The sequence below is a fragment of the Vulcanococcus sp. DEBay_Sum29NL08_54 genome, assembly GCF_017859255.1.
Classification (GTDB): domain Bacteria; phylum Cyanobacteriota; class Cyanobacteriia; order PCC-6307; family Cyanobiaceae; genus Vulcanococcus.
Map to the genome: position 1 here is coordinate 1 of NZ_JAFMNJ010000004.1, position 53,857 is coordinate 53,857.

Annotated in this window: 63 protein-coding genes, 1 tRNA gene and 1 riboswitch (1 of these 65 cut by a window edge); of the genes, 34 read left to right on the top strand and 30 right to left on the bottom strand. The window is 63.4% G+C overall.

What is annotated here, in order from left to right; all coding sequences use genetic code 11:
- Positions 1–47: 47 nt before the first annotated feature.
- The gene (locus tag QZ186_RS02180) at positions 48–761 is read right to left on the bottom strand and encodes a hypothetical protein (RefSeq protein ID WP_296415566.1); all 714 of its coding nucleotides are present in this window, start codon (positions 759–761) and stop codon (positions 48–50) included.
- A 23-nt stretch (positions 762–784) separates the two neighbouring features.
- Entirely contained in the window at positions 785–1,588 is an 804-nt protein-coding gene (locus QZ186_RS02185; RefSeq protein ID WP_296415568.1) for an SDR family NAD(P)-dependent oxidoreductase, read from the bottom strand.
- A 110-nt stretch (positions 1,589–1,698) separates the two neighbouring features.
- On the opposite strand from QZ186_RS02185, the gene QZ186_RS02190 reads away from it, so the two are divergent.
- The 4 genes from QZ186_RS02190 to QZ186_RS02205 are packed head-to-tail and all read left to right on the top strand — an operon-like array spanning position 1,699 to position 4,611.
- Entirely contained in the window at positions 1,699–2,160 is a 462-nt protein-coding gene (locus QZ186_RS02190) for a cupin domain-containing protein (protein ID WP_247477524.1), read from the top strand.
- Complete coding sequence (locus QZ186_RS02195; protein WP_296415574.1) at positions 2,157–3,068, top strand: SMP-30/gluconolactonase/LRE family protein; 912 nt, start codon at positions 2,157–2,159, stop codon at positions 3,066–3,068. The genes QZ186_RS02190 and QZ186_RS02195 overlap by 4 nt, the downstream gene beginning before the upstream one ends.
- Positions 3,065–4,042, top strand: coding sequence for a VOC family protein (locus QZ186_RS02200; protein WP_296415576.1), 978 nt, complete (start codon positions 3,065–3,067; stop codon positions 4,040–4,042). The genes QZ186_RS02195 and QZ186_RS02200 overlap by 4 nt, the downstream gene beginning before the upstream one ends.
- 53 nt (positions 4,043–4,095) lie before the next feature.
- Entirely contained in the window at positions 4,096–4,611 is a 516-nt protein-coding gene (locus QZ186_RS02205) for a DoxX family protein (RefSeq protein ID WP_247477509.1), read from the top strand.
- Here the strand turns inward: QZ186_RS02205 and QZ186_RS02210 are convergent.
- The 8 genes from QZ186_RS02210 to QZ186_RS02245 are packed head-to-tail and all read right to left on the bottom strand — an operon-like array spanning position 4,608 to position 14,798.
- A complete protein-coding gene (locus QZ186_RS02210) occupies positions 4,608–6,191 on the bottom strand; it encodes a GMC family oxidoreductase (protein WP_296415578.1) in 1,584 nt (527 codons plus the stop codon). The genes QZ186_RS02205 and QZ186_RS02210 overlap by 4 nt on opposite strands.
- A gap of 38 nt (positions 6,192–6,229) precedes the next feature.
- Positions 6,230–8,893 (bottom strand): glucosidase, encoded by a 2,664-nt coding sequence (locus QZ186_RS02215; RefSeq protein ID WP_296415679.1) that lies wholly within the window; start codon positions 8,891–8,893, stop codon positions 6,230–6,232.
- A gap of 38 nt (positions 8,894–8,931) precedes the next feature.
- Entirely contained in the window at positions 8,932–10,446 is a 1,515-nt protein-coding gene (locus QZ186_RS02220; RefSeq protein ID WP_296415580.1) for a GMC oxidoreductase, read from the bottom strand.
- 10 nt (positions 10,447–10,456) lie between these two features.
- Positions 10,457–11,035, bottom strand: a complete 579-nt coding sequence (locus tag QZ186_RS02225; RefSeq protein ID WP_010315904.1) for a heme-copper oxidase subunit III — start codon at positions 11,033–11,035, stop codon at positions 10,457–10,459.
- On the bottom strand, positions 11,032–12,708 hold the full coding sequence (locus tag QZ186_RS02230; RefSeq protein WP_247477504.1) for a cbb3-type cytochrome c oxidase subunit I: 1,677 nt from the start codon (positions 12,706–12,708) through the stop codon (positions 11,032–11,034). The genes QZ186_RS02225 and QZ186_RS02230 overlap by 4 nt, the downstream gene beginning before the upstream one ends.
- A gap of 11 nt (positions 12,709–12,719) precedes the next feature.
- Complete coding sequence (locus QZ186_RS02235) at positions 12,720–13,661, bottom strand: cytochrome c oxidase subunit II (protein ID WP_296415584.1); 942 nt, start codon at positions 13,659–13,661, stop codon at positions 12,720–12,722.
- Position 13,662: 1 nt separating this feature from the next.
- A complete protein-coding gene (locus QZ186_RS02240) occupies positions 13,663–14,301 on the bottom strand; it encodes a DUF2231 domain-containing protein (protein ID WP_010315899.1) in 639 nt (212 codons plus the stop codon).
- Positions 14,301–14,798 (bottom strand): DUF2231 domain-containing protein, encoded by a 498-nt coding sequence (locus tag QZ186_RS02245; protein WP_247477493.1) that lies wholly within the window; start codon positions 14,796–14,798, stop codon positions 14,301–14,303. The genes QZ186_RS02240 and QZ186_RS02245 overlap by 1 nt, the downstream gene beginning before the upstream one ends.
- Positions 14,799–14,914: 116 nt before the next feature.
- Here QZ186_RS02245 and QZ186_RS02250 point away from each other — a divergent pair, with 116 nt between their 5' ends.
- Genes QZ186_RS02250 through QZ186_RS02260 form a run of 3 tightly spaced genes read left to right on the top strand, consistent with a single transcriptional unit; the run spans position 14,915 to position 18,176 of the window.
- Positions 14,915–15,523 carry a succinate dehydrogenase gene (locus QZ186_RS02250; RefSeq protein WP_296415589.1) on the top strand — a complete coding sequence of 203 codons (609 nt, stop codon included), beginning with the start codon at positions 14,915–14,917 and terminating at the stop codon, positions 15,521–15,523.
- A 5-nt stretch (positions 15,524–15,528) separates the two neighbouring features.
- The gene (locus QZ186_RS02255; protein ID WP_296415680.1) at positions 15,529–17,442 is read left to right on the top strand and encodes a fumarate reductase/succinate dehydrogenase flavoprotein subunit; all 1,914 of its coding nucleotides are present in this window, start codon (positions 15,529–15,531) and stop codon (positions 17,440–17,442) included.
- Positions 17,439–18,176 carry a succinate dehydrogenase/fumarate reductase iron-sulfur subunit gene (locus tag QZ186_RS02260; RefSeq protein WP_296415590.1) on the top strand — a complete coding sequence of 246 codons (738 nt, stop codon included), beginning with the start codon at positions 17,439–17,441 and terminating at the stop codon, positions 18,174–18,176. The genes QZ186_RS02255 and QZ186_RS02260 overlap by 4 nt, the downstream gene beginning before the upstream one ends.
- A 10-nt stretch (positions 18,177–18,186) precedes the next feature.
- On the opposite strand, the gene QZ186_RS02265 is transcribed toward QZ186_RS02260, so the two are convergent.
- A tRNA-Leu gene (locus QZ186_RS02265) sits at positions 18,187–18,270 on the bottom strand.
- 43 nt (positions 18,271–18,313) lie between these two features.
- Here QZ186_RS02265 and QZ186_RS02270 point away from each other — a divergent pair.
- From QZ186_RS02270 to QZ186_RS02290, 5 genes are all read left to right on the top strand, one after another.
- Positions 18,314–18,565: an NAD(P)H-quinone oxidoreductase subunit L gene (locus QZ186_RS02270; RefSeq protein ID WP_296415593.1), complete on the top strand. Its 252-nt coding sequence runs from the start codon at positions 18,314–18,316 to the stop codon at positions 18,563–18,565.
- An 11-nt stretch (positions 18,566–18,576) separates the two neighbouring features.
- Positions 18,577–18,903 (top strand): DUF3007 family protein, encoded by a 327-nt coding sequence (locus tag QZ186_RS02275; protein WP_029626195.1) that lies wholly within the window; start codon positions 18,577–18,579, stop codon positions 18,901–18,903.
- A gap of 33 nt (positions 18,904–18,936) precedes the next feature.
- Positions 18,937–19,749, top strand: a complete 813-nt coding sequence (gene trpA, locus QZ186_RS02280; RefSeq protein WP_296415596.1) for a tryptophan synthase subunit alpha — start codon at positions 18,937–18,939, stop codon at positions 19,747–19,749.
- A 64-nt stretch (positions 19,750–19,813) separates the two neighbouring features.
- A complete protein-coding gene (locus QZ186_RS02285; RefSeq protein ID WP_296415598.1) occupies positions 19,814–20,116 on the top strand; it encodes a hypothetical protein in 303 nt (100 codons plus the stop codon).
- A gap of 25 nt (positions 20,117–20,141) precedes the next feature.
- The gene (locus QZ186_RS02290; RefSeq protein ID WP_010315887.1) at positions 20,142–20,408 is read left to right on the top strand and encodes a YciI family protein; all 267 of its coding nucleotides are present in this window, start codon (positions 20,142–20,144) and stop codon (positions 20,406–20,408) included.
- Position 20,409: 1 nt separating this feature from the next.
- Here QZ186_RS02290 and QZ186_RS02295 read toward each other — a convergent pair whose 3' ends face one another.
- Positions 20,410–20,745, bottom strand: coding sequence for a c-type cytochrome (locus QZ186_RS02295; RefSeq protein WP_296415601.1), 336 nt, complete (start codon positions 20,743–20,745; stop codon positions 20,410–20,412).
- Between the two features lie 98 nt (positions 20,746–20,843).
- Here QZ186_RS02295 and QZ186_RS02300 point away from each other — a divergent pair, with 98 nt between their 5' ends.
- On the top strand, positions 20,844–22,022 hold the full coding sequence (locus QZ186_RS02300; RefSeq protein WP_010315882.1) for a DNA repair exonuclease: 1,179 nt from the start codon (positions 20,844–20,846) through the stop codon (positions 22,020–22,022).
- A gap of 3 nt (positions 22,023–22,025) precedes the next feature.
- Positions 22,026–24,713, top strand: a complete 2,688-nt coding sequence (locus tag QZ186_RS02305) for a hypothetical protein (RefSeq protein ID WP_296415604.1) — start codon at positions 22,026–22,028, stop codon at positions 24,711–24,713.
- A 9-nt stretch (positions 24,714–24,722) separates the two neighbouring features.
- Here the strand turns inward: QZ186_RS02305 and QZ186_RS02310 are convergent, their stop codons facing one another.
- Complete coding sequence (locus tag QZ186_RS02310; protein ID WP_010315879.1) at positions 24,723–25,088, bottom strand: AbrB family transcriptional regulator; 366 nt, start codon at positions 25,086–25,088, stop codon at positions 24,723–24,725.
- Positions 25,089–25,208: 120 nt separating this feature from the next.
- On the opposite strand from QZ186_RS02310, the gene QZ186_RS02315 reads away from it, so the two are divergent.
- Together QZ186_RS02315 and QZ186_RS02320 are read left to right on the top strand one after the other, a co-directional pair.
- Positions 25,209–25,682, top strand: coding sequence for a GNAT family N-acetyltransferase (locus QZ186_RS02315; protein ID WP_296415606.1), 474 nt, complete (start codon positions 25,209–25,211; stop codon positions 25,680–25,682).
- Positions 25,682–26,215, top strand: a complete 534-nt coding sequence (locus tag QZ186_RS02320; protein ID WP_247477467.1) for a Nif11 domain/cupin domain-containing protein — start codon at positions 25,682–25,684, stop codon at positions 26,213–26,215. The genes QZ186_RS02315 and QZ186_RS02320 overlap by 1 nt, the downstream gene beginning before the upstream one ends.
- Here the strand turns inward: QZ186_RS02320 and QZ186_RS02325 are convergent.
- The 5 genes from QZ186_RS02325 to QZ186_RS02345 are packed head-to-tail and all read right to left on the bottom strand — an operon-like array spanning position 26,151 to position 28,603.
- Positions 26,151–26,639 (bottom strand): phosphate-starvation-inducible PsiE family protein, encoded by a 489-nt coding sequence (locus tag QZ186_RS02325; RefSeq protein WP_010315872.1) that lies wholly within the window; start codon positions 26,637–26,639, stop codon positions 26,151–26,153. The genes QZ186_RS02320 and QZ186_RS02325 overlap by 65 nt on opposite strands.
- The gene (locus QZ186_RS02330; RefSeq protein ID WP_010315870.1) at positions 26,636–26,881 is read right to left on the bottom strand and encodes a hypothetical protein; all 246 of its coding nucleotides are present in this window, start codon (positions 26,879–26,881) and stop codon (positions 26,636–26,638) included. The genes QZ186_RS02325 and QZ186_RS02330 overlap by 4 nt, the downstream gene beginning before the upstream one ends.
- A gap of 47 nt (positions 26,882–26,928) precedes the next feature.
- Complete coding sequence (locus QZ186_RS02335; RefSeq protein WP_247477465.1) at positions 26,929–27,258, bottom strand: hypothetical protein; 330 nt, start codon at positions 27,256–27,258, stop codon at positions 26,929–26,931.
- Positions 27,258–27,623: a DUF1232 domain-containing protein gene (locus QZ186_RS02340; RefSeq protein WP_010315866.1), complete on the bottom strand. Its 366-nt coding sequence runs from the start codon at positions 27,621–27,623 to the stop codon at positions 27,258–27,260. The genes QZ186_RS02335 and QZ186_RS02340 overlap by 1 nt, the downstream gene beginning before the upstream one ends.
- A gap of 44 nt (positions 27,624–27,667) precedes the next feature.
- A complete protein-coding gene (locus tag QZ186_RS02345) occupies positions 27,668–28,603 on the bottom strand; it encodes a sigma-70 family RNA polymerase sigma factor (RefSeq protein ID WP_010315864.1) in 936 nt (311 codons plus the stop codon).
- Positions 28,604–28,797: 194 nt separating this feature from the next.
- Here QZ186_RS02345 and QZ186_RS02350 point away from each other — a divergent pair, with 194 nt between their 5' ends.
- From QZ186_RS02350 to QZ186_RS02365, 4 genes are read left to right on the top strand one after another with little or no spacing between them, the layout of a single operon-like run.
- On the top strand, positions 28,798–29,295 hold the full coding sequence (locus QZ186_RS02350; protein ID WP_010315862.1) for a DUF2214 family protein: 498 nt from the start codon (positions 28,798–28,800) through the stop codon (positions 29,293–29,295).
- Between the two features lie 8 nt (positions 29,296–29,303).
- Positions 29,304–29,957: a peptidase gene (locus QZ186_RS02355; protein WP_296415612.1), complete on the top strand. Its 654-nt coding sequence runs from the start codon at positions 29,304–29,306 to the stop codon at positions 29,955–29,957.
- A complete protein-coding gene (locus QZ186_RS02360; RefSeq protein ID WP_296415614.1) occupies positions 29,954–33,097 on the top strand; it encodes an efflux RND transporter permease subunit in 3,144 nt (1,047 codons plus the stop codon). The genes QZ186_RS02355 and QZ186_RS02360 overlap by 4 nt, the downstream gene beginning before the upstream one ends.
- Positions 33,090–34,175 carry an efflux RND transporter periplasmic adaptor subunit gene (locus tag QZ186_RS02365; protein WP_296415616.1) on the top strand — a complete coding sequence of 362 codons (1,086 nt, stop codon included), beginning with the start codon at positions 33,090–33,092 and terminating at the stop codon, positions 34,173–34,175. Before QZ186_RS02360 ends, QZ186_RS02365 begins: the two co-directional genes overlap by 8 nt.
- Here QZ186_RS02365 and hisIE read toward each other — a convergent pair.
- Positions 34,172–34,867 (bottom strand): bifunctional phosphoribosyl-AMP cyclohydrolase/phosphoribosyl-ATP diphosphatase HisIE, encoded by a 696-nt coding sequence (gene hisIE / locus QZ186_RS02370; protein ID WP_296415618.1) that lies wholly within the window; start codon positions 34,865–34,867, stop codon positions 34,172–34,174. The genes QZ186_RS02365 and hisIE overlap by 4 nt on opposite strands.
- Positions 34,868–34,912: 45 nt before the next feature.
- On the opposite strand from hisIE, the gene QZ186_RS02375 reads away from it, so the two are divergent.
- The 3 genes from QZ186_RS02375 to QZ186_RS02385 all read left to right on the top strand — a co-directional run bounded on the left by QZ186_RS02375 (position 34,913) and on the right by QZ186_RS02385 (position 36,395).
- Entirely contained in the window at positions 34,913–35,389 is a 477-nt protein-coding gene (locus QZ186_RS02375; protein ID WP_296415619.1) for a 6-carboxytetrahydropterin synthase, read from the top strand.
- A 38-nt stretch (positions 35,390–35,427) separates the two neighbouring features.
- The gene (locus QZ186_RS02380; protein ID WP_296415621.1) at positions 35,428–35,853 is read left to right on the top strand and encodes a hypothetical protein; all 426 of its coding nucleotides are present in this window, start codon (positions 35,428–35,430) and stop codon (positions 35,851–35,853) included.
- Positions 35,854–35,936: 83 nt separating this feature from the next.
- Positions 35,937–36,395 carry a M23 family metallopeptidase gene (locus tag QZ186_RS02385; protein ID WP_247477449.1) on the top strand — a complete coding sequence of 153 codons (459 nt, stop codon included), beginning with the start codon at positions 35,937–35,939 and terminating at the stop codon, positions 36,393–36,395.
- 18 nt (positions 36,396–36,413) lie between these two features.
- Here the strand turns inward: QZ186_RS02385 and QZ186_RS02390 are convergent, their stop codons facing one another.
- Positions 36,414–37,205 carry a metal ABC transporter permease gene (locus QZ186_RS02390; RefSeq protein ID WP_247477448.1) on the bottom strand — a complete coding sequence of 264 codons (792 nt, stop codon included), beginning with the start codon at positions 37,203–37,205 and terminating at the stop codon, positions 36,414–36,416.
- 31 nt (positions 37,206–37,236) lie between these two features.
- On the opposite strand from QZ186_RS02390, the gene QZ186_RS02395 reads away from it, so the two are divergent.
- A complete protein-coding gene (locus tag QZ186_RS02395; RefSeq protein ID WP_247477445.1) occupies positions 37,237–37,638 on the top strand; it encodes a transcriptional repressor in 402 nt (133 codons plus the stop codon).
- Here QZ186_RS02395 and QZ186_RS02400 read toward each other — a convergent pair.
- Genes QZ186_RS02400 through QZ186_RS02410 form a run of 3 tightly spaced genes read right to left on the bottom strand, consistent with a single transcriptional unit; the run spans position 37,635 to position 40,244 of the window.
- Positions 37,635–38,333 (bottom strand): metal ABC transporter ATP-binding protein, encoded by a 699-nt coding sequence (locus QZ186_RS02400; protein ID WP_247477442.1) that lies wholly within the window; start codon positions 38,331–38,333, stop codon positions 37,635–37,637. The genes QZ186_RS02395 and QZ186_RS02400 overlap by 4 nt on opposite strands.
- A gap of 43 nt (positions 38,334–38,376) precedes the next feature.
- Complete coding sequence (locus tag QZ186_RS02405) at positions 38,377–39,330, bottom strand: hypothetical protein (RefSeq protein WP_247477439.1); 954 nt, start codon at positions 39,328–39,330, stop codon at positions 38,377–38,379.
- A gap of 29 nt (positions 39,331–39,359) precedes the next feature.
- On the bottom strand, positions 39,360–40,244 hold the full coding sequence (locus QZ186_RS02410) for a metal ABC transporter substrate-binding protein (protein WP_296415631.1): 885 nt from the start codon (positions 40,242–40,244) through the stop codon (positions 39,360–39,362).
- Positions 40,245–40,402: 158 nt separating this feature from the next.
- Here QZ186_RS02410 and QZ186_RS02415 point away from each other — a divergent pair, with 158 nt between their 5' ends.
- From QZ186_RS02415 to QZ186_RS02430, 4 genes are all read left to right on the top strand, one after another.
- Complete coding sequence (locus QZ186_RS02415) at positions 40,403–40,915, top strand: hypothetical protein (RefSeq protein ID WP_296415633.1); 513 nt, start codon at positions 40,403–40,405, stop codon at positions 40,913–40,915.
- Between the two features lie 61 nt (positions 40,916–40,976).
- Positions 40,977–42,128 carry a GTP-binding protein gene (locus QZ186_RS02420; RefSeq protein ID WP_296415635.1) on the top strand — a complete coding sequence of 384 codons (1,152 nt, stop codon included), beginning with the start codon at positions 40,977–40,979 and terminating at the stop codon, positions 42,126–42,128.
- Positions 42,129–42,271: riboswitch (cobalamin riboswitch) on the top strand. It begins immediately after the preceding gene.
- 26 nt (positions 42,272–42,297) lie between these two features.
- On the top strand, positions 42,298–42,873 hold the full coding sequence (locus QZ186_RS02425) for a HupE/UreJ family protein (RefSeq protein WP_296415637.1): 576 nt from the start codon (positions 42,298–42,300) through the stop codon (positions 42,871–42,873).
- Positions 42,874–42,938: 65 nt separating this feature from the next.
- Positions 42,939–43,079: a hypothetical protein gene (locus tag QZ186_RS02430; RefSeq protein WP_010315811.1), complete on the top strand. Its 141-nt coding sequence runs from the start codon at positions 42,939–42,941 to the stop codon at positions 43,077–43,079.
- Here QZ186_RS02430 and QZ186_RS02435 read toward each other — a convergent pair whose 3' ends face one another.
- Genes QZ186_RS02435 through QZ186_RS02455 form a run of 5 tightly spaced genes read right to left on the bottom strand, consistent with a single transcriptional unit; the run spans position 43,080 to position 46,965 of the window.
- Positions 43,080–43,553: a Fur family transcriptional regulator gene (locus tag QZ186_RS02435; protein ID WP_010315808.1), complete on the bottom strand. Its 474-nt coding sequence runs from the start codon at positions 43,551–43,553 to the stop codon at positions 43,080–43,082.
- 21 nt (positions 43,554–43,574) lie between these two features.
- A complete protein-coding gene (locus tag QZ186_RS02440; protein WP_296415639.1) occupies positions 43,575–44,513 on the bottom strand; it encodes a lysylphosphatidylglycerol synthase domain-containing protein in 939 nt (312 codons plus the stop codon).
- Complete coding sequence (gene larC, locus QZ186_RS02445; RefSeq protein ID WP_296415640.1) at positions 44,510–45,709, bottom strand: nickel pincer cofactor biosynthesis protein LarC; 1,200 nt, start codon at positions 45,707–45,709, stop codon at positions 44,510–44,512. Before larC ends, QZ186_RS02440 begins: the two co-directional genes overlap by 4 nt.
- Positions 45,709–46,347, bottom strand: coding sequence for a hypothetical protein (locus QZ186_RS02450; protein ID WP_029626186.1), 639 nt, complete (start codon positions 46,345–46,347; stop codon positions 45,709–45,711). The genes larC and QZ186_RS02450 overlap by 1 nt, the downstream gene beginning before the upstream one ends.
- A gap of 6 nt (positions 46,348–46,353) precedes the next feature.
- Entirely contained in the window at positions 46,354–46,965 is a 612-nt protein-coding gene (locus tag QZ186_RS02455) for a hypothetical protein (protein WP_029626185.1), read from the bottom strand.
- A 103-nt stretch (positions 46,966–47,068) separates the two neighbouring features.
- Between QZ186_RS02455 and QZ186_RS02460 the strand changes: the two genes are divergently transcribed.
- Positions 47,069–47,905 (top strand): tetratricopeptide repeat protein, encoded by an 837-nt coding sequence (locus QZ186_RS02460; protein WP_247477422.1) that lies wholly within the window; start codon positions 47,069–47,071, stop codon positions 47,903–47,905.
- On the opposite strand, the gene QZ186_RS02465 is transcribed toward QZ186_RS02460, so the two are convergent.
- Positions 47,865–48,251, bottom strand: a complete 387-nt coding sequence (locus tag QZ186_RS02465; protein WP_156797842.1) for a hypothetical protein — start codon at positions 48,249–48,251, stop codon at positions 47,865–47,867. The two genes, QZ186_RS02460 and QZ186_RS02465, sit on opposite strands and share 41 nt — an antisense overlap.
- Here QZ186_RS02465 and xth point away from each other — a divergent pair.
- The gene (gene xth, locus QZ186_RS02470) at positions 48,244–49,065 is read left to right on the top strand and encodes an exodeoxyribonuclease III (RefSeq protein WP_296415642.1); all 822 of its coding nucleotides are present in this window, start codon (positions 48,244–48,246) and stop codon (positions 49,063–49,065) included. The genes QZ186_RS02465 and xth overlap by 8 nt on opposite strands.
- Here the strand turns inward: xth and QZ186_RS02475 are convergent.
- Positions 49,062–50,534, bottom strand: coding sequence for an FAD-linked oxidase C-terminal domain-containing protein (locus QZ186_RS02475; protein ID WP_296415643.1), 1,473 nt, complete (start codon positions 50,532–50,534; stop codon positions 49,062–49,064). The two genes, xth and QZ186_RS02475, sit on opposite strands and share 4 nt — an antisense overlap.
- Before the next feature lie 213 nt (positions 50,535–50,747).
- Here QZ186_RS02475 and hemL point away from each other — a divergent pair, with 213 nt between their 5' ends.
- The 4 genes in view from hemL to QZ186_RS02495 are tightly spaced (at most 2 nt apart) and all read left to right on the top strand, a layout consistent with a single transcriptional unit that may run on beyond the window.
- Positions 50,748–51,986 (top strand): glutamate-1-semialdehyde 2,1-aminomutase, encoded by a 1,239-nt coding sequence (gene hemL / locus QZ186_RS02480; protein WP_232197257.1) that lies wholly within the window; start codon positions 50,748–50,750, stop codon positions 51,984–51,986.
- 2 nt (positions 51,987–51,988) lie between these two features.
- Positions 51,989–53,104: a TRAP transporter substrate-binding protein gene (locus QZ186_RS02485; RefSeq protein ID WP_296415684.1), complete on the top strand. Its 1,116-nt coding sequence runs from the start codon at positions 51,989–51,991 to the stop codon at positions 53,102–53,104.
- Positions 53,104–53,610 carry a TRAP transporter small permease subunit gene (locus QZ186_RS02490; RefSeq protein ID WP_296415644.1) on the top strand — a complete coding sequence of 169 codons (507 nt, stop codon included), beginning with the start codon at positions 53,104–53,106 and terminating at the stop codon, positions 53,608–53,610. Before QZ186_RS02485 ends, QZ186_RS02490 begins: the two co-directional genes overlap by 1 nt.
- Positions 53,610–53,857, top strand: partial view of a TRAP transporter large permease subunit gene (locus QZ186_RS02495; protein WP_296415645.1) — the 5' end (the start) only. The gene runs 1,123 nt beyond the window's last position; the window shows 248 of its 1,371 coding nt (coding positions 1–248); it begins with the start codon at positions 53,610–53,612; its stop codon lies beyond the right edge, outside the window. Before QZ186_RS02490 ends, QZ186_RS02495 begins: the two co-directional genes overlap by 1 nt.

Genomic DNA, 53,857 nt, shown 5'->3' on the forward strand with positions numbered 1-53,857 from the left:
CCACGGCGGTGCTCTCAAACCGAGCACATGATGCCGCCGAAATCGCCTTAGATCACGGCCCGGCGATGCACACGCCCCAAAATCAAACCAATCAAGATGGCGACGTAGAGCTGCCCACTAATCGTGATCAGGTTCGCTAACACCTGAACCGTGACATCACTCGAACGCAGCACCTCCGTTCCCACCGTGGTGAGCAATGAAAACGAGGCCGCCATCAGGGCTGGAGCCACGGCCACGGTGAGGTCTCCCAGGGCCGAGAGCTGAGGAAGGGATGACTGCAGAAAGGCCGCTGGGTGCAGCACCCAAAGAGCTGTCAACAGCACACCACCAGCCAGACCGACACTGAGGTAACCCGAGGCGGCCCCAAGCACAACCGAGAAGGTCACATAGGGCTCCCGCACCAGAGCCTTGACCTTGCGAATCGCCACCACCAAAAGAAACAGAACCCAGACCATGACATGGGGCAGGGTCAGAATTTTTCCCAGGATTGGCCACCAACGCAGGGCCAGATGCCAGGTGATCTCCAGCACCACCGCGAGCGTGCCCAGGCTGTAGGTCAGGCGTTTACGTCCCAGCGGTGAATAGCGCGCCAAAAACACCATCAACTCGATGGCCAGCAGGCACAGCATCAAGGACAGCAACCAGGGCACCCGCTGGGCCACCGGCAACAGCAAGAGCAACAGGAGTTGCGCCCCCAAGGTGATGCGATAACCGCGATGGCGGCGGCGCATCTGCAGCAGTTGCTCGGGGGTGATCTTCATGACCGCACGGTCAAGGCGTGCCCTTAAAGCCCAGGACTGCTCTGCATGATTCCGCCATCGGCAAAGATGCTGGTGGCCGTGATGTAGCTGGCGGCATCGCTCGCCAGGAAAGCCACCACCTTGGCGATCTCATCGGGCTGAGCCATCCGCCCCATCGGGATCGCGGCGTTGAGCTTGGCCAGCAACTCCGGGTTGTTCATCGTCGAGTCGTTGATCGGCGTGGCCACAGCGCCAGGACCCACATTCACGATCGTGACGCCCTTGGAGGCCAGCTCCACGCCAGCGGTTCGGGTCAACATCCGCACACCACCCTTGGCCACGCAATAGGGGGTGTTATTGGGCATCGGCCAGTCCTCATGCACCGAGGAGATATTGATCACCCGGCCGCCACTGCCCTGGGCGATCATCTGCTTGGCTGCGTACTGGGTCGCGAAGAAAACGCCGCGCAGGTTGACATTCAGGACCTTGTCGAAATCCTCTGGCGTGGTGTCCAGAATCGACGTCCTGGTTTCGATACCAGCGTTATTCACCATGACATCGAGGCGGCCATAACGACTCACCGCGGCCTCAACCAAACGCTGCAAATCATCCAACTTGCCCACATCGGCCTGCACCCCAAAGGAGCAGCCCCCCAGCTCGCCAATCTCTTGCTCGAGCTCTTCCGTTGCCTCGGGATGGGAGCGGTAGTCGATCACCACCTTGGCGCCAAGGCGGGCCACCGTTTCAACAATCGACTTACCGATTCCGCTGTTGCCGCCCGTCACGATGATCACCTTTCCCTTGAGGAAATTGGAGAGGGTCTCCATGGCGTAGGGATTCGTCGACATGCCGTTTGATCACTCATCCGCAGGGTATGCATGGCGGCGGTAACAGACCACAGCTGACAACCACCAGGACCAAGGACAAGCTGAGCTGGGGCCCACCGCAACAAGAGACCGTGAACAACAGCGACCAAGGCATTGCTCTTGGCTACTGGCACCTTTGGCGTGATGCCGATGGCATCAGTCGACAGACCTACTGCGAGCTCAGCGGTTTTGAGTTGATCCAACTGGGACCGCGCAATACCCCTCTGTTCAACAGGGTGATTGAGAACGAGTTAATGGCCACGGCCGTGGTCTTACCCGTGGGTTGGAAAGCGAGCTGGCATGAAAACCCAGCACCCAAATTGATCTATGTGCTCAAGGGGCGCTGGGCCATCACGAGCATGGATGGCCAGCGCATTGAAGTGGGGCCTGGCGAGTTCTCCTTCGGCGGCGATCAGAACTGCATCACCGATGCAGAGGGACGCTGCGGTCACCTCTCCGAACAACTGGGGGATGAGCCCTGCATCCAGATGGCCATCCAACCGCGGGATGAGCGCTGGCTGAATCTGCAACCGGGTTGTTTTGCCCAGCCATGAGCCCGCTTGCTCCACACTGCGACTGCCTCGACCCGCGCTTCAAGCAGCTGGTGCTCTTCAACGCGGAGCTCGAGCTGCTTGCGGAGGGATTTCGCTGGCTGGAGGGTCCGCTCTGGTTTGGAGACCACCACTGCCTTCTGTTTAACGACATCCCCAACAACCGCACGCTGCGCTGGAGCGAACGCGATGGGGTCAGTGTCTTTCGGGAACCCTCTGACTTCGCCAACGGACAAGCCCGTGATGCCGCTGGACGCCTGATCCAATGCCACCACAGCAGTCGCTGTCTCACCCGACTGGAACACGACGGACAGGTGACGACCCTGGTGGATGCGGCCGAAGGTAAACGCCTGAATGCACCGAACGATGTCGTGGTGAAGCGGGATGGATCGATCTGGTTTAGCGATCCCCTCTATGGCCTGCTCAATGACTACGAAGGGGGCCGGCAAGCCTCTGAGCAACCCGCTGCGCTCTATCGCCTGGACCCTGAAACAGGCGAGCTTGATGCAGTGATCCGCGACCTCGACGGACCGAATGGTCTGGCCTTCTCACCCGATGAGCAGTGGCTGTATGTCGCTGAGACAGGAGCCCCTGACGCCGATGAACCGCGGCAACACATCATTCGCTATCCAGTCGCAGCCGATGGACGCAGCCTGGGACCGGGTCAGTTCTTTCACAAAGTCAATGTCGGCTGGGCCGACGGATTTCAAATCGATGAGCAGGGGAACCTCTGGTGCAGCGCCGGTGATGGCGTGCATGTGATTGCCGCGGATGGAGCGCTCCTCGGAAAAATTCGTGTTCCCCAACGGGTCTCGAACCTCTGCTTTGGCGATCGCTACGGCAGTCGCCTCTTCATCTGTGCCTCGAACCAGCTCTATTCCCTCTTCACCAACACCCGAGGTGCCCGATGACTCCACAGATCAAAAGCATCGGCTTTAGCTGCTCAGATACCAACCGCCTCTGCGCGTTCTACGAAACGAACCTGGGCTTCAGCCCGGTGGCCGCATTCGACATCGACGCCGGTCCCTACGCGGAGCTCATCGGCCTGCCTGGAAGCCGCTTGCGCCTGCACCAACTCCAACTCGGCCAGGAGCGATTGGAGCTGACTGAGGTGCTGGCACTGGGGCCAGGACTACGTCCTGGGCGTCCGATTCCGAAGGAGTCCAGAAGTTGCGATCTCTGGTTTCAGCACATCTGCATCGTGGTCTCCGACATGGCGAAGGCGGCGGAGCCGATCACGGCCCAGGTGCAGGCCGGTGCGCTTCAGCCCATCTCCACTGGACCGCAAACGTTGCCGCAGTGGAACCAAGGGGCGGCTGGAATTCAGGCCTACAAATTCCACGACCCCGAAGGACACTGCCTTGAGCTGCTGCAGTTCCCAGGGGGCAAAGGCGATGCCCGCTGGCATCCCAGCACGCCTAGGGGCACCTTCCTTGGCATCGACCACAGCGCCATTGCCAACGCCAACACCGAACGCAGCACCGCGTTCTATGGAGAACTCCTCGGCCTGCGCTTTGGCGGTGATGGGGTGAACCATGGCCTGGAGCAGGACCGGCTCGATGGCCTGGAGGGAACGCGGGTCCACATCAGTGCCCACCGCTGCCCCGAGGGAGCGGGGGTGGAATGCCTGAACTACATCGAGCCCACCGGGGGGAGGCCCCTGCCGGTCGATCAATCCGCGGCAGACCTGGCCCACTGGCAGATCCGCCTTGAGGTCGCTGAGCTCGATGCCATCAGCCAACGTCTCGAGTCCTTTGGCGGCTCGCACGTGTCCGACGGAGTGCAGACGCTGAACAGCGAGCAGGCTGCGCTCTTGGGTTTCCAGCGGGGATTGCAGGTGCGCGATCCAGACGGCCACCAGCTGCAGCTCATCAGCGTGGATTAAGCGCGGCCGGTTTCGGTTGTGATGTCTAGTTTTCGGGAAGTCACGGAAGTGCTGTGGACGTCACTCTTGTGAATTTGCTGGTGCCCGATGCACCCGCAGGTCTGGCCCCTTCGCCTATTGCGGAAGCCTCCTTGCTGGTGCTGCGGGTCTTTACGGGGATCTGCTTCATCCGCCATGGCTGGCCGAAGCTGAAAAACCTGCAGACCTGGTCGCAAATGTTGGGCACCCCGGCCTGGCTCTGCTTTCTCTCAGCCGGATCGATGTGGGCCGGCGGCATCGCGCTGGTGGCCGGAATCCTGACCCCGATTGCGGCCTTTGGAATTCTGGTGTCGATGGCCTACGCCATGGTCCTGGAGATGAAGGGTGGACTGCCCTTCGTTGCCGTTGACCCCTATCTGATTCCAGAAGGGGACTACGCCGGCCCCCTGGGGGTGGGCGAGCCCCCCAGCTGGGAGAAAGCGGCGATGTATGTCGTGATGTGTGTTGTCTTGATCGGTTGCGGCGGCGGCTTCTTCTCGCTGGATCACGCCATTACCGAGCAGGTGCTCCAGACCGGCCTCACCCTCTAGGTCTTCAGGCGAGCCGTCAGGTGCTCGCCCACACGAATGGCATTGGCGATGGCGGTGAGGGATGGATTCACCGCCCCAATGCTGGGGAAGAAGCTGGTATCGACGACATACAGGTTGTCGAGCTCATGGGCCTTGCAATTGACATCGAGCACCGAGCTCGCCGGATCCGTGCCAAACCGGCAGGTCCCAGCCTGGTGACCAACGGCCGCGATGCCCATGGCATTTTTGATGTACACCTGACGCTCCACCAGGTGTTTCTTCAAGTAGAGCTTGTCGAGGATTCCCTGAAGGCGACCCCAGAGCCGATCCGCTGAGGTCTGGTTATTGACCTTGTAGTTCAGGTGAATGTGCCCCCCCGCATCGATCGTCACCCGGTTATTTGGATCCGGAAGATCCTCCGTTGACACCCAAAAGTCGAGGGCGTGTTCGGCGATTTTGTCCATGGTCCAGCCCGGAACCAGGAAGGTCTCCAGTGGGGCGTAGCCCTTCATGATCGCGCCGCGGGTCTTACCCGTCATTTGAATATTGCCCATCGGGTAGTCGTAATCGGCATCGCCGAAATACCAGTCATTGATTGAGATGGTCTTCTGGAAGACCGTTGGATTGGGCTCGTGGGACAGGGCAACGGCGGCCTTGCTGTTGTGGAACATGTAGTTCCGGCCCACCTGATCAGAGCCATTGGCCAATCCGCGGGGATGACGGTCGTTGGCCGACATCAACAGCAAGCGGGCGCTATTCGCCGCGCCGCAACTCACCACAACAACATCGGCCTTGTAGCTGAGCTGTTCCCCATCGCGTTCCACCTCAACGGAGGTGACGGCACTCCCCTCTGGATTGGTCACCAGACGCTTCACCTCAGCGCGGGTCAAGAGGGAGACATTGCCGCTTTCCTTGAGCGCCGGTCTGACACCACAGACCTCGGCATCACCTTTGGCATGCACCAGACAGGGGAAGCCATCACAGTTGTTGCAGCGCCTGCAGCGGCTGATCTCCATATTGGCTTCATTCAGCATCACGCCACTGGGGGCGTGAAACGGGTTCAATCCGGCCGAACGCAGATCATCGGCAAGCTGTTGAATCCGCGGTTCATGGGAAATCGGCGGATGGGGATAGGGCGCTGAACTCGGCGGGTCCGTGGGGTCCTCACCGCGAAGTCCATGGACGTGATACATCTCCTCAGCCTTTTGGTAATAAGGCTCGAAATCGCTGTAGCGCAGGGGCCACGCCGGGGAGACGCCGTCGCGGTGTTCCAGCTCCTCAAAGTCCCGCTGCCGCAGACGGAAATGGTGGGCGCCGTACATCTTGGTGGCACCACCGACGAAGTAATGACTTCCTGGCTGGAACGGCTGGCCCTTGCCGTCGTACCAGATGTCTTTGGAGACGTATCGACCCTTCTGAAAAACAGCTTCGGCATCCCAATTCTCCGGTTCCTGGGGCAACCAATCCCCGCGCTCCAGGATCAAGATGCGCAGACCCGTCGGCGCGAGAACCCGCGCCAAGGTGCCGCCACCAGCACCACTGCCAATGATCACCAGATCGAAGTCCTGACGATCGGGCTTCTGCAGTTGTGCCTCGAACACTGGATCAACCAGCCACTACCCGCAAACTAGAAACGGGCTCAATGGCTGTCCGCTGATTGTGATGAAGGGGCGCCTGGCGCTGGATAGCGGCTGAGCTGATTGATCATCTTGCAGACCATCGCCGTCCAACCGGTTTGGTGACTCGCCCCGACCCCCCGGCCGTTGTCGCCGTGGAAATACTCGTTGAACAGCATCAGATCCCGCCAATGGGGATCGTTCTGAAACAGCTCCACATCGCCCAAGAAGGGCCGCTGACCGGAGGCATCACGGCGAAACAAATTGACCAAACGATGCTGCAGTTGCAGCGAGACATCCCAAAGATTCATCCAGCAGCCAGAGCCGGTGGGGAACTCCACCTTGAAGTCATCGCCGTAGTAGTGGCCAAACTTCTGCAGGGACTCAATCAAGAGAAAGTTGATTGGGATCCAAACGGGACCGCGCCAGTTGGAGTTACCACCAAACATCGCCACCGGGCTATCGGCTGGGCTGTAGGCCAAGGTTTGGGTCTCACTCCCCTCGGTGAAGCTGTAGGGCTGGTCTTCGTAGACCTTCGAGAGGGCGCGAATGCCGTAGGGCGAGAGAAACTCTGATTCGTCAAAGAGCCTCTCGCAGATGCGGCGGAGCCGCTGCTCCGGCACCAGGGCAAACAGCAGGCGGTCATGGCGCCATTGCCCGAAGTGATCCAACAACCAATCAGGGCTGGTGCGTTCATGCAAAAACCAGCTCAAGCTCTGGGTGACATCAAGAACAGGCAGCCGTTTGATCGTCTCAACGTCAAAGCTGGCCACAGCCAACAGTGGAATCAGGCCAGAGACCGAGCGGGTCCGCAGGTATTCCGTCGATCCATCCGGTCGTTTGATGACGTCGTAATAGAAGCCGTCCTGCTCATCCCAATTCAGGTAGCCGCGATTGCCGGGCAGGTTCAGCGTCAGGGCCAGCTGAACAAAGTCGTAGACAAACCGCTCCGCGATATCGGCGTACTCGGGTTCCGTGCGCGTCAATTCCACACTGATATTGAGCAGGTTCAGGCTCAAGGAGGCCATCCAGGCGGTCCCGTCGCACTGCTCAATGCGGCTGCCATCGGCCAAGGGGTAACGGCGATCAAACACCGCGATGTTGTCGAGACCGAGGAAGCCCCCCTCAAAGAGGTTGTCTCCCCCCCGGTCATTACGGTTCGCCCACCAGCCGTATTCCAGGATCAACTTCCGCAGGGCCGCATGCAGAAAGCCCAGATCGCCCTCGTCGTTCTGCTTGCGCTCGATCTGAAAAATGCGCATCGCCGCCCAGGCGCCAATCGGCGGGTTGGGATCAGAGAGGGCCCACTCGTAGGCAGGGGTTTGCGCATTCGGCGCCGTGTAGTGGGGCGTCCGCAGAACCATCGCCTGTTGCTTGGCCGTCGCCGGATCGATCACCGCAAAGGCGACCGCATGGAACATCAGGTCCCATTGGCAGAAGTAGGGGTACTCCCAGGCATCGGGCATCGAAATCACGTCGTGGGCATGCAGCCGCTGCCATTCCGCGTTGTCCGTCGCCCAGCGCTGGGGGGGTGGCACCGGGGAGGTCGGATCGCCGTCCAGCCAGCGCAGAACACTCCAGCCGTAGTACTTCTTGCACCAGAGCAACCCCGCCGCGGCGCTGCTGTGGATTAAACGGTCCTCCTTGGAGAGGTTGGGAACACGCTCGGCGAAGAACTCATGCCATTCCCGCTCCCTTTGCACAAACAGGGCATCAGTCTCAGGACCAAAGGCCTCATTCCCGCTGGTCTCGTCCTGGGCCATCAGGCGCAGGTCCACCTGCCATTCCTCGCCAGGTTGCAGGGTGCGCTGCAGGAGGCGAGCAGCCTTGGTCCCGCTCTGCTGGGGGTTGATCGCCCCCTGCTCGGACTCGATCAAATAGCGGTGGAAGCCATCTTTTTGATAGGGCCGCGTATTGGGCTGTTGATAGAGGCGTTCGGTGTTGGTTTCGTTGTCGGTAAAAATCCAACGCCCTTCATTACGGCAGTGGAGTTCGTAGCCGCCCAAGCCACCACCAACCTGGGCCTGCAGGACATCACCCTTGAGACCCATCGGCTGCTCCTGCTCATCCGGGTAGCCCCAGCTCCAGGTATTGCGTAACCAGAGGGTGGGCAGCAGGGTCAACGGAGCCGCCTGATCACCGCGGTTGATCACCCTCAGGCGAATCGCCAGGTCGCGGGGGGAGCGCTTGGCGTACTCGATAAAGACATCGAAATAGCGGCTCTCGTTAAAGATGCCGGTGTCGACCAGTTCGTACTCGGGTTGATCGCGACTGCGCCGGCCGTTCTCAGCAATCAGGTCTTCGTAGGGAAAGCGCTGCTGCGGGTACTTGTAGAGCCCACGCATGAAGCTGTGGGTCGGCGTATTGGCGAGGTGGAAGTAGTAGTCCTTGAGATCCTCGCCGTGGTTCCCCTCGCCGTTGGCCAAGCCAAAGGGGCGTTCCTTGAGGATTGGATCCTGACCATTCCAAAGGGCCAGCGAAAAGCAGAGGCGACATTCCGAATCGCAGATCCCGAGCAGGCCGTCCTCTCCCCAGCGGTAGACCCGTGAACGGGCATGGTCATGGGGAAAGGAGGTCCAGGCGTTGCCATCGGCGGAGTAGTCCTCTCGAACCGTCCCCCATTGCCGCTCCGGCAAGTAACTGCCCCAAAGCGACCAAGGCACCTGGTCCTGGTCCCGTTCCGCCATCCGGCGGAGTTCAGAGGTCGCCTGGCCCGAGCCGCTGGTCACAGCACACCCAACACCTGATCGCCAATCCGCAGGGCGTTGGCGATCACCGTCAGCCCCATGCCCACGGCCGGACAACTGGGGAAGACGCTGGCATCAGCGACATAGAGGTTGGCCAGCTCATGGCTCCGCCCCTGGAGATCCACCACCGAGGTCGCCGGATTGGAGCCCATGCGGCAGGTGCCGCAGACACTACCCATCACCGTCAGAGGAGCCTCACCGCGGGGGTGCGTTGGAGCGGGCTTCACCACATGGCAAAGGGGGTCGTTCTCCACCTTCTTCAAGGTGTCGATCCAGCGATAGACCAAGCGGTCATGGGCCTCGCGGTTGTTCGGGAGGTAGTGAATCTGGAGATGATTCCCCCGCAGGGTCACCCGGTTGTGGGCATCGGGCAGAACCGGGCTCATCGCCCACCAGGTCACCGATCGGGCAGCCAATTGCTCCAGGCCAAAGTTGGGCATCAACTTGGTCACCAGGGAGAGAACCGGTGGGGATTCCGCAAACAGGGCGTCCTGCAGAACACCACCGCCACTGGCAATCGAGCCCAGGGGGAAGCTGACATTGCTGTCGCCCCAGAGGTAATCCGTGATGCCCAGGCTGCGGCCGTAGCGACCGGAATTGGCCGCCGCCGCCAGCTGAATAATCGACGTCAGCTGGGGCTTCATCAGATTGCGGCCCACCTGATCAGAGCCGTTGGCCAGTCCGCGGCTGTGGTGCTCGGTCGCTGAGCGCAGCAGGATCGCAGCACTGTTGATGGCGCCTGCGGCCAGAACCACCAGATCGCCACTGAACAACCAGGCGTGACCGTCGACCTCCGCCTCGACCGCACGCACCTCATTGCCGCTGGGGTTGACGTGCAGGCGGCGCACCTTGACGCGATCACGGATGCTGACATTGCTGGCCTGTTTCGCCAGATCCACGCCGAACAACTCCGCATCACCCGTGGGGTCCTCAGCGGATTCCGACCAACTCAGCGGCAGGGCATAGGGGTGGGTCCCCTGACGCTCCAGCGCTGCCCTGAGCTCAGCCACCCAGGGCTCAAAGGACCTCGGGCGATGGCCATAGGGCCCAGTGCGACCAGGCTCAGTCGGGTCGACACCGGCTTCGCCGTGGACCCGATAGAGCGCTTCGGCACGGTCGTAGTACGGGGCGAAATCCTCGTAGCTCAGCTCCCAATTCGGAGCCGTCCCCTCCTGCAGAGGGAGGCCGCCAAACTCGCGCTCGCGCATGCGCTCGAGAACGCCGCCCCAGATCTTGCTGTTGCCACCCAAGGCATAGATCGTCTGGGGCGAGAAGGGATCCCCATCGGTCCCAAACCACTGCTCACCAGGGTGGTAGCGGTCCTTGCGGAACAAGTCGACGTCCGCGACGTTCTGATCCGCCAGGGGCATCACCCCACCACGCTCCAGCAGCAGGATGCGCTTGCCCGAGGCCGCCAACTGCCCAGCGATCGTGCCGCCAGCAGCACCGCTGCCGATCACGATGACGTCGTAGTGAATGTCGTCAATGATCATGGTTCTTGGGCTACTGCCAGACGTAGATCAGTAAAAAGAGGATGATCCAGATGACATCCACGAAGTGCCAGAACAAGGACGTGGCCTGAACTCCCTGTTCCCCGCCGCTGTAATTGCCGGGGATAAATGACTTCACCAACATCAATCCCATCAACAGGATTCCCGTCGCCACATGGAGGCCGTGGAAACCGGTCAGGAGATAGAACGTGCCACCAAAGGTTCCCGAGGTGAAGCCAAACTTCAGGCCGCCCCATTCCACGGCTTGCCCAAAGAGGAAGTAGGCCCCCATGGCCATGCTCAGCAGCCAGAACCCCCGGAAGAGAGCCATGTTCTCTTTGGCCTTGAAATGCTCAGCCAGGGCGATCGTCCCCGAACTGGACACCAGGACCACGGTGTTCACCAGCGGCATCTTCCACTCCAACCCCTCGACCCCAGGGGGAAGCCAGTCGAGGGCTGAGGTCTTCAGCAGGGCATAGCCGCTGAAAAAGGCCAGAAAGATGACGCTTTCTGAGCACAGAAAAATGATGAAGCCGGTGAGGTTGTGCTTGGGATGCAGCTCCAACTCAGCCTGCGGGGTCGTCGTCGTCATTGCGCCGCCTCCTGCAGCACCAAGGCGCGCTCCAGCTCAGCCTGGTGTTCCACCAGCGGTTCGCCGCTGCCATAGCCGTAGGGACGCGCAATCACCGTGGGGACCTCCTCCCCAAAGTTGTCCTCCGGCGGCGGAGAGGGCAACAACCACTCCAGTCCGATGGCATTCCAGGGGTTATGGGTGGCCTTGGGACCCCGGATCCAGGAGCTCACCATATTGAGCAGGAAGGGAATGATCGAGACCCCCAGCAGAAAGGCCCCCAGGCTGGCGATCACGTTCCAGAAGGTGAATTCAGGGTCGTAGCTCGACACCCGCCGCGGCATCCCCATCAGACCCAAGGGATGCATGGGCAGGAAATTCAGATTGGCCCCCACAAAGGTGAGCAGGCAGTGCAATTTGCCGAGACCTTCGTAGGGCATGCGCCCGGTGAACTTCGGGAACCAGTGGTAGATCGCCGCAAAGATCCCCATCACCGCGGCCCCGTAGATCACGTAATGGAAGTGACCGACGACGAAGTAGGTGTTGGAGACGTGAATATCGATCGGCACCGTGGCCAGCATGATGCCGGTGATGCCAGCAAAGACAAAGTTGAAGAGGCCCCCCAGGCAAAACAGCATCGGGGTCGTCAGGCGTAACTTCCCGCCCCAAAGAGTGCCCAGCCAGGCAAAGACCTTCACCCCCGTTGGCACGGCAATCAACATGGTGGTGACCATGAACAGATTGCGCATCCACTGCGCCACACCACTGGTGAAGAAGTGGTGAACCCAAACAATCAAGCCCAGGCCAACAATGATGAAGGAGGCAAAGGCGACGTAGAGGTAACCAAAGAGTGGCTTCCTGGAATACACCGGAAACAGCTCTGAGAAGACCCCAAAGACCGGCAGGATGATCACATAGACCGCCGGATGGGAATAGAACCAGAAAAAGTGCTGATAGAGCACCGGATCACCACCACCCTCAGCCCGGTAAAAGCTGGTGCCGAAGTTCAGGTCCATCAGCAACATGATCGCCCCGCCCGTGAGCGCGGGCAGGCCAATCAATTGCAAGGACTGGGCCGCAAAGGCGGTCCAACAAAACACAGGCATCCGGGTCAGGGTCATCCCCGGGGCCCGCATGCGCAGGATTGTCGTCACAAAGTTGATCGCACCCATGATCGAGGACACCCCCGATAGGGCCACGGCCGTAATCCAGAGGCCCTCGCCATTGAAGAGGTGTCCCGCCGGGTTCTGAAGACTGACGGGCGGATAACTCCACCAGCCGGCGTAGGCCGGACCACCTGGGACAAAAAAGCTGGCGATCAAAATCGATCCAAAGATCGGAACCAACCAGAAGGCCACCGCATTCAGACGCGGGAAGGCCATGTCGGGCGCACCGATCATGGTTGGAATCAACAGATTATTGAGACCGTTGAGGACCGGAAAGATGAACAGGAACAACATGATTGTTCCGTGCATCGTGTAGATGCCGTTGTAGACCGAGCGATCAACCAGATCAGCGGCAGGTGTAATCAGCTCCCCGCGGATCACCATGGCCAGCAGGCCACCGATCAAGAAGAAAAAGAAGGCCGTAACGATGTACTGGATGCCAATGACCTTGGCGTCCGTGCAAAAGCCGAAGTAGCGCTTCCAGCTGCTCTGCGGTGGCGGTTCAGGGGGAAAGGTGGCGATGGTCATCGGCTCAGGTCTCAGGCGTCATGGGGCTGATTGGGGTCTCCAGGGACATTCACCTGAGGGGGCGGAGCGGGAGGGACGGTCGCCCAGCCCGGGTTGGGCTTGGTCTGACGGATGGCGAACTCATCCACGGCAAGGCTCAGGCCCGGCTGCAGCGGTTGGCGCGCGGCCTGCTCGAGCCACTGCTGATGGGCCTGGGAGTTCTCCACCACCACATCGACCTGATTCGCGGCATGCCAGGTGCCACTGAACTGGGCATCCCGCAGGCGGTAGATCCCCTCGCGCGTTGGCGTGAGATTCAGATCAATCGCCCGGCCAGGAACCACGTCCTGTTTGATGCGGAAGGCGGGGATAAACAAGCTGTGGAGCACGTCCTCGGAGACCAACCGCAAACTCACCGGTTGATCCAGCTCCAGGTGCAGCTCAGTCGAAGAGACGTTGCTGCCGGGATAGCGAAACTCCCAGGACCATTGACGGGCAATCACCTCGACCTGTTCAGCCGGCAAGCGATCGCCGGGATAGCCCCCCACCTCTTCTGTGGAATTGCGCAGATGGATGTGCTCCATCGGACCCAACATCCCCAACTTGTCGCTGGCGCGAATCGTCCAGAAGGCAATCGCCATCACCAACACAAAGGGAATAGCGGTCCAGATGACCTCCAACTTCGTGTTGCCTTCAATTGGGAAGGCGTCGCTGTCGTCGTACTTCTCGGCGCGGTTGAAGAGCACCACCCAGACCATCACCGAGACCACGCCAAAGAAGACGAAGGTGCCGATGGCGGTCTCCAAGCTGAACAGGTCATCCACCAACGGCGCCGCCGTTGAGGCCTGAACAGGAAGCCAATGGTGGGACTGCTGACCCATCCAGACGCTGAGGGCCAGGAGCAGAACAACCCAAACCAACCAGGCCAACAGAGCGGGCCGGGAGAGGCTGGGGCGGGGGGCGCTATTGCTCATCTCAGGGCAGGGCGGTGTGAAGGTCAGCGCCGGCCTGCAGCAACTGGTCAGCCGCGATGTGCACACCGAATTCAGCTGCCAACTGGGCGCCGAGGGTCCCGTGCAAACCCAGCAGCGCAAACATGCCGAGGCCGACTAGCAGGTAGAGCCACTGCACCTGGCGCCCCATGTCGCGCCGCCAGAGATAGCGCTGGAAACCACGCCAAACGGTCATGGCCGTAATCACCGTGAGCAGCAGCACGCCGCCCACGCCATGCCAGAGCATCGTGGTCATGCTGCCGAGCCCAAAGGTGCTCACAACACCCGGCAGCGGGACGGCGGTGAGCATTTCGTAGAAGCCACTGGCGACGGTGAAAAAAGTCACCAGGCAGCAGGCCAGCAGGTTGTACCAACCGACGTCGTGAAAGCCCCCGCGGGTAATCGGAAGGGCCAAAAAGCGAAAGACCCGTTTTTCCAGGGGGTACAGAGCACCCACCACATCAAAGGCAATCGCAATCACAAACAAACCGATGGTGAGGTGCACCAAATTCGGATGAATGGGCAGGGCATAGGGCAAGCCATTCGGCCCTAACTCCCCCGCGATTTGATCAATGGGAGTGGCCTCTGGGCTGTAGGCCAAGGCCATCGCCTGAACGAGCATCAGATCAGCCCCTCCCGCGTGGCCGCCACCACCTTCACGGTGTGCAGGCCATAGGTCCAGATCAGCTTGTCGCCCAGGACCACCTGGACCATGATCAAGGCACTGACCAAGGCCCCAGCGCCGAGAAAGGAGAGGGGCAGCGCCTCAGGATCACGGCTGCGCAGCACATAGCGCCAGCCCGTCAACAGCGACAACACACCGGCCAGGGACCAGCCAATCGTGGTGTGAATATCAAGGATGTTGCGCGCTGCGCCATAGGGCGAGGCCAAACCGGCCTCCACCTGACCAAAAATGATCGCAACGAAGATCGCGCCCGTCGCGAATAACAAATTCCAGAAACTGGCTTCAAACAGCGCCGGGCGGCGCCAGATCACCCCGATCAGATCGAACACGAACCCGATCAGGGCCATGGCGATCACGAAATGCACCACGATTGGATGAATCGTGTCCATCCAAGGGAGGTTGTGATCGTTGAGCGGCGGCAGCAGCTCAAGCATGAAGAACGGGCCAGGGCTCAACAGTGATCAGCCTGGCCACGGCTTTTCAAACTGTCAGCCGATTTGTCATGAAGCGGAGGCGACCTGCCTAGCGTTCAAGGCAGCAACCGATGGCCATGGTCCGCCGCGTGCTCCTGGCAGGCTCCGGCCTGATGCTGATGGCGTTCCTTGTGCTTCATCTCATCGGCGTCGCCATTGCTCCTCTCGCGCCACTGCAGTTCGAGCACTACGCCAGCGCCCTGCATCACAGCTGGTGGCTGCCTGTCGTTGAGGGACTGCTGCTACTCGCGGCCGGCCTGCACGTCAGCCTCAGCCTGGGCAAAACTCTCAGCAACTGGAGAGCGGGAAACCATGCTCAGCTCCAGAGTCGACGTGGCGATCGTCTTGGCAGCTGGAGCGCCCGCTTGCAACCCCTCGGCGGTCTCACCCTGCTGCTCTTCATCGCTGTCCACCTCAAACAGCTACGACTACCGCGACCAGCCCCTGGCCTCGAGCTCCTGCACTTGAGCGCAAGCCTCCAGTCCCCCATCACCCTGACCCTCTACGGACTGGCCTGCCTTGCCCTCGGACTGCATGTCGTCCAGGGCGGTGAGTCGGCACAGCGCAGCTTGGGAGTCCTCAGTCCAGAGAACGCTGGGATCATCCGCAGCACGGCCCGCGCAGTGGGATTGATTCTTGGCCTGGGCTTCGCCGGTTCCGCCGGCTGGTTGGCCTTGCAGGGATGACGCCGATGAACGCCCTCAATCCTCGAATTCCCTCGGGTCCGGTTCGTGATGCCTGGACAAGAACCAAGGAAGAGCTGCCCCTGATCAGCCCGCTGCGCAAGCGAGAGCTGACGATCCTGGTTGTTGGAACGGGCTTAGCTGGATCCTCGGCCGCAGCGACCCTGGCGGAGCAGGGTTACCGCGTGAAGGTGATCACCTTTCACGACAGTCCCCGCCGTGCCCACTCGGTCGCTGCCCAGGGCGGGATCAACGCCGCCCGGCCGGTTGCCGTTGACGGCGACAGCATCAGCCGACTGTTCAGGGATACCGTCCGCGGCGGCGACTTCCGCGCCCGCGAAGCGGGCTGTCACCGCCTCGCTGAAATCAGCAGCGCGATCATTGATCAATGCGTGGCCCAGGGGGTGCCCTTTGCCCGCGAGTACGGCGGCACCTTGGCCACCCGCAACTTCGGCGGCTCCCTGGTGAGCCGCACTTTTTATGCCCGTGGGCAGACCGGTCAGCAGCTGCTCTACGGCGCCTACCAGGCCCTGATGCGCCAGGTGCAACTCGGGCGGGTGGAACTGCTACCCCGGCGGGATCTGCTTGAGCTGATTCGCGTCGACGGGGTCGCCCGAGGGGTGATCTGCCGCAATCTGCTCAGTGGAGCCCTGGAAACCCACACGGGCCATGCGGTGGTGCTCGCCACCGGTGGCTACAGCAACGTCTACTTCCTCTCCACCAATGCCCTGAAATCCAACGCCAGTGCGATCTGGCGGGCCCATGAACAGGGGGCCCTCTTTGCCAATCCCTGCTTCACACAGATCCACCCCACCTGCATCCCCAGCGGCGATCCCTACCAGAGCAAGCTCACGCTCATGAGCGAGAGCCTGCGCAACGATGGCCGCGTCTGGCTGCCGCAACGCCGCCAGGACAGCCGTGATCCAGAGACCATTCCTGAGACCGAGCGGGACTATTTCCTCGAGCGCCAATACCCCAGCTACGGGAACATGGTCCCGAGGGATGTGGCATCCCGCAGGGCACGGGAGCTCTGCAATGAAGGCCAAGGTGTGGGCCCAGCCGGTCGCTCGATCTACCTGGATCTTCGCGATGCCATCCGAGAGAGCGGCCGCGATGTCATCGAGAAGCGCTACGGCAACCTTCTGGAGATGTATGAGCGGATTAGCGGCGAAGACCCGTACGCCAAGCCGCTCAAGATCTACCCCGCACCGCACTACACGATGGGCGGGCTTTGGGTTGACTACCACCTGATGAGCTCCATTCCTGGGCTCTTCGTGCTCGGGGAAGCCAACTTCTCTGAACATGGGGCCAACCGCCTTGGCGCCAGCGCCCTGATGCAAGGCCTCGCAGACGGCTACTTCATCGCACCAGCCACCGTCACCGCATGGCTGGCGAGTCACAGCGGACCGCTGGTCACGCAAGACCATTCGGCCTGCCGGGAAGCCCTGGCGGCTGCCCAGACACGAATTGCCAGCCTGGTCGCCACGAAAGGTGACACCCCAGTCGATCAATTCCACCGTCAGTTGGGCCTGACGATGATCGAGCGCTGCGGCATCAGCCGTGATGCCGCTGGACTGAGCCAGGGACTCCAGGAGGTCCGTGAACTCGAGCAGGACTTCCGCGCGCGGGTTCGCATTCCAGGCGGCGCCGAGGGACCCAATCTCGAATTGGAAAAAGGGCTTCGGTTAAGCGACTTCTTTGGCTTAGCCCAGTTGATGCTCCGGGACGCCCTGGCCCGCGAAGAATCCTGTGGGGCCCACTTCCGCGAGGAGCACCAAACCCCAGAGGGTGAAGCCCAGAGAGATGACGAGCACTTCGCCCACATCGCCGCCTGGGAGTACCAAGACGGTGCCGACCCCTTACGTCACAGCGAACCTCTGCAGTTCACAGCCCTGCAACCCAGCACCCGCAGCTACCGATGACGCCCACCCTCTCTCTCACGCTGAGGATCTGGCGCCAGGAGCACCAGCAGACCAAGGGCACCTTCCAGACCTACACGCTCCAAGGCCTCAGCCCAGACCTTTCTTTGCTGGAGGTGCTGGATCAGTTGAACGATCAGCTCATTCGCAGCGATGAGCGCCCGATCTACTTCGAGCACGACTGCAGGGAAGGGATCTGCGGCAGTTGCGGATTCCTCGTCAATGGCCAGGCCCATGGCTCCCAGCGGGCGACGACTGTTTGCCAGCTCTACGTCAGGGAGTTCCAGGACGGAGAAACCGTGACCTTGGAACCCTGGCGCGCTGCGGCCTTCCCTCTCCTTCAAGATCTGGCGGTTGAACGCTCAGCCCTGGACCGGATCATTGCCGCCGGCGGCTACTGCTCGATCAACACCGGGCAGGCACCCGATGGGAACGCGATGTTGATCGGACAGGAGCAGGCTCTGTCCGCCTTTGAAACAGCCACCTGTATCGGCTGTGGCGCCTGCGTTGCCAGTTGCCGCAATGCCTCGGCGAGCCTCTTCACCGCCGCCAAGTTGGCTCACCTCGGCCAGCTCCCCCAGGGACAACCCGAACGGCGCTCACGGGCGCGTTCGATGCAGGCCGCGATGGAGCAGGAAGGATTCGGGAGTTGCAGCAGCAATCTCGAATGCGAAGCCGTCTGCCCGAAAGAGATTTCAGCGGACTGGATCAGCTGGATGAACGGCGAAGCTCGCTAAGAGCAGTCAGTGGGACCAGAGGGACTTGAACCCTCACAACGTTGCCGTCTGCGGATTTTAAGTCCGCTGCGTCTACCAATTCCGCCATGGTCCCGGCGCAGACCATCTTAGATTTGCCGGGACGTTGCACCATCGCCGTGCCGCTGCCCGGGTTCCTCAGTTCCCTCACCAATGAGACCCTGCTGGTGCTGGCCGCCTACGGGGCACTGGCCGGTGCCTACCTGGTGGCAGTCCCCCTGGCTCTGATGGCTTGGATGACCAAGCGCTGGACCGTGATGGGCAAGATCGAGCGCACGGCGGTCTATGGACTGGTCTTCCTGTTCTTCCCCGGACTGATCGTCTTCGCCCCCTTCGTGAATCTGCGTCTGCAGGGCCAGGGCAACACTTAATGGGATCCGGCATCACACGCGGCAAGGCGCTTCTGGCCGGCCTGGCCATCTTTGGCATCGGCGGTATCGGTTACTGGGGCTTCCAAGCCGCTGGCTTTGAAGGGTTTAGTGCGGGCATTGCCGCCCAGGCCCTCCTGGTGGTCATCGTCCTGGTCTGGACGGGCTCTTACTTGTTCCGGGTCGTGACCGGAAACATGACCTACATGGAGCAGCGCCGCCGCTACCGCTCGGGTTACGACGCTGCCACCGACGAAGAGCTGCAGAAGCGTTTTGACGCCCTCAGCCCCGAAGAGCAAGAGAAGCTCATGCGGGAACTCGCCCAGGACAGCGAAGGCTGAGGCCATAGGCTCAGCTGCAGATCTCACGCTGCCGTGACCACCAGCACCCCGATCCAGCAGCGTTTTCAGAAGCTCAAGACCGAGGGCCGCTGCGCCTTGATGCCATTCCTGATGGCCGGCGATCCGGATCTGGAGCACACCCGCTCCACCCTCCTGGCCCTGGAGGCCGGCGGGGCCGACATGATCGAACTGGGGATTCCCTACAGCGATCCCCTGGCCGATGGTCCGGTGATCCAAGCCGCGGCCAGCCGAGCACTGGGCAGCGGGACCACCCCTGGTCGGGTGCTGGAGATGCTCCGCAGCCTCAAGGGCGAGCTCACCATCCCGGTGATCCTCTTCACCTACAGCAACCCCTTGCTGAACCGCGGCATGGAGACCTTCTGCCGCGATGCCGCAGCGGCGGGTGCCGCCGGCCTGGTGGTGCCTGATCTCCCCCTGGAAGAAGCAGAAAAGCTGTCGGCCATTGCCGAAGCGGCAGGGCTGGATCTCGTGCTGCTGGTGGCGCCCACCACCCCGAGCGATCGCATGGCCCGCATCGCCCAGGCCAGCCGCGGCTTCACCTACCTGGTGAGCGTCACCGGGGTCACCGGGGTCCGCACCACCCTGGAAAACCGGGTCGCCACCCTGGTGCATCAACTCAAAGGAATGGGGCCAACCCCAGTCGCCGTTGGCTTTGGCATCTCCGGCCCCGAGCAGGCGCGCCAAGTTCGTGATTGGGGCGCCGATGGCGCCATCGTCGGCAGCGCCCTGGTCAAGGTCATGGCTGAAAGCCACAGCCAGCAGGGGGACATTGCTGCTGCTGCGGGTCAGTTCTGCGGCCAACTGCGCCAGGCCCTCGACAACTAAGCGGCCAGCCCTCGATCCGCACGGCAGAATCAGCGCAGTTCGCCCCTGCGAGGGACCGTTTTCAATGGCGCTGCGCAACCGCCTCTCCCGTGGACTCCTTGGCGCCGCGCTGCTGGTCGCCCCCAGCGCCGCCCAGGCCGGCTGGAGTGAGTACACCTCCAACATCTCTGAGGTGGATGCCTGCAATCAGGCCCAGTACCTGATGCCCGAACAGGCCGTTCCTCAGCAATACGTGCTCAAAGTCAAGGACGGCAACTTCCGTTGCAAGGTGCGCTGGAGCGACAAAGCCGGCGCCGAACCCAGCAACCTGCCGGTGCTGCTGCCCGCCAAAATTCGCCAGCCGATCTTCGCCGGTGGCTGGCTGTAACTTGCTCGCACACGCCTGCTGATCCGTGCGCTTTGTTCTCTGGGGGACCTACTGCGAGAACGCGCTGGAGAAGCGCACCCCTTACCGCGAGGAGCATCTCGCGGGGCTGCAGCGCCAAAAGGATGACGGCGTATTGATCACCCTGGGACCCACGGAAACCAGCAGCCACGTCTTCGGGATCTACGAGGCCGAGTCCAAGCAGCAGGTGGTGGATCTGCTCCACAACGATGTGTATTGGCGCCAGGGAATCTGGACCGCCCTCGAGGTCTACCCCTGGATCCAGGCCTTCTAGATCAGGCCTTCGGCCAGCCCGCCTGGCTCTGCTGCCAGACCCACTCGGCCACCTGCTGAACGCCGTCCTCACCCAGAGCCTCCGCGTAGCCGCTCATCTGCCCCTGGCCCTGGGCAGCGATCGCCGCAATGGCCTCCTGGGAGGCAATGCCCTGGCGCTCTAGGGCCGCCAGCTTCAAGGTTTTGCCGCGGCGAATGATGTTGCCGCCATTGAGGTGACAGCCCGCGCAGTGGAGCTCAAACAATTGGGCACCATCGGCCCAGGCAGGTTGGGCCACGCTCAAACCCAGCAGCAACACCAGAGCCAGCAACAGCCGGCGCAGCAACGCAAGGGACATCAGGTCAAGGGCAAGGGGGGCGCAGCGCGCCAAGCGTCAGTCTGACCGGCCCACTCCCGGTGTGTCCGCGCTCAAATAGCCCCACACCCACGCACCCCATGCTGTCCTTTCTGCACAGCGCCGACTGGCAGATCGGCAAGCCCTACGCCCGGGTCCAGGACCCCGACAAGCGGGCCAAGTTGCGGCAGGTGCGCATCGCCGCCATCGATCAAATCGGTCAATGCGCCAAGGAGCAGGCGGCCGCCTTCCTCCTGGTCGCCGGTGATCTCTTTGACTCACCAACCCCCAGCAGCAGTGACATCAGTGCGGTCTGCCAGGCCCTCGGCCGCCTGAGCTGCCCGGTGCTGGTGATTCCTGGCAACCATGACCACGGTGCCCCAGGCAGTGTCTGGCACCAACGTTTTTTCCAGGAGGAGTGCCAGCGCCGGGCCCCCAACCTCCAGGTGCTCCTGAGCCGCGAACCGCTCGTGCTGGAGCAGGCGATCGTGCTGCCCTGCCCGCTGTTGCGCCGCACGGACAGCCAGGACCCCACCGCTTGGGTGCGATCGATCGATTGGGCCTCACTGCCCAGCGACCGCCCTCGCCTCCTGCTTGCCCATGGCTCCATCCATGGTTTTGGCTCCGATGACTTGGATGCCGATGAGGAGAACCCCGCCAGCGCCCAGAACCAACTGCGCCTCGATGCAGGCCTACTGGAGCAGCTGGACTACGTCGCCCTGGGGGATTGGCATGGCCTCAAACAGGTCCATGCCAAGGCCTGGTACAGCGGGACCCCGGAGCCCGATCGCTTTCCCCGCCATGACGCCTACCGCGATGGAGTCGTCCTGGCGGTGCGCGCTGAGCGGGGGAGTCTTCCCGAGGTGACCCCTCTGGCGACTGCGATGCTGCAATGGCACGCCACGGCGGTGCGGCTGAGCAGCGACGCGGAGCTGGAGCGCTTTGAAGCGCAGCTCCAGACGCTCCTGGGCGACGAGCCAGGACAACATCTCCTGCTGCTGGAGGAGAGCGGCAGCCTGAGCCTCGAGGGTCATCGCCGCTACGACGCGCTGATCGAGCGCTTGGAGGCCCAACTGCTGCGGCTCAAGCGCCGCGGGCGCTGCGCCCAGGCTCCCGATCCAAGCGAGCTCAAGGCCCTCAGCCAGCGCCCCAGTGACCCCTTGATTGCCAACGTCGCCCATCGCCTCCAGAGCGAACTGGCGGACAGCGCGCTGCTGGAGGAGCGGCGCGAACTGCTGCAGCTGGCCCTGGCCGAACTGCACCGCTGCGCGGGGGAGTAAGCCATGCACCTGCTCTCCTGCCGCCTGCAACGGGTTCGTCAACACCTCGATCTAGAGCTCAGCTTTGGCCGCCAACTGACCCTGGTGGGAGGGGTCAACGAATCGGGCAAAAGCACCCTGGTGGAGGCACTCCACAAAACCCTCTTCCTGCGCTCCACCGCCACCGGGCGCGGTGTGGAGGAGCTGCGCTCACGCACCCATGGCGGCCTGCCGGAGGTCGAGCTCTGTTTTGCCGCCCAGGGAGAACGCTGGACGCTGCGCAAACGCTTCGCTGGTGCCGGGGGAACCTGTCAGCTGAGCAACCAGAAAGGGCAGGCCCTCAGTGGTCCAGCAGCGGAAGACGAGCTGGCGCGGCTGCTGGGCCTGGAGGGTCCCGTCGAAGGCAGGCGGATCGCGCAGCTGCCCGAGCGCTGGGCCCACCTCTGGGTGCGGCAGGGGGACGCAGGCTTCAACCCCCTGGAGGGGAAGCCGGAGAGCTACGACTACGAGCGACTGCTCCAGCAGCTGCAATCCAAGACCGATCTCGGAACGCTGCAGTCCCCCCTGGATCGCCAGGTGGTCGAGCAACTCCAGCAGCGCCTGGGACAGGTGTTCACTCCGACGGGGCGCGTGAAGGCCGGATCAGCCCTCGCCCAAGTGCTGCAACGGGAACAGGAGTGCCTGGAGGAGCTGAACGGGGCCAAACAACAACTGCTCGAGCTCGAACAAGCCATGGAGCGCCTGGGCGCCATCGCCGAGAGGCTCCACTGCATTGACCAGGACCTGCGGCCCGCCTTACTGAGAGAGCGGGAACTGGAGCAGCAACAGCAGTTGCTGCAGGCGGAACTTGAACCGGTGCTGCTGCAACGCCAGACCCTTGAGCAACAGCAGAAACAACAGCAGGAACTCAAGCGAACCCAGCAGGAGCAGCAGCAAGAGCAACTCCGGCTGCAAGAGCAGCTGAAGCAGGCACTTGAACAGGACGCCCTCAAAACAGAGCAGCAGCAGAAGCAGGAGCAGCAGATCGCAGCCGCTCAGCAACAGCTGCAAACCCTGCGGACCCAGCAAGAGGGAGTGCGTCAGCGGCTCGACCTCCTGCAACTGCGGCGGGAGCGCCAACAGCTTGAAGCCCACCAGCAGGAGATGAACCGCCTGCAGTCAGAAGCGAACCGGCTCAAGCAAACCCTGTCCCAACTGCCGCCGATCGACGCCGAACAGGTGCGCGGACTGCGGCGCGCCGAGCAGGCCCTCGCCCAGGCCCAGGCGCGGCTGGAGGCCATGGCCACCAGCATCGAAGTGCTCCAAAGCGATCAGGCCATCACGCTCGCCGATGAAGCGATCCAGGCCGGAGAGAAGCGCCAGCTCAACAGCATCACTGAACTCCAGGTTGGAGCTGGCGTCCGGCTACGGGTGAGTCCCGGCGGCGGCGACGCGCTGCCCCAGGCCCAGGCTCAGCTGGAGCGCTGCCGCCAAGACTGCGAACGGTTAACCCAGCAGCTCGGGGCCGTCAACAGCGAAGCCGCGGAGGCGATTGAGCAACAACGGCGCAGCCTGGAGCGGGATCTCAGCGACCTGCGCACCGCAGCCAAGGCCATCCCCTGGTCCGGGTTGAGCGAACGTCTCAGTGCCTTGCTCCCGCGCCAGCAGGACCTGGAGCAAGCCATCAGTCTCGATCGCCAGGAGGGACTGCCCAGCGATCCAACGGCACTCGAAGAGCTGGACACGCAGCTACGCCAGACCATCCAGCAGCAGAGCAGCGCCCTCGATCAGCAGCTGCAACAGCATCAGCAACAGCGGCAACAGGAGCAAGCCCAGAGCCGCCAGCTGGAGCAATGCCGCAATCGGCTCGAGCAACTCGCCGGCTCCTTGGCGATGGTCGAGCAACGACTGCAACAAGAGTCAACCCCAGCGAGCGTCGAGCAGCTCCAACACCTGGAGCAAGACGTCAAGGAGCGGCGAGCGGTATTGGCGGCGATGGAGAGCGAACGAAAAACACTGCAGCAACAACGCCAGGGATCCGTTGGGGCCCTGCAACTGCTCGAGCAGCTCAACCAGGAGAAAGAGCTTCTCCTCAATGAGCGGGGGCAGAACGAACAGCGCTGCGCCAGCCTGGGAGCCCAAAACCCCAGTGCTCAACTGGAGCTAGCCCAGGCCCGCTGGGAGAACGTCCAGCAGGAACGCCAAACGCAAGAACGGGAGGCCAACGCTCTGCAACTGCTGCAGGAGCACTTCCATCAGGCCCAAGCTGAGCTGGCCAATCGCTACAGCGAACCGCTCTGTTCAGCCCTCAATCCCTACCTCGGGGCCCTCTTGCCGACAGGAGCGGAGAAGGCCCTGTTGGCCTTCAATCCCAAACATGGCTTCCAGCAACTGCAACTGCTGCAGGACAGCCAGGCCTATGACTTTGCGCGACTCAGTGGAGGCATGCGCGAACAATTCGCAGGGGCGCTGCGACTGGCCATGGCCGAAGTCCTGATGGGTGCCTATGACGGTGCCCTGCCCTTGGTCTTCGACGACGCCTTTACCAATACCGATCGGCAACGCCTCGATCCATTGCAAGCAATGTTGCAGCGGGGGATGGAGCAGGGGATTCAAATCATCCTGCTCAGCTGCCATCCCGAGGACTATCAAAACGTTCTGGGCTGGGCACAAAAAAGCCCCCTCCAATCGCTGGAGGGGGCCAATGGCGTGGAGGTCACGCTCAGCCGTTAGGGCTGTCGATCACTCTTCGTCTTCGTCGCTGCCGCCGGCGGGAATCAGACGGATCTGCTTACGGCCGAGCTTGATTTCGAACTCGTCACCGGGCTGAAGATCCAGCATGGCGGTGTAGGCCTTACCGATCAGCAGGTTGCCGTTGCCCTGAACGGTGGCGATGTAGCTGAGCTTGCGGCCACCCTTGCCGACCTTGCTGCTCACGCCCAGCTCAACGCCCTTGGCCTCGAGAAGCGCTTCGTAGAAAGCGGTGAAGTTCAGACGCTCGCCGCCGTCCTTCTTGGAGGAGACATAACCGCAAGCGCGGACGATATCGGACTTACTTACATCGCCAAGCTCTTTAACTTTGGCCAGAAGATCGGAACCGGTGAGCATTGAGGTAGAGGGCTTGAGCCAGATACTCGTGCAACATACAACACGGTTTAACTAGGCACCAGCTCCATGAAGATCAAACCAAGCCAGAATTCGGCAAGGAGTTGAGTATCAAAGGCCTCGATGCATCGAATCCGTGAATTACGCAGGGACGAGCACTCTGAGGCGATCACGATTTATCAGCAGGCCGTCCTGAGTTGCGACCCGAAGCTGTACACGCAGGCACAAAGAGAAGCCTGGGCCAGTCAAGGTCCGGCACTTGCACTTCAGCTCGAGCGCGGTCGCGCCCTGGCCAGCGAAGCAACGGATGGAGGCGTCCTCGCCTTTGCCCTGCGGGATCCAAGCCAACGCCTATCCCTGCTCTATTGCCATCCTGAACACCAACAGCGGGGCCATGGACGCGCCCTGATTGAGGCCATCGAGGCGGAAGCGTCTGAGGACAAGCTCGGCTCCCTCGTCACCGAAGCCAGCCTGATCTCCACCCCTCTACTGCTGAAGCTGGGCTGGCGGATCCGCTGGAGAGAAGAACTCCTGATCCGCGGGGTGCACTTCGAGCGGTTCAACCTCAGCAAAACGCTGAACCCGATACTGAGCTGATGGCCGAAGCCCAGCTCCAACAGTTCCTCCAGAAGATCCAACAGCTCAATGCCTTCGTGGCCTTGACTGAAGCCCAGCCCGAGCTTCGGCAAGCCCTCAGAGACTGCAGCAACCACCACGATGTGGTCCAACTGGCGGCCCAATTTGGCTTTGACATCGGCCGGCGCTGGGGGGACAGCAGCCCCCAGCCAGACAGGCCCGCTGATCAACCCAATCTGCTGCGGGGGGACTGCCCGGAGTCAGGCCAGGAACAAACCGACGTGCTCGCCAGTGGACAGAACTGGCGCCTCGAGCGAATTCATTCCTGCCAGGCCAGCAGCCCAGCCGAGGGCTGGTACGACCAAGAGGAGAGCGAATGGGTTCTGGTGCTGCGCGGAAGTGCGTCGCTGCACTTTGAAGACGAAGAGCAGCCGCGGGACCTCTGCGTCGGCGATGCGCTGATGATTGCGCCGCATCGCCGCCATCGGGTTACGGCAACCGACCCGAATCCTGGGACGGTCTGGCTAGCTCTGTTCTGGTCGGTGGGCGCTTGAGGTTGGATTGCCGCACCAGCCAATAGGCGGCAGCGAGGGAGAGGATCGCCACCCCCAAGCCAATCAGAACCGCAGGGTCCTTCTGCATCCCCGGGGGAGAAACGATCACCTTGCGGGACACTGCGGTCAGGGCCGTGACCAGCACTAATTCGATCTGAATCACGTGCTCCCGCAGGTAAGCGGTGAGGTTCTGCAGCACCTCCAGGGCAATCAGGATCACCAGCACCTGATCCAACAGGCTCACCAGGCCCTCACCGGTCCAATTGACCTGCAAATCCAGCAGGTCACTGCCCAAAAAGATCAGGAGCTGAAGGGTCGCGACCACCAACACCACGGTGAGGGTGACCGAGAGGACCTTGGCCAGAGCGCGTTCGAAACCCGAGATTCCTCGCAGGAACGCGCGATCACAAAACAGAGACTTCAATTGCGAAAGGGCGTGTACTGAGGCTTAGCCGGAGTATCCCCCGGAGGGTTCACCAACTTGGTGTCGCAGGTGATACTTCCGTCGGCCGCCGTCACGCAGTTCTTGGGTTCCACGGTGGTGGAGGGGCCCACATTGCTGCCGGGTCCCCAGAGGAAACTCTCCGCCTGGGCATGAACGGCCGAAGGCATTGCAGCACCCAGGGCCGCAACGGACGCCCAAGCCAGCCAACGCGCGCAGGTCATCTCAACGGTGCAACGTGCACCCACTGTGACGTGAGTGCAGGCCTCCGTCAGCCGTCTCCGACTTCCAGTCGGATTTCTTCCAGGAGCAGATCCAATTGCCCAAGGGAGTCCTCAACGGCTGGAGCGGCATCGGCGGAACCAACCCCGCCTTGGTCCTCGCTCTGCCAGACCGCCTCAATGGCACAGAGACGTTCAGCCAGGCCCACCAAACCGTCACGGCGGTAGGTGCGGTCCAACTCATCCAGCAGGACCGGCATCCGAATCGAGCTTGCCCGCAGGGCTCGCCGCAGGTCCGACTGGGTCCGGCCGCTGTGGCGGAGCCAATCCTTGATGAACGATTGCAGTTCGTCTAACTGCTCAGAGGTCAGAGCAGCCATCAGCGCGTCGGGGGAAACCAGCGATCCAGTTTGCGCTGCGCCCGCATCCGAATGGGTTCGCTCATGTGACTCGAGCAGAGACCGAGCAGGGCGGTCAAGGCCACCAGGTCATCGCTGAAGCCCGCCGCCGGGATGAAGTCCGGGATCAAATCAACCGGAACCAGCAGATAGGTCAGGGCCGCCAGCATCGTCAGGCGGACCTGTGGCGGGGTGCCGGAATCCAACAACAACTCGAGGCATTCGATGGCAGGCCGGGCGATCGCGCGACCCGCACGACGCAGGAGGCGTCGCAGCGCGCCCTCATCGACCTCGGTGCTGCCCAGCACTTGGGCATCAATGGGTTGAGCAGCAGGATCGACAGCCATGGGCTGGTGTCACCTCAAGCGGTGACACCATTCTGAGGGCCGACCTACTGAACGACAGAACTGACGTCGACCAATCCGCTCTGGATCCCCACTTTGCGCAGCTTCCGCAGGGCCCGCTGGACCACCTGACGGCAGTACTCCCGACTGCAGCCCAGGAGACGGGCCACCTCAGCGAGGGTGCGCCACTCATGGCTGCCATCGAGACCAAAGCGCAGCATCACGACGGTGCGCTCTTTCGGCGTGAGATTGGACTGATCCAGGAGCTTCCAAACCGCGGCGTTGCGCTCCGCCAGTTCACAGCGCTCCATGGGAGGCAGATCCTCACTGGGAAGCACATCCACCAGTTCCGTGGGATCGGATTTGGATTTGACGATGCCCTGCAGGCTGACGGTGACGCTGCGGAGCTCACAACCGAGCAAATCCTCAATTTCATCGAGCGGCAAACCCAACGCTGTGGCCAGCTGTTGTGAATTAGGCGCCATGCCATTGCGCTGCATCAAACGCGCCTTTGCAGCCCGCAAACGTGTCAGTTTTTCGTTGACATTGACAGGAATACGAATCGTGCGACTTTGGGTCGAGAGCGCACGGTTGAGTCCCTGGCGAATCCACCAGTAGGCATAAGTACTGAAGCGGTGGCCGCGGGTGGGGTCGTACTTCTCAACGGCTCGGGTCAGACCCAGGGTCCCCTCTTGGATCAGGTCCAACAGGTCAAGTCCCTTGCCCTGGTAGCGCTTTGCCAGGTTGACCACCAAGCGCAGGTTGGCCGTGATCATCTGATCTTTAGCCCGCTCGCCCACACGCATCGTGCGCTTCTCGATGTCGTTGTAGCTGCAGGCTTCACCAACACCACCAGCCATAGCGCAGCGCTCGTGCAGCTGCACCATGGCTTGTACCTTGCGGCCAAGCATCAGCTCTTGCTCTGGCGTCAACAACTGGTGACGACCAATTTCACCCAAGAAAGCACTCAGCGAGCTGGCCATGTTTGCGCGTTCTGCTGATTTGAACCTAAGGGGTTTTTGACTCAAAAAAGAAAGCCACTAAAAAGCTTCCAACTTTCAAAATTGCTTCCCAAATTCAGACTTATTTCCCAATTGCAGATTGGCTTCCAAAGCCTGAACAAAACCAGCTCAGTCGCTCGCTCGCTACGGTCTGAGGCCCCATCCAGTCCAAGGCCATGCCCGCCCCGGCTCTGATCGCCGACATCGCACCGACCGTTCTCACCCGAGCGGGCGTGGCCTACGTCCACTACCTGAGCTTCATGCTCTGCTTCGGCGCCCTCGTGCTGGAGCGTCGCCTGATCCAGCCCAACCCCAACCGCAAGGACGCCACCTTGATGGTGATCACCGATGTGGTCTACGGAATGGCGGCCCTCGCCCTCCTGGTGAGCGGGATCCTGCGGGTGATGTACTTCGGACAGGGCTCAGAGTTCTATACGGAGAACCCTCTGTTCTGGTGGAAGGTCGGCCTCTACCTCTCCGTGGGTGGTCTCTCCCTCTACCCCACGATCACCTACATCACCTGGGCCATCCCCCTGCGCAAAGGGGAACTGCCCCAGGTCAGCGAAGGCCTGGCCAAGCGGCTGGCCTGGATCCTCAACATTGAACTGGTGGGTTTTGCCCTGATTCCGTTCCTGGCCACCTTGATGGCCCGGGGCGTCGGCCTGCCTGGTTAGCCCCAGCGATGGAGCTACCGCCTCCAGCCTGCCCCCTGGCCTCTGAGGTGCGCCCCTGGTCCGGCCAGGGGCCGCTCTTGATCGAGCCGGTCCAGACCACCGCCAGCAGCGCTGGCTACAGCAGTCGTCTCAAGACCACACCCGCAGGCTGGCCCCATCGCAAGCAGTGGTGCGTCTGGGTGGAGCCCGTAACCGCCCTGGGGCCTGGGGCGATTTGGCAGCAGCGCTGGCATCAGGCGGTGCAGGCTGCCCTGCGCACCTGGCAAGACCAGCTGCCGATTCACCTGGTCACCGAGCCGCTGCGGGCCCACGTTCTGGTGGAGCGGCGTCGGCCTCCCCTGCTGAATAACCGCGCCAGCAATGGACGGGCCCTGCTTCAGTTGCGTGAGGTCCGCCGGGATCAGCGCTGGTCCCTCGAGCCGCTGGTGACGGTGCTGATCAGCCCCGGGCAAGCGCAAACGGCCATTCAGGCCACCAGCCTGCATGAATTGGGCCATGCCTTTGGTCTCTGGGGCCATAGCGACCACGCCGGCGATGCGCTGGCGGTCAAGGCCGGAGCGGTCCCGGTCCTGCAGCTGAGCCCCAGGGATCAAGCCACCCTGAAGTGGTTGCAAGAACAGCCCGGTTTGACCCAGGCTGATCAGCCCAGCACCCAGCCATGACTCCGCCCAGGCGGACCCTCTCAGACCTGTTCTTGAGACGGCCCGTATTCAGCTTGGTGCTGAGTCTGCTGCTGCTGCTCATGGGAGCCCTGAGCTTGAGCGGCCTGCAGGTCGAGAACCTGCCGAGCATTGCCCCCGGGCGGGTCAGTGTCCGCAGCTCCTACCCCGGCGGCAGCCCCGAGGTGGTGGAGCAGGGGGTGACCGCCTTAATCGAGCAGCAGCTCAACGGACTCGAGCGGCTCGAGAGCATCCGCTCCAGCAGCAGCAGCAGTGGCAGCAGCATCCGGCTGAACTTCCGCGGCGGCTCCCCCGAACTCAATCAGGTCAACACCCAAAACGAAATCGCCCAGGTGCTGCGGCGGCTGCCAGCCCAGGTCGCTCGCCTGGGCGTGCAGGTCAGGCGCAGCTCCGATGACCTCTTAATGGTCCTGAGCTTCAGCGCGGATCCGAAGCGCTACACCCCGCAGTTCCTCAATGGCTGGGTCAGCCAGGTGGTGCAGCAGCGGCTCCAGCGGGTCGAGGGGGTTGGCGATGTGCGTCTGTTTGGCGGGAGCCCGTTGGCCTTCCGGCTCTGGCTCAACCCCGCGGCACTGCTAGAGCGTCAACTGACGATCAACGATGTCGAGCGGGCCCTGCAGGCCCAGAACGTCCTAGCCGCACTGGGACAAACCGGCGAAGCGCCCATGCCCCCGGGGCAGGCCACCACCCTCCCGCTCGAGATGGAGGGCCGGCTGCGCAGCAGCGAAGAACTCGAACAACTGGTGGTCGGCGAGGGCCCCGAAGGCGGAGTCGTGCTGCTGAGGGACATCGGCCGCGTGGGTCTTGGCAGTGAGAGCTATGACGCCATCGCCACGAACCTCCAGGGCAGCAGCGCTGTGGCCATTGGCGTCTACCAGCGGGATGGCACCAATGCCCTGGCGGTCAGTGAGGCGGTGGAGCAGGCCTTAGCGGAGCTCCAGCCGGACATTCCCCCTGGCATTGATCTGCAGCTGATCGTCAACGAAGCCGAGACGATTCGCACCAGCATTGGTGAGACCGCCGGCAGCCTCCGGGATGCGGTACTGCTGGTGTTTCTTGCCCTGCTGCTGGGGCTTGGCAACAGCCGTCTAGCCCTGATCAGCGCCCTGGCGGTGCCGGTCTCTCTGTTGGGGTCGATCAGCCTGATCAAGCTGGCCGGCGGCTCCATCAACACCCTCAGCCTGTTTGGGATGGTGCTGGCCTCGGGCCTGGTGGTCGACGACGCCATCGTCGTCAGTGAGGACATCGGACGGCGGCTGGAAGCGGGGGCCTCCCCCTTGGCCGCCGCCCGCGAATCCATGGCGGAGCTCGGTGGGGCGGTGGTGGCGACCTCCCTGGTGCTGGTGGTGGTCTTCCTGCCGGTGATCGGGCTGGAGGGAAGCGTGGGCCGGCTCTACGCGCCCATCGCCATCAGCATCAGCGCCGCCATTGCGGTGTCGACGTTTAACGCCATCAGCTTCACGCCGGTGGCGGCCAGCCGCCTGCTCCACGCGGAACAACGCGAGCCCGCCTGGCTGCTGCGCTGGATTGATCCGCCCCGGCGCTGGCTGGAATCCTTGGAGGCCCCCTACGGCCGCTGGCTCGAGGGCTCCCTCAAGCTGCGGCGCCGCGTCATGGCCAGCGTCCTGGTGGGCCTACTGGTGACCGCCCTGGGCCTGAGCTGGAGACCGACGGCCTTCATTCCCCAGGAGGACAACGGCCAACTGCGGGGGGTCGTTGTGCTGCCGGAGGGGCTCTCCCTGCAGCGCACCGAGGCGGTGATGCAACAGGTCCAAGCGCTGGCGGAGGCGGACCCCGCGATTCGAACGGGCAACTTCTATGCCGGCCGTTCCTTTGGGGACAGCACCCCCAACAAGGGACTGCTCTTCCTGCGGCTTCAGCCGATCGGCGAGCGGGGGCCTGGACGCCCCAGCACCGAGGCGGTGGCCAAACGGCTCAACCGCCAACTGCGCAAAACGATCTCCGGGGCCACGGTGATCGTCAGCCAGCCCCCCAGCGTGCGCGGCTTCAGCAGCGAAGGGGGATTGGAGCTCGAGCTGCTGGACACCAGCAACGGGCAGTTCTCGCTGCAGCAATTTGCGGGCGAGGCCCAACGCCTGATCCAAGCGGCCAATGCCAGCGGATTGTTTGAGCGGGTCTCCACCCGCTTCAGCGCCGATTCGCCGCTCCTGCGGCTGGAGCCCGATCGCCTGCAGATGGCCTCCCTCGGCGTGGAACTGAGCCAACTGGTCAGCACCCTCCAGGCCAGCCTGGGCAGTAGCTATGTCAACGACAGCTTTGAGGGCGATCAGGTCCGCCGGGTGATTGTTCAGCTGGATGGAGAGGGCCGGCGCAACCTCGACGACGTCCTCGCCCTGCAGGTGCGCGCCAAATCAGGAACCCTGATCCCCGTTGGCCAGTTGGTGCGCGTGGAGGCCTCCAGTGGGGCCAGCACGATCAACCACAGCCGCCTGGTGCGCTCCATCAGCATTCGTGCCCTACCGGCCTCGGGGGTCAGCACCGGCCAAGCCATGGCTGAGCTCGAGCGGCTGCAGGGGCAACTGGGGGGACGGCGCACGGACCTGGCCTGGACCGGTCTGGCGGAGGAAGAGAAACGCTCCGGCGGCAGCACCGTCAGGGTCTTTTCCCTGGCGGTCTTGGTCATGGGGCTGGTGCTGGCCGGCCTCTACGAGAACCTGCTGGACCCGTTCATCATCTTGATCACCGTTCCCCTGGCCCTGCTTGGAGCGCTAGGCGGCCTGGTGCTGCGCGGTCTGCCCCTGGATGTCTACGGCCAGATGGGACTGCTGGTCCTGGTGGCCCTGGCCGCCAAAAACGGAATCTTGATCGTGGAATTTGCCAATCAACGGTTGCGGGAGGGGCTGAACCTGGACCAGGCCATCCGCGACTCCGCCCGCTCCAGGCTGCGGCCGATCCTGCTGACGGCCATCTCCTCCCTGGCGGGATTTCTGCCCCTGCTGCTGGCCAGCGGCAGTAGCGCCAGCAGCCGCATCAGCATCGGCACTGTGGTGTTCTTTGGCCTACTGGTGGCCACCGTTTTGAGCCTATTTGTCGTGCCCAGTAGCTACAGGTTGATCAAGGGCTGGGAGCTCGAGCTCAAAGCCCGGAGGAGCCATGGCTAAAGCACTCTGGCCAGGTCTGGCCGCCCTTGGACTACTCGCACTCTGCGGCTGCGGCAGCTCGACTGGGCGTCCGCCGCAGAAGGTCACGGCCGCTCCACTGGAGCGGGAGGTGTTCGTGCAAAGCATCGACACCGTCAGCACCCTGGAGGCCACCGATGAAATCGAGCTGGCGGCCCAGGCCGGCGGACGAATCCAACGGGTCCTGGTCCAATCCGGTCAGTCCGTTGAGGCCGGGCAACTGCTGCTGGTCCTCGATCAAACCCAGCTCAAGGCGGACGTCTCAGCCCTGCAGGCCCAAAGCAAGAGCGATCAACTGGCCTTTGAGCGACTGGCCGGCTTGGCCCAGGAAGGGGCGGCAACCGCCCTGCAGCGCGATGAATTCGAAGCCAAAGCGATCGGCTCGCGCCAAGCCCTGACGGCAAAGTTGGCGGACCTCTCCTACAAGGATGTACGGGCCCCCATCGCTGGGGTCATCAGTGATCTGAGCGTCAAAGCAGGGGATGTCCTCCAGGCCGGAAGCCCCTTTAGCCGGATCATCCGCAACGAAGCCCTGCAGGCCCGGATCGACGTGCCGGCCGGCCAGGCGAACCGGCTCGCCAGCGGGCAGCTGGTGCAACTGCTCGATGGTCAAGGGCAGCGCCCCGTCGCCAAGGGGAGGGTGACGATGATCGATCCCAACATCAACGCCAAAAGTCAGACCCTGCTGGCCAAGGCCAAGATCGAGAACTCCCAGGGCATGCTCCGCGACGGGCAGCGGCTGCGGACCCGTTTGATCATTGGCGCGGAGCGTCACCTGGCCATTCCGTTTGAGGCGGTCACGCGCCAATTCGGCCAGACCTTCGTCTTCGTCGTCGGCACCCCTGCCCAATGGAAAAAAGACCCGGGCAAAACGCCGTTGGCGACCATTGAGCGCCTACCGGCGGGCAGCAACGTGGCGCTCCAGCGCAGCGTCACCCTGGGCCCCCTGCAGGGGGATCGCTATCCGGTCCTCAAAGGCCTCTCGGCCACCGATCGGGTGATCCTGAGCAACGGCAGCGGGCTCCGCCATGGGAGCCCCGTTCGACTCAAACAGCCCTAGTCGCGGCGCGGAGCACCCCGGCGGGAGGCCAAGACCTCCTGCACCCGGCGCCAGCTCACGCCGTGATGGGCCAAAGCAACCTGCAGGTGAAAGACGATGTCGGCCGCCTCACCCGCCATCTCCTCAGGACTGTTGTCCTTGCAGGCCATCACGAACTCGGCGCTCTCCTCACCGATTTTTTTGAGGATCCGGTTATCGCCGCCCTCGAGCAACTTGTTGGTGTAGCTGCCGGGTTCCGGCTGGTCACGGCGCCCTTCGATCACCCGCATCAATTCCGTGCAGACATCGGCGGGCGGGGGAGCGGCGCCGGCACCACCAGCCGTCGGGCTCGGTCCATCGTCATAGAAGCAACTGCGCGCTCCGGTGTGGCAGGCCACATCGCCGCGCTGCTCAATCGTGAGCAGCAGCACGTCGGCATCGCAGTCGTAGCGCAGGCCGCGCAGGGCCTGGGTATGGCCACTGGTGGCACCTTTGTGCCAAAGCTCCTGGCGGGAGCGACTCCAGTAGTGCACTTCGCCCGTGGCCAAGGTGCGCTCAATCGCCTCGTGGTTCATCCAGGCGACCATCAGGACCGCCCCGTCGAGCCAGTCCTGAGCCACCGCCGGGATCAGGCCGGCCTCGTTAAAACGAAGGGAGCGAATGAAGGCCGGATCTGGGGCCTGAAATGATGCCTGCAAGGGCTGCCGATCCATCTACCCCGATCCTCCCTCAAGACCCACATCCAGCATTCACCGGGGATGACCGCCGCCTACACCTGCAGCAAAACCTTTAGCGGCTACCCCTGTTGCCACCGGCAGTGGAGGCACAGCGGCCATTGCCGCTTTGTGCACGGCTACAGCCGCAGCTTTTGTTTTTGGTTCCAGGCCGAGGAGCTGGATGAAAACGGCTTCGTGGTGGATTTCTCGAGCCTGAGCGAACTGGAGAAGCAACTGAGGCAGCAGTTTGACCACACCTTTTTGGTCAATGCGGACGACCCGCTGCTGGCGCAATGGCAATCCCTGCATGAGCAGGGGGCCCTGGATCTACGGGTGATGGAGAACGTCGGCATGGAAGCCAGCGCAGCCCTGGTCTGGGACTGGGCCAACAAGCTATTGAATGCCCGTGATGGCGGCCGCAGCTGTTGCTGGAAGGTCGAGGCCCGTGAAAACGAGAAGAACGCCGCCTGCTACTCCGCCGTCCCGACGTGGTTTAGCAACAAAGCCCAGACCATCTGATTCATCGGCACCAGGATGGCGCCATCGCAGGAGCGCCGATGGTCCGCAGTCCTGAACGCCAGGCCGAGACCCAGACATTCATCGCATCGAGCTGCTCGGCCCCGCCCAAACGCGTGGCGATTGGCATTGCCCCGCTGGGAATCGTCTCGATCGGCATCGTGCCCATGGGCGTGGTGAGCATTGGCGTCGTGCCCATGGGCGTCGTCAGCCTGGGGGTGGTGGGAATGGGCGTACTCAATGCCTGCATCGTGGGCATGGGAGTTGCCGTTGCTGGGCTGAACGCCATGGGGCTTTGGACGTGGAGCCCAGACCCAAGCCAGGCCCATGCCCACCGGCCTGCCGCCAAGGAACTCACCATCTATCCCAGTCAGCAGCAGGCGCTGGATCAAGCCAAAACTCTTGGCTGCAGCGGCGCCCATCGGATGGGCTCTGGCTGGATGCCCTGCAGCGCTCATCCGGACTGAAACCCGAACCTGTCGCATAGACGACATTCAAGTCTCAGGGGTCGTAACTTAAGATCCGCTTTCGATTTCACGAAAGCTTTTTCTTGCCCGTCGCACTCCTGGTCCCCGCGCTGCAGTTGCTGAATCCCATGCCAGGGGTTGTGACCCAAGACGCCCACGCCGAGCACCCGGCCCTGGACATCGCCTGTGCGGTCGGAACACCGGTGCGCGCCGCCCACGACGGAGTGGCCAGCGTGATCCGCAGCCACACCCACGGCAACACCGTGGTGCTCGTGGGCAACAACGGTCTAGAGACCAGCTACAGCCATCTGCACAGCGCCCAAGCGCCCGGGACCTACAAGCGGGGCGACCTGATTGGCCATTGCGGCAACAGCGGCGCCTGGACCACCGGGCCCCACCTGCACTTCGAGACCAACCGCCCCGCACTGCTGAGCAACCTGGACACCAGCTTCTACAGCGAGGTCGCGCAGGAGCAAGCCAAGCCGGCGGCCAGCCTCACAGGGACGGGTGGTTCACCGGCCGCCCTGGTGAAGCAAGACTGAAAGCCCCCCGCCCGTTGATCAGCGGCGCAAGAGCGGCAACGGCAGGGTGGCCAGACAGACAACACCGATCACAGGACCGGGCGGCAGGTTGACCGCATCCTGAACCGCCAACAGAAATCCTCCCCCGCAGAGGAGCAGTCCCCACAAGGAGGAGCGCAGCAGGGCCTGCCGCAAACTCCTGGCCTTCGGCAAGGCCAAGAGAGCAGGTGCTGCCATCAGGCTCACCACCAAGACAATGCCCACGGCGCTAATCGCGCTCACCACCGCCAGCGCGGTGACCAGTGTCAACAGCAAGCGCAGGGCCGAGACACGCAGCCCAGCAGCCTGGGCCCCAACGGGATCCACCCCGAGATAGACGTACTGGCGATAGCGGCCGGCGAGCACGCCGACGATCAGGACCAAGGCAATGAGGCTCTGCAAGAGCTCCCTTGGACCAGCCGCCAGAAGATCCCCAAACAAGATCGCCTCGAGATCCACTCGGACCCCGAGCAAGGGAATCAGCAGGACCCCCAGCCCCAGCGATCCCGCCAAGACGGCATTGAGCACGGCCTCCCGATTGCGATCGCCCTGGGGCAGAAGCCCCGTGAGCCGCTCAGCCAGCAGCGCGAACACCACGCCACTGATTAATCCGCCGAGGCTTGGTTCCAGCCCCCAGAACACGGCGAGCACCAGTCCTGGCAGCACCGCATGGGAGATCAAATTGACCTGGAACAACCGGCGCTGCACCAACAGAGCCGTTCCGGCCAGGGGACAGAGCACGCCCACCACCAGGGCGATGCTGAAGGGCAAGAGCCACCAGGCGTCAGCCATAGGATCTGGACCCCATCCAAACTGGACGCGCATGCCCCCCCAGGTTGCCGGCATCACGGAGCGGCAGCAGCTGATCATTCAGCACCTGGAGGACGCCGAGCAAGAACTGTCGGGACAGGAGCTGCATGCCCAGCTGCGGAGCAGCCACAGCCCCATGGGACTGGCGACGGTTTACAGGCACCTGCGCCAACTCCAGCAACGGGGACTGATCCGCTGCCGGCATCTGCCCAGCGGCGAAGCCCTCTTCGCTCCGTTGGGGCGGGACGAGCATCACATCACCTGCGTGGACTGCGGCGCCACCGCGGTCCTCAACCATTGTCCTGTTCATCACGTTGACCTCGAAACCGAGGACAGCAAAGGGTTTTCGTTGATCTTTCACACCCTGGAGTTCTTCGGACTGTGCGAGAGCTGCCAGTCCCGTCAAAGCGACTAACCACAGCATTGATGCCCAACCCTGAGGTCGCCCAAGGAGCGCCGTACCGCCTCGGGCGGACCTTGGGCAAGCAGCGCTCGATCCAAGACCAGCACTTCGTCGTAGGCATCCAGATCAGTTCCCCAGTCATGGCTGCTCACCAGCAGGGTCAATCCCGCATCGCAGAGCTGACGCATGACCCGCAGCAAATTGGTGCGCGATGGGGGATCAATCGCAGCGCAGGGCTCATCGAGGAGCAACAGCTGGGCTGGCTGCAACAACGTGCGCGCGAGCAGCGCCCGCTGCTGCTGACCGCCGGAGAGTTCATCCAACCGTCGTGAACCCAAGCCAGCCAGACCCACCCGCTGTAAAACCGCCTCCACATCGCAGCAGCCCGGTCGACGCCCGAGAAGACGCCCCAGGGCAACCAACTCCTGGACCGTGATTGGGAAACTCCAATCAATGGCTCCGCGTTGCGGCATCAGCGCAATCTCTCGACGGGCCAACGCAGGGGTGAGGGCCAAACCAGCCAACTCCAGGAGGCCGGAGGTGGCTGGAAGTTGCCCCTCTAGGGCATGCAACAACGTGCTCTTGCCTGCTCCATTGGGGCCAACCAAAGCCGTTAACGAGCCGGACTTGATCGTGAAAGAGACGTCATCGAGAACCAGTTGCTGGCCGCGATGAACGCAGAGGTTTTGAACGCGAAGCAAAGCCATCCAGCCTCTAGAGCTCAAGCTAGTCGGATCGCTAGAAAAGCCCCTAGAAGCGGAAAGTCACACCAGTACCGATGTGGTGCTGAAATCCAATTCCCCAGCCTTCACCAGCCTGGGTGCTGTACACGGCCTGCCAGTGGGCAAAGCCAACGACTGACGTGGTGAAGGGATACTCGAACTCAATCTCTCCACCCCAATCCGTACGCTGCGGAAGGTTGGCGTAGCGGCCGGGTGTGTAGAACCGTGGACCAGCTGAGAGCGTCACATTCAGCAGGTCGTAGTTAAAACCAAACCCACCCCAGGTATCGGTGTAGTTGCCCAAATAGGTTCCATCACTATCCCAGCCCGTGTTGTTGACTGCAGACACAAACAGTCCATCCACAACACTCTCCAGGCCATCACCCAAGGCGAAATTGACGTCGCCATCACCAAAGGCGTAGAGCACACCCGCCTGAATCTCATTCCTCAAACCCAACTGATCCTCTAGACCATCCAGGGTTTCAGTTCGAGTGATGTAGTACGGCTTCCAGGTTGCCTGGAAGGAAAGGTTGCTCCAGGGTTGATAGCGAGCGGTGAGATAGCCCTTAATGTCCGTCCTGCGCCATGGACTGGCAGAGGTAAAGGACTCACCCTCGTGCTCTTCATCAGCATGCCCCCCATGGGCATGAACCTGGCCATAAAAATGCTCAGCCTCACCCCAGACAAAGGCTGGACCAATCGCCGCCTCGATCGCAAAACTGCCCTGGTTCTTGAGCCCCCACTCCAAAACCGTTCCATAAAGACCATCGATGGCGTAGTGCCTGGGCGGCCCCTGCAAATTGTTCTCCAGACCACCGTGTCCCTCGATGGTGATCACAGGGGAGGCCTTGAATTCGCCAGGCTTTAGCTCCTCGCCAGTCGCTCCGCCGTGGGCGAAAGCGGGGGCCGAGAGCAACAGAGCACAGCCCACACCAAAGGGGAGGCACCTCAAGGGCAAGAACAGCGAACGGGGGCCAATCATCTAAGGAGATCAAAGCGAGGATTCGACAGTCAGCGAGACGAGCGAATCGCCTTCCAACGGACGACGAGTGCGTGAGCGGCGGAGCGGTCACAGCGTCCACCCTGGGCATCAACCAAGGTGCAGACATTGGAGACGAACGTGGCGACGTAGGTCTGTCCCTTGGCGACGCCATCAACCACCAAGTGCTGGCGATAAATCGGAATCCCCGAGGTCTTACTGATGCGGCGCAAGGTTTTTGAGTTGGCCTTGGACTCCGAGAACAGATACTTCGTTCCCGATCCCTTCACCGCTTGTGTGATCTCACCCAAACTGCTGGGACGCAGCGGGCCGCCTGAGGCAAAGGAGCGCATCAAGGGCACATAGCGAACCTGGTAGCGCCGGGCCAACGCGGCAATCGCATCGTGCTCAGTCAGCACCACACGATGCCCCTTGGGCACCGTCGCGAATTGCACGGCAGCCCATCGATCCAACTGCTGGAGCACGGAGGCCACTCGAGCCGCGCGTGCCTCAATCGCCGGGCGGGCCGTGGCCGTCACCAAGGTCTTGAGTTCAGAGGAGACCACCCTCGTCATCGCCACCGCCTGGAGCGGGTTGTGCCAGACATGCGGATCACGCGATGGACTCAAGGGGACCGCCCGTTCGGCCACCTTGACCGTGCGCTTGAGCTTCCCGACACGCTCGAGGGCAGGACTTAACCGATAGCCGTTCAAGAAGACCAGAGAGGCCGACTGAATCGCTGCTCGGTCCCTGGCGTTCAGGCGGTAGTCGTGTGGATCGGCTCCAGCGGGCACCAGGCAGGCGACAGAAGCACTCGATCCCGCCAGCACACCAACGAGGTCGCAAAGAATGCCGTTCGCTGCAACAACCGAGGGGGAGGCCTGTGCAGCACTGGCCTGCGGAGCAACGAGCGTCAATCCACTTGCAACAGCCGCAAGCGCCAAAGAACGCGCCAAACCCACCCCGCAGCTCCGGAAACGATAACGGTTCTCAGTCTCGGGTTAAGGGTTGGCCCGTTGCCGTGTTGGCCATTCCTGATCAGCCTGAAACCAACTCCCCGCCCTCTCGAGAGCCGATGTCCTTCCCACGTCGCTCAGCCGTCCATGCCGCGGCACTCGCCAGCGGCCTACTCGCCCTCGCCGCCTGCCAATCGCCCAGCGCAGACCAGTCCGCAATGAGCGGCCCGCAAAAAGAGGTCTATGCCTACAACGAGGGAGCCATCACAGCCCTGGAAGGCCATCTCCTGGCCGCGATCGAGCTCTCTCCCGATCGCTTTGATCCTGAAGATGACCACGACCATGAGGCCCTGATCAAACAGACCCGGGCGACCGCCACGAGCTACACCGACGCTCTGCAGAGCATTCAGGCCGATCTCAAGGATGGCCCCTGCAAAAGCGCCCAAGCGGCCTACCTCAAGCTCGAGCAACAGGAACTCGGCGTGATTAACGCGATGCTCGATGCCCTCTCCGATGGCGATGGCGCTGGAGCCAAAGCCGCGGCCAAGACCTACAAGGACCTCACCAGCTCAGCCGAAAGCCAAACCATCGACCAGACCTATCTGAAGGCCTGTGGCTTGAGCAGCGTCTAAAGCTGCAGGCCACGTCCCAGACTGAGGGGATCGATCCCAGCCGCAGCAAGCCGCCTTCACCATGAGCAGCAGCCTGATGGAACAGGCCCCTAGCGGGCTTCCCGTGACCATCCTCACGGGCTTCCTTGGCGCAGGAAAAACCACGCTGCTCAACCACATCCTCAGCAACCAGCAGGGCGTCAAAACCGCTGTGCTGGTCAACGAGTTTGGTGAGATCGGCATCGACAACGACCTGATCATCGCCACCGGCGAGGACATGGTCGAACTCAGCAATGGCTGCATCTGCTGCTCCATCAATGGAGAGCTGCTGGACGCCGTCTACCGGATCCTCGATCGCCCAGATCCGGTCGACTATCTGGTGGTGGAGACCACTGGACTGGCTGACCCGCTGCCGGTGGCCATGACCTTCCTCGGCAGCGATCTACGGGATCAGACCCGGCTCGACTCGATCATCACCCTGGTCGATGCTGAGAACTTCAGCGACGAGATCCTCGATGGGGAGGTGGCCCGGGCCCAGGTGGTCTATGGGGACATCCTTCTGCTGAACAAGTGCGACCTCGTGAGCGAGGAGCGCCTCACTGCGGTGGAAGACAAGCTGCGGGAGATCAAAACCGATGCGCGGATCCTGCGCTCGGTCAAAGGGGAGGTCAATCTGCCGCTGCTGCTCAGCGTGGGCCTCTTCGAAAGCGACAAGGTGGCTGCGCAGCAAAACCACGACGACTGCGACCACGACCACGGTCACTGCGTCCATGAGCACGACCACGATCATTCCCACGACCACCAGGACCACAGCAACTGTGATCACGACCACGGGCACTGCGAGCACGACCACGGTCATTCACACGATCACAGTCACGATCACGGGCACTCCCACGACCATTCCCACGCGGATCACCTCGCCATCGAGGGATTCACCTCCCTCTCCTTCAATGCCGAGGGGCCCTTTTCCCTGCGGAAGTTTCAGAACTTCCTCGACAACCAGCTGCCTGCGGGGGTCTTCCGGGCCAAGGGAATCCTCTGGTTCAACGAGAGCAGCAAGCGCCACGTCTTCCACCTGGCCGGCAAGCGTTTCTCCATCGACGACAGCGAGTGGAGCAAGCCCAGCGACCGCAAAAACCAATTGGTCGTGATCGGCAAAAACCTCGACCACGCCAAGATCCGCAAGCAACTTCAGGCCTGCGTCGCCAAAGATGCCGGCAAGGGCTTCTCCTGAAGCGATAATCCGAGCAGCGGTTTCCTGGACCCAGCCCAGGAAGGCAACGAGGAAAGTCCGGTGTGACTCCGGCACTGTCCCGCAGCTGTGATGGGAGCGCCTGCTCCTCAGTCAGAACGCTCGCCGCCCTCCACCCCCAACCTCAGCACCGGCGCGGACCGGATCTGCCATGAACTCGAAACTGACCCGATCGCTGCTGAGCAGCACTGCAGCTGGACTGGGACTGAGCCTGCTCTCCATGCTCCCGGCCGGTGCCCATGGCAGCGCCGACCATGGCGTCATGGGTGGCGCCCTGCACCCCCTGCTCGGACTGGATCACCTGCTGATGCTGGTGACCGTCGGTCTCTGTGTTGCCCAGGCCGGGCGCCCGTTGCTGACCACTGCCGTTGCTGGCGCGCTGCTGGGTTCGATCGTGGGCAGCTTTGGCGGGCAACTACCCGGGGCTGAAGTGCTGGCAGCACTGGCAATCTCGGCTGTTGCTGCCGTGCTTGTTCTGGTGCTGCGCGGTCACTGCGGTCGTTCGATCCTGGCCCTCGCCGTTGGCGGGGCCGTCGCCCTGCACGCCATGCTCCATGGCCTGGAGTCCAGTGGCAGCTCCTTCTGGTGGATTGGCGCCCTGCTGAGCTCCGCTGCGGTGGTGGGCGGCAGCGCCTGGCTGAGCCAGCGGCTTGACCGCAAGCTGGCCAGCCTCGGGGCCGGGCTGCTGGTGCTGGCCGGCGGTCTGCTGGCGATTGCACCCCTCTGAGCTGCAGCATCCGCGACAGCAGAAGCGAAAAACGCCGTTATGGTGTGTCGAACCGCATCCCCCGGATGGCCGAGTTCACTGCACTCACAACGGTTCTGGGGCTCGTCGGTCTGATTTTCTGGCTCGCCACCGACTCGGACGATGACAACGGCGGCGGCGGTTTGATGCAACCGTCGCTCGTGCCGGTCCGGGTCAACCGCCGCTGATCAAACCTCGTCCTCCTGCTGGGAACAAGCGGGACAAAGCGCCCGCACGTTCAAGACGCAGTTGAGCAGCTGAAAGCCGTGTAGAGCCGCTGCTTCACCGCCGGCCTGAAGCACCGCTTCGCTTTCAAACTCCTCGGTGTGTCCGCAGCGGGCACAGACCAAGTGGTGGTGGTCCCGGTGGGCCTCATCACTGGCCAGCTCAAAGCGCCGGCCCCCTTCGGGCAGCTCCAATTCGCAGAGCAGCTCCATCGAGCTCAGTAGCCGCAAGGTGCGATACACCGTGGCCAGGGAGACCCGCTCCTCCGCCTTCAGCAGGCGCTGATGCACCTCCTCGGCACTGAGATGACTCCCCTCGCCCAGGCGCTCAAACAGGGCCAAGACCCGTTGCCGCTGGGGCGTCAGACGCTGTCCGCGGTCATGCAGCGAGCTGCGTAAGGCATCGGCCTGCACCGGGGAGACGGGACCAGCGGGCAAGACGCTCTCTCAGGGCACTTCTCAACAATACCCACTGTTGCGAAGTGCCGCCAGGTCCCGGCGGGCAGCGGCGGCCATCAGACAATCCGCCAGGGACACCACGAGCCTGTAGCTCAGGGCCACCGCCAGCAGGGGGGCCTCGGGGACCGACACCGCCAGGCGCAGCACCAACACCGCCTCAAACACCCCCAGCCCCCCAGGGGCAGCAGGCACCACCAGCCCAGCCGTCCAGGCCAGGGCGAACCCGGACAACCAGCCCCACCAGCTCAGTTGAACGCTGAGGTCAAAGGCTTGAACGCAGCAGGCGAAGCCTCCGAAGCGGCAGAGAACAAAGACCAACTCCGCCAGCAGGGGCAGCCAGGGATAGCCCGGCAAGCGCAGGCTCCCTGGGTTCAGGCCGGCGGGATCAACCTCCAGGGCTTGGGCGCGGCGGCGCTCCAGACCCTCCAGCAGAGGGTTTAACCAACGCGGTACCAGGGCCAGCAAAGGCAGCAGGCCCAACAGACCCAGCCCTCCCCCCAGGGCCACCAGGGCCAAGGCCGCCGCCGCCATCAAAAGCGGATCCAGCAGGACGGTCCCCAGGGCCTGCCGACCACTCAGGGGTTGGCGGCAGGGTCCACCAGCGCGCAGGGCCCGAACCCGCGTGACCAGATGCCACACCCCACCTGGCAGGTACTTGCGCAGATTCGACTCGAGGAAGAGCAGCAGCACAGGCGTCCAGCGCGGTGCCGCACCGAACCAGCGCAGCACCACTCCCCACGCCAAGCCATTGACCACCAGGCTCAAGGCACTCAGCCCGAGGCCCAAGGCGAGCCAGAGCCAGGACTGACGATCCAGGCTGAGCTGCAAGAGCTGGCTGCCATGGGAGACCACAGCCGTCAGAACAAAAGCAAAGCTCGCCGCACTCACCCAAAGCCGGGCGCCCCCAGGCAGAGAGAGCCCCCTCAGCCGCTGGATCACGGCTGCTCCTCCAGCCAGCGGAGCAGCTCTGCGCGCAGCTGATCCAGGGGCAGCTGCCGCTGCTGCGCCAAGGGAATCAAGTCCTCCAGTTCCGGCTTGCAGAGCGCGCTGCCATCGGGGCGGATGGAGCGCTTGAAGCGCACGGGCCCCCAGGGCGTCTGCCGCTGCTCGATCTGCCGAGGCAGGGCCCAGCGCTGCTGCTGCTGCTCACGCACCCCCAGGCTGCTGCCATAGCGCCACCAGATCGCCCGCAGGGCCTCCGCCTGCTCCGGCCAGGCCAATGCTGTGATCAAGCTGCCCGCGCGTCCCTTCTTCATCACGACCGGCTGGGCAAAGACCTCCAACGCCCCGGCCTCCCGCAGGGCCTCCTGGAGGAAGGCCACATCCTCCGGGGTGGCATCGTCGATCTGGGCCTGCTGCTGCACAACGGTCTGCAACTCGGGCGCGCTGCTAGCGGGGACATCCGCCTCAGCCAGGAGCAGGCGCAACTGATTCGGGCGATCCAACTCGCGCGTGCCCAGCCCGATCCCCAGCCGGCTCGGACGCAGGGACGGCGCCGGCGCGAAGCACTCTGCCCAGGCCACCATCAGGGCCAATCCCGTCGGCGTCGTCAATTCCGCTGCAGGAAAGCCCGCACTCGTGGCGAGCGGAACCCCATGGCGCGTGGCCAGCTCCAGCACCGCGGGCACCGGCACCGGCAGCAGGCCGTGGGCACTCTTGACCTGGCCATGGCCAGCGGGTGGAGGACTGCAGATCAGGCGCTCAACCCCGAAGTGCTGCAAGCCAGCGCAGACGCCGACCACATCCACCAGGGCATCCAGGGCCCCCACCTCATGGAAATGCACCTGCTCGGGCGGGTGGCCATGGACCGCGCCTTCCGCCTCCGCCAGCACCCCAAAGGCCCTCAACACCGACTCACGGAGTGCCGGCGGCCAATCGGCTGCCTGAATCTGCTCTTTGAGGCTCGCCCAGTGGCGATGGGGGGGCTGCCGCTCCAGCAGCTCCACCTCCAGATGCAAGCCACGCAGTCCTGCGCTGCGGCGCTCCTCCAGCTGCAGGCGATAGAGCCCAGCCAAACCCAAGGCCGCCAGGGGTTGGTGGACCACCTCCTCAGGCAGTCCGCAGTCGAACAGGGCCGCCAGGAGCATGTTCCCGGCCAATCCCGTCGGGCAATCCACCACCGCCAGGGATCCCATCAGGCCTCCTGCAGAAGCTGCTCCGCGCTGGCCTGAAGCTGCTCGCGGTGCTGCTCCAGCCACTGCTGCACCTCGCGGCGGGCGCGACGCTGCTCGTTTTGCGCCGTCATCACATCGTGTCCGGAGAGGCCCCAGAGCCGTCCCAGCAGAGCCCGGTCATCGGCGCCGCCGCGGGAGCCGCCGTACTCGACGACCTCCGCCACCATCCCCGCCAGAAGCACCCGGCTCCAACGCCGCAGATCCTCCAGCGGCATCTTCACCTGGGCGGGAGGTTCCAATTCGGTGCTGCCGTTCACGCGCAAACCATGGCGCAAACAGGCGCGGCTGCCCACCAGAACCTGCTTCACCGGCAACTGGTTCTCTGCGGCCAGCAGCAGGTGTCCGGCCTCATGCACAGCAATCCGTCTCAGCCGAGAGCGACCCAGACCAAAGGGCAGGGCCTCGGCCAGCAGATGGCCCCCCAGGCCACCAAAGCGAGCTGCATCCAGCGTCAGGGCCGTCAGTGCCCCACCGGCCGCTCCGGCAATCAGCCAGGGGGAGAGGCCCAGCACAGGGCCCACAACGGAGACAACACTGATGCCCGCGACAGCAACACCGGCCCGCAACGCCGCCGTTGATCCCTGATCGGAGCTGGCCAGACGCACCTAGCGGCGAGCACCGCGGGGACCGCCGCGACCGCGGCCGGCCCGTTGGGGCACAGGAGCAATGACTTCGTGGTTCTCAACCTGCAGGGTTTGACCCTCGCGGCGCAGATCCAATGAAACGAAGTGGCGCAGATGGGCGGGATCCACCTGGCCCTTCAGCTGGAGTTTGAACGGGGTTGGGCGGCGACCGTCAGGCCTGGGCTGCTGGCGAATCTTGACGACCAGATCACCGTCCTCTGGACGGGTGTAGATCAGCTCGCCGCGCACCGAGAAATAGCCATCGCCTTCGGGCAGGTCATCCCCCTCATCGGCACTCTCCTCGGGGGAGAGGGTGCTGGGTTCCCAGACCCCCACCAGCTGGAGATGGAGCTGATCGGGATCGCGGAAACGGGGATAGGCCACCCAGAGGTGGGGCTTGCTCAGGTCCAAGTGACGACGCATCAGCGTCAGCACGCGTCCAAGGACAACGGCATCAATCTCTGAGCCGTCCTCGGTCTGGATCACTCCACGGGTGAGCTGATCTGCATCAGCCGGCACGTAAGTCCCCCGCACCACGCCGATGGCGCGGTACTGCATCGGTTCTGTGACCGGGGAAATGGGGTGTTGACGCATCGTGGCTGAAACCCTCTGGGCGCTCGTGAAATCCATCGCCCGCTGGACAATGTACCGAGCTTGCAAAAAGGGCCCAGACTGAGGCCCACTTGCAGGTTCCTCGATGCCGGCACGCGGCCGCACCAACCAGCGCGATGGCGTGCTCATCGCCCTGGTGGCATCGGGGCTGGTGACGGTGTCACTCACCGGCGGCTGGCTGCTGGGTCAGCACCAAGCCCTCAAAGCCCAGGGCAGCCCCGAGGGCAGCAATGAGCGCCAAATTGCCCTGCTGCAAGCCCGCCTCGGCGACGGATCCGCCAGCAACGCGGATCAGCAGCGGCTCATCGATCTGTTGATTCAGCAAGGTCAATCCCAGGAGGCCAGCCTCGTGCTGGAGCGCCTGGCCGATCAGCAGCCTCAGAACTGGCAGCTGCGTCTGCTGCTGGCGGAGCTCCGCCGCGACAACAACGACCGCCCCGGGGCTGAGCGGGAGTTACGCCAGATCCTCAACCTCAAGCCCGATCGGATTGAAGCGCTGCAGTTGCTCACCCTGATCCAACTGGAGCAGGGGCGCGGCGCCGAAGCCGAGGCCCAGCTCAAGACCCTGCTGGAGGCCAGCAGTAAACCCACCCCCCAGCCACAAAAGCTGGGTCTTGGCCTACTGCTGGGTGATCTGCGCCAGCGGCAAGGGAAGAGCGCGGACGCCTTAGCCCTCTATGGACAGCTCGCCAAAGATTTCCCGCGAGACCCCAGACCTCTTCTTGCCATTGCCTTGCTGAAACAAGACCAAGGCGACCTCGCGGGAGCTGGTCAGGCCCTGGCGGACGCCCAGGCCAGGCAACCGGAAAAGAAAGACCCACGCCTGGATCGTGTCGCCGCCAGCTGGGGACTCGACAGCCTCAGGGAGAACAAAAAGAGCGCTAAGGAGCCGTCACCAGCGGAGAAGAAGCCCCAGAGCTAGGGGGAGCCGCCTGGCTGTCGAGCTGACGCAGTGCCGCGTCAATGGCGTCGCCGGGGTCGGTGGCGTCATCCATCGCCGAGCTGCGCCGCAGCTTGTTCATCAGGTCGATCGGATTCGTGCTGTCCAGCAGCGACCCGCCCTTTCGACTGGTGCCACCGGGGCCCTGATCAAAAACGCTCGGCTCGGGAGCAAGGTTCGTGTTGCCGGACTGGGCGCGAGCCGCGAGGGGCAGCACTGCGGCGGCCGCGATCAAGGCCGCGGTGAGTCCCCGGTACATGGCACTTCGATCGAACAGCTTGGCGGGAATGCTAGGAGCAGCCCCAAGCCACCTCCCATCGATGCGCATCGCCAGCTGGAACGTCAATTCCGTGCGGACCCGCCTGGATCAAGTGTTGGCCTGGCTGCAGACCCATGAACCGGATGTGCTCTGCCTGCAGGAGACCAAGGTCAGCGACGACCTGTTCCCGCTGCAGGCCTTTGAGCAGATCGGCTACCACTGCGCCATCAGCGGACAGAAGGCCTACAACGGCGTCGCCCTGATCAGCCGAGAGCCGCTGGAGGACGTCCAGGTGGGCTTCGACGCCCTGCTCCCGGACGCGGGGCCGCTCAGCGAACAAAAACGGGTAATCAGCGGAATGGTCGATGGGGTGAGGATCCTGAACCTCTACGTCCCCAATGGCAGCTCCCTGAAGAGCGAGAAATACCCCTACAAGCTTGAGTGGCTGGCCTGCCTGCAGCGCTACCTGGCGGTGCAGGAGGAGCAAGGGGATCCGCTCTGCATGGTGGGGGACTTCAACATCGGTCTGGAGGACCGGGATCTACCGGACCCGCAACGCCTCAGCGGCACGATCATGGCCAGCGATCCAGAGCGCACAGCCCTGCGCGCCGCCCTCGCTGATCGCCTCACGGATGTCTTTCGTGTCTTTGAACCGGGCAGTGGGCACTGGAGCTGGTGGGACTACCGCAGCGGGGCCTGGGACCGGGACCTGGGCTGGCGCATCGACCACATCTATCTCTCAGAGGAGCTCCTGGGCTGCGCCACCGGCTGCGTCATCGACAAACAGCCCCGCGGCAATGTCCAACCCAGTGACCATGCCCCGGTGGTGGTGAACCTGGCCTGGCCGCCGGAAGAGGACGAAGACGAGGACAGCTGGCCCTAGTAGAGCTCGACCCCCTCGGGTAGGCGCTGGCCCTCCTCCTTCAGCTCCACCCAGCGACGGGCCGATTCTCCGCAGCTCTTCGGGGTGGGGAAGATCTTGCCGGGGTTGGCCAGGCCGTCTGGATCAAAGGCCCGCCGCACCAGTTGCATCGTCTCGAGGTCATCGGGACTGAACATCCAGTCCATGTAGCAGCGCTTGTCGCTGCCCACCCCGTGTTCACCACTGATGCTGCCGCCAGCATCGAGGCAGAGCTTCAAGATGGCTGCCCCCAAGGCCGTGACCCGCTCGTTCACGCCGGGCTCATCGGCGCGATACAGGATCAAGGGGTGGAGGTTGCCATCACCGGCGTGGAAGACGTTGGCCACCGCCAGACCGTGCTCCTCACTTAATCGTTCAATCGCCGCCAAGACCCGCGGCAGGGCCGTCCGCGGCACCACCCCGTCCTGCAAGTAGTAGTTGGGGAATTGGCGGCCCAGGGCTGAAATCGCACTCTTGCGGCCCTTCCAAAGGCGATCGCGCTCTTCCTGACTCCAGGCCTCACGGACCCCACCGGCTCCGGCCTCCCGGCAGAGCTCCGCGGCCATCTGCACCGACTCCTGGACCTCCAGGGGGTGCCCGTCGAGTTCCACCAACAGAACAGCTGCGGCCTCGCGGGGGTACTCATCCACGCCGAAGAAGTCATTGACCGCATGGATGCAGCGGCGATCCATGATTTCCATGCCCGCCGGCAGGACCCCAGCGGCGGTCACCAGACGCACGGCCTCGCCCGCCGCCTCCATCGAGGCGAAGTCCGCCAACAGCACCGCCACGCAGGCCGGTTGCCGCAACAGGCGCAGGGTGATGGCCGTCGCAATCCCCAGGGTTCCCTCACTACCGATGAACACCCCACGCAGGTCCAGCTCGGGGGTCTCCGCCATGCCCGAACCCAGGGTCGTCACGCTGCCATCGGGGAGGACCACCTCCATCGAAAGGACGTGGTTGCTCGTCACGCCGTACTTCAGGCAGTGCACCCCGCCGGAGTTCTCCGCCACGTTCCCGCCGATGCTGCAGGCCACCTGGCTGGAGGGATCGGGGGCGTAATAGAAGCCATCGCCGGCGACCGCCCGCGTCACCCAGCTGTTGATCACCCCGGGCTCCACGGTGATGCGCTCATTGGGGAGATCAATGGCGATCACCCGGCGCATGCGGCTGGTGGCGATGACCAGCGCGGGCTGCTCCGCCAAGGCTCCGCCCGAGAGGCCCGTGCCGCTGCCTCGGGCGATGAATGGAACCTGAAGCTCGTTGCAAAGGCGCACCACCGCCGCCACCTCAGCGGTGGTCTCCGGCAAAACCACCAAGGGCGGTTGATGGCGATGCAGCGTCAAACCATCGCAGTCGTAGGCCAGCAACTCCTGACGCTTGGCCACCACCGAGCGCGCCGGCAGCAGGGCCTTCAATCGGCGCTCAACCAAGCCCCAGTCTGGATTCACAGCGATTGTGGGGACGCCCAACGACCTTAACGAGCTGGCACGGTCTCGACCGCTTGGGCGGTGATTGCGTAAGGATGGGCGACGCTTAAGGCCCATTTGGGGTCTCGAGCCCCAATCCAGTCTGCGGATTCCGTTTTGACCTCGGCTCCTGTCTCGGCACCTGTGCACAACACCACCCGTTCCCAGGAACTCTTCAGTGCCGCCCAGAAGCTGATGCCCGGCGGCGTCAGTTCACCCGTGCGCGCCTTCCGTTCGGTTGGCGGCCAGCCGATCGTCTTTGACCGCGTCAAAGGGGCCTACGCCTGGGACGTCGATGGCAACCGCTACATCGACTACATCGGCAGCTGGGGCCCTGCCATCTGCGGCCATGCCCACCCTGAGGTGATCAGCGCGCTGCACGACGCCCTGGAGAAAGGCACGAGCTTCGGCGCCCCCTGCGCCCTCGAGAACCAGCTGGCCGAGATGGTGATCGATGCCGTCCCCTCCGTGGAGATGGTGCGCTTCGTCAACAGCGGCACCGAGGCCTGCATGTCGGTGCTGCGCCTGATGCGCGCCTTCACCGGCCGCGAAAAGATCATCAAGTTCGAAGGCTGCTACCACGGCCACGCGGACATGTTCCTGGTGAAGGCCGGCTCCGGTGTGGCCACCCTGGGCCTGCCCGATTCCCCTGGCGTGCCGCGCACCACCGCCGCCAGCACCCTCACCGCTCCTTACAACGACCTGGAAGCGGTCAAGCAACTCTTTGCTGAGAACCCCGGTGAGATCGCCGGTGTGATCCTCGAGCCGATCGTCGGCAACGCGGGCTTCATCACCCCCGAGCCCGGCTTCCTCGAGGGCATTCGTGAGCTGACCAAGGAGAACGGCGCCCTGCTGGTCTTCGATGAAGTGATGACCGGCTTCCGCATCAGCTACGGCGGTGCCCAGGCCAAGTTCGGCGTCACCCCTGACCTGACCACCATGGGCAAGGTCATTGGCGGCGGACTGCCCGTGGGTGCCTACGGCGGCCGCGCCGACATCATGAGCATGGTGGCCCCCGCCGGCCCGATGTATCAGGCCGGCACCCTCAGCGGAAACCCCCTGGCCATGACCGCTGGCATCAAGACCCTGGAGTTGCTCAAGCAACCCGGCAGCTACGAGCGCCTTGAAGCGATGACCAGCCGCCTGATCGCCGGAATCATGGATGGCGCCCGCAGCGCGGGTCTGCCCATCACCGGTGGTTCGGTGAGCGCCATGTTCGGCTTCTTCCTCTGCGAGGGTCCGGTGCGCAACTTCGAAGAGGCCAAAGCCGCCGATGCGGAGCGCTTCGGCAAGGTGCACCGCGCCATGCTCGAGCGCGGCATCTACCTGGCCCCCAGCGCCTTTGAGGCGGGCTTCACCTCCTTGGCCCACTCCGACGAAGACATCGACACCACCATCGCGGCCTTCCGCGAGTGCTTCGCCGCGGTGGCCTGACGATGCAGCGGCGGGGCCTGCTGCGGGCTGCGGCCACAGCGGCGGGCTCCGCGGGAGCAGCCTCCTTACTGGGTGCCTGCCGCATCCGCAAAGTCGGTGATGCCTCCGGGGTCGCACGGCCCCAGGTGCGCTGGCGCATGGCCACCAGCTGGCCCCACTCCCTGGACACGATTTTTGGCGGCGCCCAGACCATCAGCCGCCGGGTCGCGGAACTGAGCGAGGGCAGCTTCCAGATCGAGCCCTATGCCGCCGGGGAACTGGTGCCGGGCCTGGAAGTGCTCGACGCCGTGCAAAACGGCTCCGTCGAATGCGGCCACACCTCCAGCTACTACTACGTCGGCAAGAACCCCGCGCTGGCCTTCGGCACCTCCGTGCCCTTTGGCCTGACGGCGCAGCAGCAGAACGCCTGGCTCTATGAGGGTGGCGGCAATGAGGCCATCAATCGCCTCTACGCCGATTTCGGTGTGATCAGCTTCCCGGCGGGGAACACCGGAGCCCAAATGGGCGGCTGGTTCAAACGGGAACTGGAGGGACTGCAGTCCCTGCGGGGCCTGAAGATGCGCATCCCCGGCCTGGGGGGCAAGGTCATGGCCTCCCTCGGGGTGAACGTTCAGGTCCTACCCGGCGGCGAGATCTACCTGGCCCTCGATCGAGGCGCCATCGATGCGGCGGAGTGGACCGGCCCCTACGACGACGAGAAGCTCGGCCTCCCCCGGGCGGCCCGCTTCTACTACTACCCAGGCTGGTGGGAACCGGGTCCGACCCTCGCGGCCCTGGTGAACCAGAGCGCCTGGCGCGCCCTTCCGGCGGACTATCAGGCGATGTTCAGCACGGCCTGCTACGAAGCGAACCTCTCGATGCTGAGCCGCTACGACAGCCTCAACGGTCAGGCCCTGCAGCGCCTGATTACAGGCGGAACCCAATTGCGTGCCTACGACGAAGCGATCCTGACGGCCGCCCGCGAAGCCAGCGACCAGCTTTACGCCGACACGGCGCGGACGAACCAGGATTTCAAAACCCTCTACGCCGGCTGGCAGACCTTCCGTGAGCAGATCTGGGCCTGGAACCGGGTGAATCAGCTCTCCTACGCCAGCTTCAGCTACGGCCAACCCCGCTGATGGCGCGCTTGGACTGGCCTGATCAGATCGATCGACTGAACCAGGGTGCCGCCTGGATTGGTCGCTGGTCCATCCTGCTGATGTTGGTGGTCGGGGCCTGGAATGTGGTCGGGCGCTACCTCGGCCTGGCCCTGGGACTGAGCCTGAGCTCCAACGCCCTGATCGAGGCCCAGTGGGCCCTGTTTTCCATCGCCTTCCTGCTGGGGCTGGGCTACACGCTCCAGCGCAATGGCCATGTCCGCGTGGATGTGCTCCACAGCCGCTGGTCCGCCCGCAAACAACGGCGGGTTGAACTCGGCGGGACGTTGCTGCTGCTGCTGCCCTTCGCGGTCATGGTGCTGCTGGTCTCGCTACTGCCCGCCCTGCAGTCCTGGCAGATCTGGGAGCAGTCGCCGGATCCCAACGGCCTGCCGCGCTACTGGATCAAAAGCTTGATCCCCCTGGGCTTTGGCTTGTTGGCGCTGCAGGGGCTGGCCCAGGCGCTGCGCCTGAGGCGTGAGCGCTGATGGAACTGGAGGCCTTCGGCTACGTCATCACCTTTTTCCCCGGCGAGGTGCTGGGGCCCGCGATGTTCATCGCCCTGGTGCTGGCGCTACTGAGCGGCTACCCGGTGGCCTTCGGCCTGGGCGGCATCTCGGTGCTCTTCGCCCTGTTGGGGATGGCCGTTGGGGTGATTGAACCACAGTTCTTGACGGCGCTGCCCCAGCGGATCTTCGGGATCATGAGCAACTTCACGTTGCTGGCGATTCCGGC

Bases quoted from the DNA above. Each gene is read 5' to 3' on its own strand.
- QZ186_RS02180 (WP_296415566.1), bottom strand. From the start codon at position 761: ATGAAGATCACCCCCGAGCAACTGCTGCAGATGCGCCGCCGCCATCGC.
- QZ186_RS02185 (WP_296415568.1), bottom strand. From the start codon at position 1,588: ATGTCGACGAATCCCTACGCCATGGAGACCCTCTCCAATTTCCTCAAG.
- QZ186_RS02195 (WP_296415574.1), top strand. From the start codon at position 2,157: ATGAGCCCGCTTGCTCCACACTGCGACTGCCTCGACCCGCGCTTCAAG.
- QZ186_RS02200 (WP_296415576.1), top strand. From the start codon at position 3,065: ATGACTCCACAGATCAAAAGCATCGGCTTTAGCTGCTCAGATACCAAC.
- QZ186_RS02215 (WP_296415679.1), bottom strand. From the start codon at position 8,893: ATGGCGGAACGGGACCAGGACCAGGTGCCTTGGTCGCTTTGGGGCAGT.
- QZ186_RS02220 (WP_296415580.1), bottom strand. From the start codon at position 10,446: ATGATCATTGACGACATTCACTACGACGTCATCGTGATCGGCAGCGGT.
- QZ186_RS02225 (WP_010315904.1), bottom strand. From the start codon at position 11,035: ATGACGACGACGACCCCGCAGGCTGAGTTGGAGCTGCATCCCAAGCAC.
- QZ186_RS02230 (WP_247477504.1), bottom strand. From the start codon at position 12,708: ATGACCATCGCCACCTTTCCCCCTGAACCGCCACCGCAGAGCAGCTGG.
- QZ186_RS02235 (WP_296415584.1), bottom strand. From the start codon at position 13,661: ATGAGCAATAGCGCCCCCCGCCCCAGCCTCTCCCGGCCCGCTCTGTTG.
- QZ186_RS02240 (WP_010315899.1), bottom strand. From the start codon at position 14,301: ATGCTCGTTCAGGCGATGGCCTTGGCCTACAGCCCAGAGGCCACTCCC.
- QZ186_RS02245 (WP_247477493.1), bottom strand. From the start codon at position 14,798: ATGCTTGAGCTGCTGCCGCCGCTCAACGATCACAACCTCCCTTGGATG.
- QZ186_RS02250 (WP_296415589.1), top strand. From the start codon at position 14,915: ATGGTCCGCCGCGTGCTCCTGGCAGGCTCCGGCCTGATGCTGATGGCG.
- QZ186_RS02255 (WP_296415680.1), top strand. From the start codon at position 15,529: ATGAACGCCCTCAATCCTCGAATTCCCTCGGGTCCGGTTCGTGATGCC.
- QZ186_RS02260 (WP_296415590.1), top strand. From the start codon at position 17,439: ATGACGCCCACCCTCTCTCTCACGCTGAGGATCTGGCGCCAGGAGCAC.
- QZ186_RS02285 (WP_296415598.1), top strand. From the start codon at position 19,814: ATGGCGCTGCGCAACCGCCTCTCCCGTGGACTCCTTGGCGCCGCGCTG.
- QZ186_RS02295 (WP_296415601.1), bottom strand. From the start codon at position 20,745: ATGTCCCTTGCGTTGCTGCGCCGGCTGTTGCTGGCTCTGGTGTTGCTG.
- QZ186_RS02300 (WP_010315882.1), top strand. From the start codon at position 20,844: ATGCTGTCCTTTCTGCACAGCGCCGACTGGCAGATCGGCAAGCCCTAC.
- QZ186_RS02305 (WP_296415604.1), top strand. From the start codon at position 22,026: ATGCACCTGCTCTCCTGCCGCCTGCAACGGGTTCGTCAACACCTCGAT.
- QZ186_RS02310 (WP_010315879.1), bottom strand. From the start codon at position 25,088: ATGCTCACCGGTTCCGATCTTCTGGCCAAAGTTAAAGAGCTTGGCGAT.
- QZ186_RS02315 (WP_296415606.1), top strand. From the start codon at position 25,209: ATGCATCGAATCCGTGAATTACGCAGGGACGAGCACTCTGAGGCGATC.
- QZ186_RS02320 (WP_247477467.1), top strand. From the start codon at position 25,682: ATGGCCGAAGCCCAGCTCCAACAGTTCCTCCAGAAGATCCAACAGCTC.
- QZ186_RS02330 (WP_010315870.1), bottom strand. From the start codon at position 26,881: ATGACCTGCGCGCGTTGGCTGGCTTGGGCGTCCGTTGCGGCCCTGGGT.
- QZ186_RS02335 (WP_247477465.1), bottom strand. From the start codon at position 27,258: ATGGCTGCTCTGACCTCTGAGCAGTTAGACGAACTGCAATCGTTCATC.
- QZ186_RS02340 (WP_010315866.1), bottom strand. From the start codon at position 27,623: ATGGCTGTCGATCCTGCTGCTCAACCCATTGATGCCCAAGTGCTGGGC.
- QZ186_RS02345 (WP_010315864.1), bottom strand. From the start codon at position 28,603: ATGGCCAGCTCGCTGAGTGCTTTCTTGGGTGAAATTGGTCGTCACCAG.
- QZ186_RS02350 (WP_010315862.1), top strand. From the start codon at position 28,798: ATGCCCGCCCCGGCTCTGATCGCCGACATCGCACCGACCGTTCTCACC.
- QZ186_RS02355 (WP_296415612.1), top strand. From the start codon at position 29,304: ATGGAGCTACCGCCTCCAGCCTGCCCCCTGGCCTCTGAGGTGCGCCCC.
- QZ186_RS02360 (WP_296415614.1), top strand. From the start codon at position 29,954: ATGACTCCGCCCAGGCGGACCCTCTCAGACCTGTTCTTGAGACGGCCC.
- QZ186_RS02365 (WP_296415616.1), top strand. From the start codon at position 33,090: ATGGCTAAAGCACTCTGGCCAGGTCTGGCCGCCCTTGGACTACTCGCA.
- hisIE (WP_296415618.1), bottom strand. From the start codon at position 34,867: ATGGATCGGCAGCCCTTGCAGGCATCATTTCAGGCCCCAGATCCGGCC.
- QZ186_RS02375 (WP_296415619.1), top strand. From the start codon at position 34,913: ATGACCGCCGCCTACACCTGCAGCAAAACCTTTAGCGGCTACCCCTGT.
- QZ186_RS02380 (WP_296415621.1), top strand. From the start codon at position 35,428: ATGGTCCGCAGTCCTGAACGCCAGGCCGAGACCCAGACATTCATCGCA.
- QZ186_RS02390 (WP_247477448.1), bottom strand. From the start codon at position 37,205: ATGGCTGACGCCTGGTGGCTCTTGCCCTTCAGCATCGCCCTGGTGGTG.
- QZ186_RS02395 (WP_247477445.1), top strand. From the start codon at position 37,237: ATGCCCCCCCAGGTTGCCGGCATCACGGAGCGGCAGCAGCTGATCATT.
- QZ186_RS02400 (WP_247477442.1), bottom strand. From the start codon at position 38,333: ATGGCTTTGCTTCGCGTTCAAAACCTCTGCGTTCATCGCGGCCAGCAA.
- QZ186_RS02405 (WP_247477439.1), bottom strand. From the start codon at position 39,330: ATGATTGGCCCCCGTTCGCTGTTCTTGCCCTTGAGGTGCCTCCCCTTT.
- QZ186_RS02415 (WP_296415633.1), top strand. From the start codon at position 40,403: ATGTCCTTCCCACGTCGCTCAGCCGTCCATGCCGCGGCACTCGCCAGC.
- QZ186_RS02420 (WP_296415635.1), top strand. From the start codon at position 40,977: ATGAGCAGCAGCCTGATGGAACAGGCCCCTAGCGGGCTTCCCGTGACC.
- QZ186_RS02425 (WP_296415637.1), top strand. From the start codon at position 42,298: ATGAACTCGAAACTGACCCGATCGCTGCTGAGCAGCACTGCAGCTGGA.
- QZ186_RS02430 (WP_010315811.1), top strand. From the start codon at position 42,939: ATGGCCGAGTTCACTGCACTCACAACGGTTCTGGGGCTCGTCGGTCTG.
- larC (WP_296415640.1), bottom strand. From the start codon at position 45,709: ATGGGATCCCTGGCGGTGGTGGATTGCCCGACGGGATTGGCCGGGAAC.
- QZ186_RS02455 (WP_029626185.1), bottom strand. From the start codon at position 46,965: ATGCGTCAACACCCCATTTCCCCGGTCACAGAACCGATGCAGTACCGC.
- QZ186_RS02460 (WP_247477422.1), top strand. From the start codon at position 47,069: ATGCCGGCACGCGGCCGCACCAACCAGCGCGATGGCGTGCTCATCGCC.
- xth (WP_296415642.1), top strand. From the start codon at position 48,244: ATGCGCATCGCCAGCTGGAACGTCAATTCCGTGCGGACCCGCCTGGAT.
- QZ186_RS02465 (WP_156797842.1), bottom strand. From the start codon at position 48,251: ATGCGCATCGATGGGAGGTGGCTTGGGGCTGCTCCTAGCATTCCCGCC.
- hemL (WP_232197257.1), top strand. From the start codon at position 50,748: ATGCCCGGCGGCGTCAGTTCACCCGTGCGCGCCTTCCGTTCGGTTGGC.
- QZ186_RS02485 (WP_296415684.1), top strand. From the start codon at position 51,989: ATGCAGCGGCGGGGCCTGCTGCGGGCTGCGGCCACAGCGGCGGGCTCC.
- QZ186_RS02490 (WP_296415644.1), top strand. From the start codon at position 53,104: ATGGCGCGCTTGGACTGGCCTGATCAGATCGATCGACTGAACCAGGGT.